Source organism: Acidobacteriota bacterium, assembly GCA_016716905.1.
Classification (GTDB): Bacteria; Acidobacteriota; Vicinamibacteria; order Vicinamibacterales; family SCN-69-37; genus SYFT01.
The window spans coordinates 1,556,431-1,614,101 of the sequence record JADJUS010000004.1; the positions used below are offsets into that span (position 1 = coordinate 1,556,431).

At 65.1% G+C, this 57,671-nt stretch carries 48 protein-coding genes, 3 tRNA genes and 4 pseudogenes (2 of these 55 only partly in view); 23 read left to right on the forward strand and 32 right to left on the reverse strand.

Features of this window, described 5'->3' with window-relative positions; genetic code table 11:
• The 3 genes from IPL75_10890 to IPL75_10900 all read right to left on the reverse strand — a co-directional run.
• Window positions 1-987, reverse strand: the 5' portion of a protein-coding gene (locus IPL75_10890; GenBank protein MBK9240749.1) for a family 10 glycosylhydrolase. The gene continues 114 nt to the left of window position 1, outside the view; 987 of the gene's 1,101 nt are visible here — the first part of the coding sequence; its start codon is at window positions 985-987; the stop codon falls past the left edge of the window.
• Between the two features lie 104 nt (window positions 988-1,091).
• A complete protein-coding gene (locus IPL75_10895) occupies window positions 1,092-3,503 on the reverse strand; it encodes an ABC transporter permease (GenBank protein ID MBK9240750.1) in 2,412 nt (803 codons plus the stop codon).
• A 12-nt stretch (window positions 3,504-3,515) separates the two neighbouring features.
• Window positions 3,516-4,268 carry a class I SAM-dependent methyltransferase gene (locus IPL75_10900; GenBank protein ID MBK9240751.1) on the reverse strand — a complete coding sequence of 251 codons (753 nt, stop codon included), beginning with the start codon at window positions 4,266-4,268 and terminating at the stop codon, window positions 3,516-3,518.
• An 89-nt stretch (window positions 4,269-4,357) separates the two neighbouring features.
• Between IPL75_10900 and IPL75_10905 the strand changes: the two genes are divergently transcribed.
• On the forward strand, window positions 4,358-5,167 hold the full coding sequence (locus IPL75_10905) for a hypothetical protein (protein MBK9240752.1): 810 nt from the start codon (window positions 4,358-4,360) through the stop codon (window positions 5,165-5,167).
• A gap of 36 nt (window positions 5,168-5,203) precedes the next feature.
• On the opposite strand, the gene IPL75_10910 is transcribed toward IPL75_10905, so the two are convergent.
• Window positions 5,204-5,278: transfer RNA gene (locus IPL75_10910), tRNA-Gly, on the reverse strand.
• A 238-nt stretch (window positions 5,279-5,516) separates the two neighbouring features.
• Between IPL75_10910 and IPL75_10915 the strand changes: the two genes are divergently transcribed.
• Window positions 5,517-5,590, forward strand: a tRNA-Cys gene (locus IPL75_10915).
• A gap of 274 nt (window positions 5,591-5,864) precedes the next feature.
• Here IPL75_10915 and IPL75_10920 read toward each other — a convergent pair.
• The 4 genes from IPL75_10920 to IPL75_10935 all read right to left on the reverse strand — a co-directional run bounded on the left by IPL75_10920 (window position 5,865) and on the right by IPL75_10935 (window position 10,815).
• Window positions 5,865-6,770, reverse strand: a complete 906-nt coding sequence (locus IPL75_10920) for a hypothetical protein (protein ID MBK9240753.1) — start codon at window positions 6,768-6,770, stop codon at window positions 5,865-5,867.
• An 84-nt stretch (window positions 6,771-6,854) separates the two neighbouring features.
• Window positions 6,855-8,957 carry a hypothetical protein gene (locus IPL75_10925; GenBank protein MBK9240754.1) on the reverse strand — a complete coding sequence of 701 codons (2,103 nt, stop codon included), beginning with the start codon at window positions 8,955-8,957 and terminating at the stop codon, window positions 6,855-6,857.
• The gene (locus IPL75_10930) at window positions 8,954-9,895 is read right to left on the reverse strand and encodes a 1-acyl-sn-glycerol-3-phosphate acyltransferase (protein ID MBK9240755.1); all 942 of its coding nucleotides are present in this window, start codon (window positions 9,893-9,895) and stop codon (window positions 8,954-8,956) included. The genes IPL75_10925 and IPL75_10930 overlap by 4 nt, the downstream gene beginning before the upstream one ends.
• Before the next feature lie 2 nt (window positions 9,896-9,897).
• Window positions 9,898-10,815 (reverse strand): metallophosphoesterase, encoded by a 918-nt coding sequence (locus tag IPL75_10935; GenBank protein MBK9240756.1) that lies wholly within the window; start codon window positions 10,813-10,815, stop codon window positions 9,898-9,900.
• A 95-nt stretch (window positions 10,816-10,910) separates the two neighbouring features.
• Here IPL75_10935 and IPL75_10940 point away from each other — a divergent pair, with 95 nt between their 5' ends.
• Both IPL75_10940 and IPL75_10945 read left to right on the forward strand, forming a co-directional pair.
• A complete protein-coding gene (locus tag IPL75_10940; GenBank protein ID MBK9240757.1) occupies window positions 10,911-11,573 on the forward strand; it encodes a hypothetical protein in 663 nt (220 codons plus the stop codon).
• A 5-nt stretch (window positions 11,574-11,578) separates the two neighbouring features.
• Complete coding sequence (locus IPL75_10945) at window positions 11,579-12,421, forward strand: amidohydrolase family protein (GenBank protein ID MBK9240758.1); 843 nt, start codon at window positions 11,579-11,581, stop codon at window positions 12,419-12,421.
• On the opposite strand, the gene IPL75_10950 is transcribed toward IPL75_10945, so the two are convergent.
• The 3 genes and pseudogenes from IPL75_10950 to IPL75_10960 all read right to left on the reverse strand — a co-directional run bounded on the left by IPL75_10950 (window position 12,401) and on the right by IPL75_10960 (window position 15,187).
• Window positions 12,401-13,264 (reverse strand): MFS transporter, encoded by an 864-nt coding sequence (locus IPL75_10950; protein MBK9240759.1) that lies wholly within the window; start codon window positions 13,262-13,264, stop codon window positions 12,401-12,403. The genes IPL75_10945 and IPL75_10950 overlap by 21 nt on opposite strands.
• 94 nt (window positions 13,265-13,358) lie before the next feature.
• Window positions 13,359-13,697: pseudogene (locus IPL75_10955) on the reverse strand (hypothetical protein).
• Window positions 13,628-15,187 (reverse strand): GNAT family N-acetyltransferase, encoded by a 1,560-nt coding sequence (locus tag IPL75_10960; protein ID MBK9240760.1) that lies wholly within the window; start codon window positions 15,185-15,187, stop codon window positions 13,628-13,630. Before IPL75_10960 ends, IPL75_10955 begins: the two are co-directional and overlap by 70 nt.
• A 105-nt stretch (window positions 15,188-15,292) precedes the next feature.
• Between IPL75_10960 and IPL75_10965 the strand changes: the two genes are divergently transcribed.
• From IPL75_10965 to IPL75_10975, 3 genes are all read left to right on the forward strand, one after another.
• The gene (locus IPL75_10965) at window positions 15,293-17,224 is read left to right on the forward strand and encodes a Xaa-Pro dipeptidyl-peptidase (GenBank protein MBK9240761.1); all 1,932 of its coding nucleotides are present in this window, start codon (window positions 15,293-15,295) and stop codon (window positions 17,222-17,224) included.
• Between the two features lie 10 nt (window positions 17,225-17,234).
• The gene (locus IPL75_10970) at window positions 17,235-17,990 is read left to right on the forward strand and encodes a DUF4159 domain-containing protein (GenBank protein ID MBK9240762.1); all 756 of its coding nucleotides are present in this window, start codon (window positions 17,235-17,237) and stop codon (window positions 17,988-17,990) included.
• Between the two features lie 165 nt (window positions 17,991-18,155).
• The gene (locus IPL75_10975; GenBank protein MBK9240763.1) at window positions 18,156-18,659 is read left to right on the forward strand and encodes a hypothetical protein; all 504 of its coding nucleotides are present in this window, start codon (window positions 18,156-18,158) and stop codon (window positions 18,657-18,659) included.
• Here the strand turns inward: IPL75_10975 and IPL75_10980 are convergent.
• From IPL75_10980 to IPL75_11010, 7 genes are read right to left on the reverse strand one after another with little or no spacing between them, the layout of a single operon-like run.
• On the reverse strand, window positions 18,631-19,671 hold the full coding sequence (locus tag IPL75_10980; protein ID MBK9240764.1) for a cyanophycinase: 1,041 nt from the start codon (window positions 19,669-19,671) through the stop codon (window positions 18,631-18,633). The genes IPL75_10975 and IPL75_10980 overlap by 29 nt on opposite strands.
• On the reverse strand, window positions 19,656-20,426 hold the full coding sequence (locus IPL75_10985; protein MBK9240765.1) for a class I SAM-dependent methyltransferase: 771 nt from the start codon (window positions 20,424-20,426) through the stop codon (window positions 19,656-19,658). Before IPL75_10985 ends, IPL75_10980 begins: the two co-directional genes overlap by 16 nt.
• Window positions 20,423-21,325, reverse strand: a complete 903-nt coding sequence (locus tag IPL75_10990; GenBank protein ID MBK9240766.1) for a hydroxymethylglutaryl-CoA lyase — start codon at window positions 21,323-21,325, stop codon at window positions 20,423-20,425. The genes IPL75_10985 and IPL75_10990 overlap by 4 nt, the downstream gene beginning before the upstream one ends.
• A 3-nt stretch (window positions 21,326-21,328) precedes the next feature.
• A complete protein-coding gene (locus IPL75_10995; protein ID MBK9240767.1) occupies window positions 21,329-21,811 on the reverse strand; it encodes a hypothetical protein in 483 nt (160 codons plus the stop codon).
• Window positions 21,812-21,813: 2 nt separating this feature from the next.
• The gene (locus tag IPL75_11000; protein MBK9240768.1) at window positions 21,814-23,304 is read right to left on the reverse strand and encodes an acetyl-CoA carboxylase biotin carboxylase subunit; all 1,491 of its coding nucleotides are present in this window, start codon (window positions 23,302-23,304) and stop codon (window positions 21,814-21,816) included.
• A 7-nt stretch (window positions 23,305-23,311) separates the two neighbouring features.
• Window positions 23,312-24,085 (reverse strand): enoyl-CoA hydratase/isomerase family protein, encoded by a 774-nt coding sequence (locus tag IPL75_11005; protein ID MBK9240769.1) that lies wholly within the window; start codon window positions 24,083-24,085, stop codon window positions 23,312-23,314.
• Between the two features lie 23 nt (window positions 24,086-24,108).
• A complete protein-coding gene (locus IPL75_11010) occupies window positions 24,109-25,716 on the reverse strand; it encodes a methylcrotonoyl-CoA carboxylase (GenBank protein ID MBK9240770.1) in 1,608 nt (535 codons plus the stop codon).
• Between the two features lie 68 nt (window positions 25,717-25,784).
• Here IPL75_11010 and IPL75_11015 point away from each other — a divergent pair, with 68 nt between their 5' ends.
• The 3 genes from IPL75_11015 to IPL75_11025 are packed head-to-tail and all read left to right on the forward strand — an operon-like array spanning window position 25,785 to window position 29,094.
• On the forward strand, window positions 25,785-25,991 hold the full coding sequence (locus IPL75_11015) for a YtxH domain-containing protein (GenBank protein ID MBK9240771.1): 207 nt from the start codon (window positions 25,785-25,787) through the stop codon (window positions 25,989-25,991).
• A complete protein-coding gene (locus IPL75_11020) occupies window positions 25,966-26,934 on the forward strand; it encodes a YihY/virulence factor BrkB family protein (protein MBK9240772.1) in 969 nt (322 codons plus the stop codon). The genes IPL75_11015 and IPL75_11020 overlap by 26 nt, the downstream gene beginning before the upstream one ends.
• Before the next feature lie 15 nt (window positions 26,935-26,949).
• Window positions 26,950-29,094 carry a thioredoxin domain-containing protein gene (locus IPL75_11025; GenBank protein MBK9240773.1) on the forward strand — a complete coding sequence of 715 codons (2,145 nt, stop codon included), beginning with the start codon at window positions 26,950-26,952 and terminating at the stop codon, window positions 29,092-29,094.
• Here the strand turns inward: IPL75_11025 and IPL75_11030 are convergent.
• The gene (locus IPL75_11030) at window positions 29,084-29,770 is read right to left on the reverse strand and encodes a hypothetical protein (GenBank protein ID MBK9240774.1); all 687 of its coding nucleotides are present in this window, start codon (window positions 29,768-29,770) and stop codon (window positions 29,084-29,086) included. The genes IPL75_11025 and IPL75_11030 overlap by 11 nt on opposite strands.
• 281 nt (window positions 29,771-30,051) lie before the next feature.
• Between IPL75_11030 and IPL75_11035 the strand changes: the two genes are divergently transcribed.
• Entirely contained in the window at window positions 30,052-30,444 is a 393-nt protein-coding gene (locus IPL75_11035; protein MBK9240775.1) for a c-type cytochrome, read from the forward strand.
• A gap of 284 nt (window positions 30,445-30,728) precedes the next feature.
• Here the strand turns inward: IPL75_11035 and IPL75_11040 are convergent, their stop codons facing one another.
• From IPL75_11040 to IPL75_11050, 3 genes are read right to left on the reverse strand one after another with little or no spacing between them, the layout of a single operon-like run.
• Window positions 30,729-33,149 carry an ABC transporter permease gene (locus IPL75_11040; GenBank protein ID MBK9240776.1) on the reverse strand — a complete coding sequence of 807 codons (2,421 nt, stop codon included), beginning with the start codon at window positions 33,147-33,149 and terminating at the stop codon, window positions 30,729-30,731.
• A gap of 54 nt (window positions 33,150-33,203) precedes the next feature.
• Window positions 33,204-34,931, reverse strand: a complete 1,728-nt coding sequence (locus IPL75_11045) for a tetratricopeptide repeat protein (GenBank protein ID MBK9240777.1) — start codon at window positions 34,929-34,931, stop codon at window positions 33,204-33,206.
• 48 nt (window positions 34,932-34,979) lie between these two features.
• Window positions 34,980-35,498 carry a YggT family protein gene (locus IPL75_11050; GenBank protein ID MBK9240778.1) on the reverse strand — a complete coding sequence of 173 codons (519 nt, stop codon included), beginning with the start codon at window positions 35,496-35,498 and terminating at the stop codon, window positions 34,980-34,982.
• A gap of 366 nt (window positions 35,499-35,864) precedes the next feature.
• On the opposite strand from IPL75_11050, the gene IPL75_11055 reads away from it, so the two are divergent.
• Together IPL75_11055 and IPL75_11060 are read left to right on the forward strand one after the other, a co-directional pair.
• Window positions 35,865-36,353, forward strand: coding sequence for a hypothetical protein (locus IPL75_11055; GenBank protein MBK9240779.1), 489 nt, complete (start codon window positions 35,865-35,867; stop codon window positions 36,351-36,353).
• 71 nt (window positions 36,354-36,424) lie between these two features.
• On the forward strand, window positions 36,425-36,862 hold the full coding sequence (locus IPL75_11060; GenBank protein ID MBK9240780.1) for a hypothetical protein: 438 nt from the start codon (window positions 36,425-36,427) through the stop codon (window positions 36,860-36,862).
• Window positions 36,863-37,022: 160 nt separating this feature from the next.
• Here the strand turns inward: IPL75_11060 and IPL75_11065 are convergent, their stop codons facing one another.
• The gene (locus IPL75_11065) at window positions 37,023-37,229 is read right to left on the reverse strand and encodes a hypothetical protein (GenBank protein MBK9240781.1); all 207 of its coding nucleotides are present in this window, start codon (window positions 37,227-37,229) and stop codon (window positions 37,023-37,025) included.
• A 767-nt stretch (window positions 37,230-37,996) separates the two neighbouring features.
• Here IPL75_11065 and IPL75_11070 point away from each other — a divergent pair.
• The 8 genes and pseudogenes from IPL75_11070 (at window position 37,997) to IPL75_11105 (ending at window position 47,339) form a co-directional block, all read left to right on the forward strand.
• On the forward strand, window positions 37,997-38,290 hold the full coding sequence (locus tag IPL75_11070; protein MBK9240782.1) for a hypothetical protein: 294 nt from the start codon (window positions 37,997-37,999) through the stop codon (window positions 38,288-38,290).
• A gap of 77 nt (window positions 38,291-38,367) precedes the next feature.
• Window positions 38,368-39,591, forward strand: a complete 1,224-nt coding sequence (locus IPL75_11075) for a TolC family protein (GenBank protein MBK9240783.1) — start codon at window positions 38,368-38,370, stop codon at window positions 39,589-39,591.
• 2 nt (window positions 39,592-39,593) lie between these two features.
• Window positions 39,594-40,781 (forward strand): efflux RND transporter periplasmic adaptor subunit, encoded by a 1,188-nt coding sequence (locus IPL75_11080; protein MBK9240784.1) that lies wholly within the window; start codon window positions 39,594-39,596, stop codon window positions 40,779-40,781.
• Window positions 40,778-43,886 (forward strand): annotated as a pseudogene (locus tag IPL75_11085) (efflux RND transporter permease subunit). The gene IPL75_11080 and the pseudogene IPL75_11085 overlap by 4 nt, the downstream one beginning before the upstream one ends.
• Entirely contained in the window at window positions 43,883-46,066 is a 2,184-nt protein-coding gene (locus tag IPL75_11090) for a heavy metal translocating P-type ATPase (GenBank protein MBK9240785.1), read from the forward strand. The pseudogene IPL75_11085 and the gene IPL75_11090 overlap by 4 nt, the downstream one beginning before the upstream one ends.
• Before the next feature lie 46 nt (window positions 46,067-46,112).
• Window positions 46,113-46,706: a redoxin domain-containing protein gene (locus IPL75_11095; GenBank protein MBK9240786.1), complete on the forward strand. Its 594-nt coding sequence runs from the start codon at window positions 46,113-46,115 to the stop codon at window positions 46,704-46,706.
• A 2-nt stretch (window positions 46,707-46,708) separates the two neighbouring features.
• Window positions 46,709-47,011 (forward strand): hypothetical protein, encoded by a 303-nt coding sequence (locus IPL75_11100; GenBank protein ID MBK9240787.1) that lies wholly within the window; start codon window positions 46,709-46,711, stop codon window positions 47,009-47,011.
• Window positions 47,008-47,339, forward strand: a pseudogene (locus IPL75_11105) (hypothetical protein). The gene IPL75_11100 and the pseudogene IPL75_11105 overlap by 4 nt, the downstream one beginning before the upstream one ends.
• Window positions 47,340-47,453: 114 nt before the next feature.
• Here IPL75_11105 and IPL75_11110 read toward each other — a convergent pair.
• From IPL75_11110 to IPL75_11135, 6 genes and pseudogenes are all read right to left on the reverse strand, one after another.
• A complete protein-coding gene (locus IPL75_11110) occupies window positions 47,454-47,669 on the reverse strand; it encodes a hypothetical protein (GenBank protein ID MBK9240788.1) in 216 nt (71 codons plus the stop codon).
• 141 nt (window positions 47,670-47,810) lie between these two features.
• Entirely contained in the window at window positions 47,811-48,155 is a 345-nt protein-coding gene (locus tag IPL75_11115) for a hypothetical protein (protein ID MBK9240789.1), read from the reverse strand.
• A gap of 121 nt (window positions 48,156-48,276) precedes the next feature.
• Window positions 48,277-48,353: transfer RNA gene (locus IPL75_11120), tRNA-Arg, on the reverse strand.
• A 12-nt stretch (window positions 48,354-48,365) separates the two neighbouring features.
• Window positions 48,366-48,879, reverse strand: a pseudogene (locus IPL75_11125) (adenine phosphoribosyltransferase).
• 65 nt (window positions 48,880-48,944) lie between these two features.
• On the reverse strand, window positions 48,945-49,583 hold the full coding sequence (locus IPL75_11130) for a hypothetical protein (GenBank protein MBK9240790.1): 639 nt from the start codon (window positions 49,581-49,583) through the stop codon (window positions 48,945-48,947).
• Window positions 49,580-52,129: a glycosyl hydrolase gene (locus IPL75_11135; GenBank protein MBK9240791.1), complete on the reverse strand. Its 2,550-nt coding sequence runs from the start codon at window positions 52,127-52,129 to the stop codon at window positions 49,580-49,582. The genes IPL75_11130 and IPL75_11135 overlap by 4 nt, the downstream gene beginning before the upstream one ends.
• A 153-nt stretch (window positions 52,130-52,282) precedes the next feature.
• Here IPL75_11135 and IPL75_11140 point away from each other — a divergent pair, with 153 nt between their 5' ends.
• Entirely contained in the window at window positions 52,283-54,055 is a 1,773-nt protein-coding gene (locus IPL75_11140; protein ID MBK9240792.1) for a TonB-dependent receptor, read from the forward strand.
• Here the strand turns inward: IPL75_11140 and IPL75_11145 are convergent.
• Window positions 54,052-54,297 (reverse strand): hypothetical protein, encoded by a 246-nt coding sequence (locus IPL75_11145; protein ID MBK9240793.1) that lies wholly within the window; start codon window positions 54,295-54,297, stop codon window positions 54,052-54,054. The two genes, IPL75_11140 and IPL75_11145, sit on opposite strands and share 4 nt — an antisense overlap.
• Before the next feature lie 30 nt (window positions 54,298-54,327).
• Window positions 54,328-54,651 (reverse strand): quaternary ammonium compound efflux SMR transporter SugE, encoded by a 324-nt coding sequence (gene sugE / locus IPL75_11150; protein ID MBK9240794.1) that lies wholly within the window; start codon window positions 54,649-54,651, stop codon window positions 54,328-54,330.
• 84 nt (window positions 54,652-54,735) lie between these two features.
• Between sugE and IPL75_11155 the strand changes: the two genes are divergently transcribed.
• Window positions 54,736-56,247: an aspartyl protease family protein gene (locus IPL75_11155; GenBank protein ID MBK9240795.1), complete on the forward strand. Its 1,512-nt coding sequence runs from the start codon at window positions 54,736-54,738 to the stop codon at window positions 56,245-56,247.
• 7 nt (window positions 56,248-56,254) lie between these two features.
• Here IPL75_11155 and IPL75_11160 read toward each other — a convergent pair whose 3' ends face one another.
• A protein-coding gene (locus tag IPL75_11160; protein ID MBK9240796.1) for a DUF2339 domain-containing protein crosses the window boundary here: on the reverse strand, window positions 56,255-57,671 show its 3' portion. 1,199 nt of this gene lie beyond the right edge of the window; 1,417 of the gene's 2,616 nt are visible here — the last part of the coding sequence; the start codon falls outside the window, past its right edge; the stop codon is at window positions 56,255-56,257.

Below are 57,671 nucleotides of genomic sequence, written 5' to 3' on the forward strand. Positions count from 1 at the left end.
GAAATCAGTGCCGCTGAGTGGACCGATGAACAGGCCTGAGTAGACCGGTGCCTTCACGGTACGCGTCGCTTCTTCGGTGTACTGCTTCACCCACTCGGGCCCCGCTTGATAAAACGTGTGGTACAGCATCGGGAAGAACGCATCGAGACTGAAGCGTCCCCAGTCTTGCCGCACCATCGTTCGAGCGAGACTCGGCCCGGGAAACACCGCGGCGCTGATCTGTTTGCCGCCGGCCTTCGCCGCAGGCACCAGAAAGTTGTTCACCAAATCGACCACCGTCTTCAGCCGATATTCGAGCCACTCTGGTTGGCTCTCTGGATCTGTGAACGTCATCGGATCCACACCATGCGTGGACTTGAAGGCGCTGCGACTCAGCTCCGTATAGCCGTAGTCGTACGGCGGATAGACCTTGTCCTGCACGATGCCGTATTTCGCCCACAGGTCAGACGGCAGGATGGCGTCGGGATGCCGGATGTAGTCCAGGTGAACGCCCGTCAGGCCCGGCACCGCGGCCAGTTCCCGAACGGTATCGCGCACGAAGGCCCGCACCTCGGGATGCGCCGGGTCCAGGAACTTGTAATAGTCCACGTACGCCGGCTTATTCACGGCCGACTCGCCCTTCGCGTTGACGTTGTACCAGTCGGGGTGATCGCGAATGACGGAAGGGAGCAGACACGGCATGCACCACATCCACGCATGCACCTCCAGACCCGCGCGCGCGGCCATCGGGATCGCGCGCTCCAGCCACGGACCACGCACCGGCAATCGTGTGCTGCCCCAAAGCGCGGTCGATCCGTTGTAGACCTCCGGGATGATCCCGGCGAAGCCCGCTGCCTTCAGCTGATCAAACTGCCGCGCCCACTCATCGTCTGACCGCGTGAGCGACGGTCGCATCCAGACGTAGTGCTTCTTCGGTTGCACCAACCCGGCGAACGGCACCGCCATCGCCGCGAGCCCAGTGGCCTTCAGAAACGTCCGTCTCTCCATTCAACATTCCACCATTCCCAGGACTCTGGACTCTGGACTCTGGACCCTGGACCCGCCTCCGCGCTCTGCGCTATGGCGGGGCAAGCCCTGGACCCTGGACGTGCTCAGTCGCGCAGCGCCGCGACGGGATCGATGCGCGTCGCGCGGAGCGCCGGCACCATCGCCGCGAGGAGCCCGATGGTGATCGTCGCCAGCCCGGCCACGATGAACGTCGTGGCGTCCAGCGTAGCCACGCCAAACAGCAGGCTCTCGATCGACTTGCCGAGAAGCGCCGCGCCGGTGAGGCCGAGTACGACACCCACCATCACCACCTTCGCGGCGCCGAGCACCACCATCTGGAATGTGCCGCCGGCATCGGCGCCAAGCGCCATGCGAATGCCAATCTCCGTGGTGCGCCGCGTCACGGCGTAGGTGACAACTCCATACACGCCCAGCGCCGCCAGCAGCGCCGCGCACAATGCCAGGCCGGCCAGCAACGTCATGTTGAAGCGCGGCTGGGCCACGGAGGCCGAGACCCGATCCTCGATCGTTGTGATCTTCGCGATGGGCAGCGCGGAATCGATTTGCATCATCTGCGACCGGATCGCCGTGGCCACCGCACTCGCCGGCTGCGTGGTCGCCACCACTACCTGCATCTCGCTCAACGCGAACTGGAAGTAGGGCACAAACACCTCAGGCTCGGCCGAAGAGGCGAGTCCGTCGTGTTTGATGTCTGTCACCACACCGACGATGCGCAGGTCGCCGGCCATGGGGATCTTCACCAGCTTGTCGAGAGGACTCACGCCCTGGAAATAACGCTTCGCGACCAGCTCATTGACGATGGCGACTTTGGCGCCATTCTCGCGCCCATCGAAATCGTCAAACGCCCGGCCATCCACCAACTTGATTCCCATCGTCTCGAAGTAGCCGGACATGACCGCGCGGTATCGCGCGCGGGGCCGCTCAGACGGCGACGCTTCTGCCAGGCCGTCGATGGTGAACGGCAGCTCGAACTGAACGCCAAGCGGACTCATCGGAAGCGCGGAAACCGCCGACGCACTTTCCACACCCGGCATCACCTTTACGCGTGACACGAGGTCGTCAAAGAACTGCTTTTTGGAGGCGGACGGGCCGTAACGTGACGCCGGCAACACGATGTGCGCGGCGACGATACCTGAGGTGCGGTAGCCCGGATCGACTGATGTCAGTTGGACGAAGCTGCGAATCAGCAGTCCGGCGCCCACGAGCAGCATCAGTGCCAGGGCCACTTCGGCAGCCACCATCGCGTCTGAGAGACGTCGCGCAGACCGGCTGGCTGAAGCGCCTCGGCCGGAATCCTGGAAGACCTCCACAAGATGCGGTCGCATTGCCCGCCATGCCGGGAAGAGCCCGAAGATGAGTGCGGCCACGATGGACGTGATGGCGGTGAAGGCCAGCACAGACCAGTCGAGGCCGATATTGTCGGCGCGTGGCACGTTGGCGGGAATGAGCGGGCGCAGCGCGCCGATGCCCCACCAGGCGAGCAGAAGTCCGGCCAGGCCGCCAAGGCCCGCAAGCGAGCCGCTCTCGACGAGCGAGCGTCGCAGCAGCGCCCACTGGCTGGCGCCAATCGCCGCGCGCACGGCGAATTCCTTCGCGGTCCTCGCCGAACGCGCGAGCAGCAGGTTGGCGATGTTCACGCAGGCGATCACGAGCACCAGGACGACCGCGCCGAACAGTACCCACAGCGTGTTGCCGATGTCGCCCACAACCTGTTCATGTGCGGGGACGAGTGTGACGCCCCAGCCGGCGTTGGACTCGGGGTTGTCTTTCGCGATGGTCGCGGCGATCCGATCCATGTCCGCCTGCGCCTGTTCGATGGTGGCGCCGGGCTTGAGCCGGCCGATCGAGTTGTACGTGCGGTGCGGGCGGGAGGCGAGCGCGGCCGGATTCACCGTGAGGGGCGCCCAGAGTTCCACCTCCGCATCACCCGCGGGAAACTGAAACTCGCGCGGCATCACGCCGACGATTTCGTAGCTGGCGTCATCCAGATTCAGCGTCCGGCCAAGCACGGACATGTCCTGGCCAAAGCGTTTGGTCCACGCCGCATGGCTCAGCACCACCGTCTTCGCCGAGCCGGGTTGTTCTTCGTTGGGCGTGAACACCCGGCCGATCACCGGCGCGGCGCCGAGCACGGTGAACATGACTGGTGAGACATCCACGGTGGTGATGCGCTCGGCATCGTTATCCGTCTTGAGTGTGAATCCCTTGTAGCGCCAGATGGCCAGGCTCTCGAATGTGGTGGTCTGGTTGCGCCAGTCGAGGTAGGTGGCCGACGACACCTGCGCGCGGTCCTGCGCCAGCGTCTGGTTGTTTTCCCACGCCACCACCAACCGGTCGGGTGCGGCGTAGTCCAGAGGGCGCAGCAACACTCCGTTGAGCACGCTGAAAATTGTGGAGTTCACGCCGATGGCCAGGCCAAGAGTGAGGACCACCACTGCGGCAAAGCCCTTGTTGGCCGTGAGGAACCGCCACGCTTCGTTCAGATCATGCTTCATGCGCCGACGGTATCACACGGCAGTGGTGCCGATTCTTGTGTAAAGCGGCCACCGGATCAGAGCTGGTGTCGAGGCGTTGGGCCACAGCCGGGTGAGTTCGGCCGCGAAGTCCAGCATCGGGTCCACCCGTTCCGCCTGTCGGCACCGGGCGACGGCCGACCACGTGCCGACGTAGCCCAGCAGGTCGGCACGCGTCCAGGTGACGGTCATCGCAAACTCCGGCGCCTGAACTGCAATGAACGGAAACGGCAGCGAACGGTAGCGGTCGTCCACCAGCTCACGTCCCACGGGCCAGTGGTGCCCGAGCCGGTCGTACTGGAAACGGCGAATTGCGTCATCAAGGTCGGGTTTCCCGGTCTCCGCCAGCACGTAACACCACAGCGCGATGATGCCGCCGGGTTTCAGCACGCGCCGGCTCTCGGTATAAAACGCCGGCAGGTGGAACCAGTGCGCGGCTTGCGCCACTGTGATGACGTCGCACGAGTGGTCCGCCAATCCGGACGCGTCGGCGGGCGCCACGCGATAGTCGATACGGTCGTGGGGGACCGCTTCGGCAATCTGCCCGGCGCTGGCATCTGTGGCCACAACCCGATCAAAATGCCGCGCCAGCATCGCCGCCGCCTGTCCCGAGCCGGTGGCGCAGTCCCAGACCAGGCCACGCGCCGGGGCCGCCGAGGCCAGGAACGCGCCAAGGGCATCCGGGTACGACGGGCGAAACGCGCCGTATGCGCCGGCCTGCGCGGAAAAGTGGTCGGCAAAGGACATGCGGCCATTGTGTCCTGCCTCGCGTGGCACAGGGGGCCTGAATGTTCCTATGATGAATGGATGAAATTCACAGTTTCAATGGAGGGCCAGTGCACGACACTGGCTTCGTCCTGGGAAGGCAACGCACCGTGCGCGTCATAGGGTCGCTGCTCTTGTTCGGTTGTGTGCTTGCGGCCGGCGGCGGCGTTCGCGCGGACGATCCGGTGCAGAGCCGGTGGCGTCCTGATGATGTGCGCATCGACGGGGTGATGACCGACTGGACGGACCTGACATTTGTCTCGAAGGAAGTGGCCCTGGGCGTGGCCAACGATCGCGAACATCTCTATTTTGTGGTCGTCACCAGCAACCCTGCAGTGACCACGCAGATCATCCGCGCGGGACTTTCGGTGTACGTGGATCCGAAGGGGAAGCGGGGACAAGGCTTTGGCGTTCGCATTCCTCCCGTGGGATCGCGCCTGGCGCCGGGCACCCCGGCGCCCAGACCCGATGAGCCCCCGCTGCTGAGCTACTTCGACATTCTTGGCCCGGGTCGCGACGACCTGCGCCGTGTGATGGTGGAGGAGCCGTCGGGGGTGGCGCTCAGGATTGGCAGTCACGACGGTGCGTTTTTCATGGAAGTGCAGGTGCCCTTTGAAACCGGCGCGAGCCGCCCGTATGCCCCGGGCATCGATCTCACAAAGGGCGTGGCGGCCCTCGGCATCGTCACACCGGAGCCACCCCGCACGCCGTCTCGCGGGGGCGGCCGTGGCGGCCGCGGCGGCGGAATGGCCGGGGGCATGGGCGGGGGCCTCCCGACTGGGGGCTATCCTTCTGGAGCAATGCCCGGCGGGGGACCCGAACCCGCGAAAGGCAAGTCCATCGACATCTGGACAACGGTCAAGTTGGCCACGACGCGCTGACGCGCGGCGTAGCGTCGTTGTCAGTTTTCAAAAGAATGGAGCGGGAAACGGGATTCGAACCCGCGACTTCGACCTTGGCAAGGTCGCACTCTACCACTGAGTTATTCCCGCGTCAGAGCAGTCTTGTGAGTTTACACAAAGGCCACCGTTCAGGGCAAGACTCCTTATGTCGCGGGGAGCTTTTACAGGCATTTCGTAGGGCGGCCTGGGCCTCAAGGCCGCCGTTCTGATAGACTGCTTCCCGAACGATGACTGTCCGCACCCGTCTCGCGTGTCGCTGTTGTTGTCGGGCCTAGTGCCTGACTGACGCGAGTCTTCGTTCGCCTCCATCAGTCAGTTTTTCCCAGAGGGCGCCGTCGCCAAGCGGTAAGGCAGAGGTCTGCAAAACCTCCATCCCCGGTTCGATTCCGGGCGGCGCCTCCATTAATTGATCGCTGGGGGCCCCTACGCCCCAGCTAGCTCCACCCACCTCCGCGAAGACGCTATGGTGGGTTCCGCGTTTGATCGCCGGCGTTTGCCCCAGCTAGCTTCCGCAACCTCCGCCGAAGGCCCCGAGCCTGTCGAGCTACATCCCGTCCTCGTAGGGCGGCCTGAATCTCAAGGCCGCCAAAGGGCCGCGGCGTTGAGACCCACGCCGCGCTACGAAATTCGGTGGGCGAAGACGCTATGACCCCAGCTGCCGTCGGCGATCACCTGATCACCGATCCCCCGGGACCACGGGACCCCAGGACCCCGACGATGGCGCGCGAGAGAGTTGACGCGCCCACGCCGGCGCGATGACCGTCAGCCCCTTGCGAGTCTTCACCTCGATGCGCGGCCGCACCGTGAGGGGTTCGGCCGACTCAAACGTCACTTGATACGAAGACAGCAGCGCACGAGCCAGGCGGCCGCCTGCGAGCGCGAGCGACGCCACGTCGCCCACGCGCTCGTGTCGTCCACCGACCGCGTCGTGGATGAGCCACAGCGATTGATCGGAGCCGCGGCCGGTCTCCACCGAGCCGAGCAGGATGTCTGCACCAACGAGGGCGTTTGCCACATCTCCAAGATACTGCTGACTCGCGGTGCGCCGATTCAACGACAACACAAGGATGACCCGCCGCCGGTTCTCTTCCTTCATCAACGCCTCGGTGGCGGCGCGAAGTGTATCGATCGGCGGAGCCGTCTGCGGCGCCTGAAAGAACACCGACACGCGCCGGTTGTGTTCGGCGGCGGCCGCATTGGCGTCCTGCATCTCGGGCACCGTGGCTCCCGCATCGCCAAGGATCATCCCCACACGCACGCCTTCGGCCATGCTTCGAAACTGCTTCAGCACTTCAGTCAGCGCCGCGCGCGCATCCAGCACTTCGGTGGACTCCACGCCATCCATGATCAGGACGATCGACACAGGTCTCGTGTCCAGCACCGCGCTCACCGCCTTCAGTTCAGACGCACCCACCTTCACGGTGAAGTCGGCTGCCGTCAAATCCTTCACGGGCCGGCCGCGCGAATCGCTCACCGATGCCGACATTTGGAACGGTGAAGCCGGTGCCTGCGAGCCTGGGTCGGCGTTCAGCGGCACCAGCATGACCACCGCCGTGGCCATCGTCATCACGCGAAAGTCCATAGGCCTCCGAGGATACATGACAGTGACGCTCGGCGCGGCTAAAGCCACGCCCTACGTCAGCGCACTGAACAGGAGGGTGGCGCGCTAGCGCACGGTGCGTTGGCCAATGACGATCTGATGGCCGGCGCCGTCCTCCGCGAGCACCTGAACCACAAACGGGCGAACGGCACCGGCCACCGCGGCAGGCTCAAGCACAAACGACCATGCGGCCTGCGTGGTGTTGTACGCGCGCGAATACTGGCGCGTGATGTCGGGGCGTTCGCCCTGCACCACGACGTTGCCGAGCGGCACCTGTGAGCCGTCAGGCGCCACACGCGCCACCCACACACGCCGCAGGTCGAAGTCGTCCAGCGTCCAGCCCTGCAGAAGTGTCGGCTGGCTGAGAGCGAAGTCCGCTGAAGGTGCGTCGAGCGAACCGAACGGCGGCACCGTATCGAGGTCGGCCAGTGTCCTGATGTGGACCGCGATGTCAGGCAGCAGCACCGACCGTCCATCCACGCGTAGCCGCGCGATGATCGTCTCATCCAGACCCGGCGGGGCGGAAGTTATGGTCACCGCCAGCGTCGCGGGCCCGTCGCCCTGCGCAGGCGTGATCGCGATTGGGGCGCCTGCGGGAATGTCGATGGACCATCGAACGGTCGCCGGGCCATCGAGTGCGATGAGCGAGCCGCCGCCTGGTCGGCTGTTTGCAGTCTGTAACAACGACACACGAGTCGGATCCAGCGACAAACGAGTAGGCATACCGGACACCGGCAGGCCAAGGTCGTGGATCGTGACCTTGGGGCCGAGTGCCGTCTGCGGTGCGGCGTCTTTCCAGCCGCCGAAGATGGCACGGTTGCCAAGACGAGTGACCACCATGTCATGCGTGCGCACCGCAGGTACGTCTCGACCCGCATAATAAAAACCGAACGCGTAGCTCTTCAGGACAAACGGCCCTTCCGCAAACCAGTAGGGCAGGGCCGGCAAGTACACGGTGGTCAGGCCCTGGTCCACCAATGGCGCAAATGCCTGAATGCCCCGGCGCGACAACGAGGCCGCCATCTTCCATGTGGTGGCCTGGTGCGTCACGCTGACAAGGGCCATCGCCGCCAGTAAGGGTACCAGCAGGGCCACACCGAGCGACGCCAGCAGTGAAGCACCGTCCCTCCGCAGTCCTCGCTCGCTGGCTGCTCCGGCCAGGATGCAGATCCACAGACCCGGCAAATACAGGAAGCGCCCGGCCGCCGTGCTTCCGGCAAGCACCGGCAACCAGATCACCGGCGCCAATCCAACAAGGAACGCGCCAAGGCAGAGCCAGAGCAGCGCACGGCGCTCCCTGAAGACCTGCCAGCCGATGATCAAGCCGAGGCCCACCAGCACCGCCACCAGGACGAGACCCGCGCTCGCCGTTGGCGTGAACCCCGGCCGGGGCACCGCCACGAACGCCAGCAGATACCTGCCGAGGTTGGCCACGATGTCGGCATCGGCGACAAGCGTCGGGAAAGAGCCATACGCGCCACCCAGAGACGGCAACACGGAGTGCCGGCACACCAGATACACACCCACACCCGTGGTCACACCGAGGAGGAACAGCCACGGCATGCGCAGGCGCGGCCCCTTGGCAAGCAGCACTGCCGCGCAATACACGGGAAGCAGGGCGCCGCTCTCTTTGGCGAACACGGCCACAAGTGTGGTGACGACCCCGGCGACAGTTGCGACCGCTCGGGTGCCTCGCCCCGGCGCGTCACTCGCCGCCATCATCAGCAGCAAGGTCGACAGCACACCAGAGGTGCTGACCACATCGAACCGCGCGCTCACCCATCCGTAGCTTTCCGATGACCACGGCGACAACGCAAAGGTCGCCGCCGCCACTGCTGACGCGGTCATCGAGAGGCGGAGCTTTCGAGCCAACAGGAACGCGAGCCCGGCGTTGATCAGGTGAATCGATTGCGAGATGGCGAGCGCCGCCTCCGGATGCTGCCAGCCAAACACACCAAACTCGACCTTGGTGAGCAGGAACACCAACGGCCGGTAGAACCCGAACAGGGGAGTGGTGACGATCTCGGCCGCAGTGCGTCGTGATGCCTCTCCGAAGAGGGCGAAGTCGTCAAACAGAAAGAAGTAGTGCGACGACCAGTTCACGTACAGGCCGGCAAGCGCGACCAGCACGAATCCGACTACGAACTGGCAGACGGCCCTGGCGTTCATCGATCAGCGGGGAAGCGGGCGTAGGCCTCACACACGGCGCGCCAAGCGGCTTGCGCCCGGGCTTCGCGCCGTTCGTGCCGATCCAACTGGTCAAACGCGTGCATGTCGATCTCCGGGGCGATCGCCATGTGGATCGGGCTGCGGCTGATGCGCCGCGGCTCTCCGATCTCCACCTGCACGGTGTCGGGTGGCGGCATGAAGTGGTACGTGGCCAGCGCCATCGGATAAAAATGAGTGGGCCGCGTGGCACGCTGGGCCATGAGGTGGAACATCTCCACACTCTGCGCATCAAACGGCGCCACGTCCACGACGCCGGCCTTGTTGATGCGATCGCGTCCGCCGCTCGGCGCCACGTAGATGCAGTGGCCACCATCCGAGAGGAGCTGCGTCATCTGCTCCAGCGCCCTGCGGTTGTGCAACTGTTTGGCCGCCTTCTGATCGGGCGGGTGATCGATGTGGCGCTTGGAGAAGATGCACAGCAGGTTGCGTCCCATGCTGAACGGCGCCGTGAGGGGATCGGTGATGACGCGTTCACCCGCGACAAAGATCATCTCGCGGCCGATGGCTGGGAACTCGTCTTCCAGCAGGATGCTGATGGCCTGCGGGTCCGCTTCGTTCTGATGGTTCGCCAGGAAGATGACGTTTTCGCCGGCGGCCAGTTGCGTCGCCACGCGCTGCATCACCTCGCGCCCGGTGAAGGTCGATCGGCTCTTGTCCATCAGCGGCCGCAGGAACTCGACGCCAAACGCGTAGTAGTCGAACGGCGCCGTGATCTGCCGGTGATACGGCTCGAATGTGTGGGGCGCCCGCACCTGCTCTTCCACCAGCTTCACGAACACCGACATCAACCGGTTGGCCGTCTCAGGCGGCTCTCCCGCCTCGGCGACAATCGTGCGGTACGTTTCAGAGACTTCGTGAAGCGTTTGTTTATAGTTCATCTTCAGCCTCGTGGCAGGTCTTTCGACACTGCCGTGCGATAACCCGTCACAGTCAGGTTCCAGGACGCGTCCACCTCAACAAGGGTGTATGCGTTTCGATCCGGCCCGGAGCCTTCGACCACGGCCTTTTGTGTGTAGTAGTGGATGCCGTTCACCCGGGCGTACGCACCCGCGTGATCGTGGCCGGTAAACACCGCCAGCACCTTCTGCGAACGTTCGAGGACAACTCGGACGTCGGCCGCGTTTTTTACATGAAGGTCGCCTGTGCCATCCAGCCGCTGGTGGGCCAGCACGATCACCGGCTCCCGGGCTGCAGCAAGTTCCCGCCCGAGCCACGCCAGTTCCTCCGCCGGTACCCACGTCTGGCGCCAATCGAAATTGCCGCGGTCGTAGTGCTTCCCGTCCTCAAGGTAACACGCGTCGATCACCACGAATCGAAGCCCGCTCTGACTGAACGCGTAGTAACTCTGATCTTTGGGAATGCCGGTGTTTGTGATGCCGGCCAACATCTGTGGCTTTGAGATGTTGTCCATGTCGTGATTGCCGAGCACATGGTAGGTGGGCCCGCCAAATTGCTGAATCTCCGCTTCAATGGCCGCCAGACTCGCCAGGGTCACAGCCTCCGGCTCCTTCGGCGCCATGTCCTTGATGTCGCCCAGCACGCCAAGGAACGACACCCGCTCACCCCGCAACGTCGCCACCGCCTCGCGCATTTTGGCCAGCGACTCCCGATAGAACCGCGTGCCGAGCGGATTGGCGTCGGCATAGTGGGAATCGGTGACCAGGCCGAAGCGCAGCCGGGTCTGCCCAAGCAGGGGCACGCCCCGTGCGGCCAGGCCCGAGAGGGTACCGGCGGTCATGGCCAGGAAGTGGCGACGATCGATGGTCCACCTCGCGGGCGTCTCGGCCATGTCGAACATCCGGCAGAGTGTACTCCGACCAGGCTGGCGTCGACACCCGCGGCTCGCATTGCGCCGTCCTGCGGCGGGCAGTACGATGACGCCGGGGGGCACCAATGTTCGAATCAAGTACCTTGCTGGGGTCGCTGCGCCGCTCGTGGGGCGAGATGGTCGCGATGCTGCCGGACATTCTGCTGGCGCTGGCGCTGTTGATCGTGGGCTGGCTCGTGGCCAAGCTGATTCGGCGCCTGGCGGTTCGGGTCCTTCGCGCGCTTCACGTGGATGAACTGGCCGACAGAAGCGGCATTGATGATTTTCTGGTGCAGGGCGGCGTCAAGGTGACCACCGTGACATTGCTGGCGGGCACGGTCTACTGGCTGATCCTGGCAGGCGTTTTCATGATGCTGCTCGACTCACTCGGGTTCCGGGGCGCCGGGGCGTTGGCCGAGCGCGTCGCGTTGTTCGTGCCGAATCTGGTGCTGGCGGCCGGCATCCTGGTGTTCGGATCGTTGCTCGCCCGCGTGGTGGGCGCCCTGATTTTCAGCTACCTGAGCAACATCGGGTCGACCGCAGCCCAGCCCGTGGCCGTCCTGGCCCGCTACGCGATGCTGACCTTCGTGCTGTTCATGGCGGCCGAGCAGCTGGCCATCCGCACCGAAGTGCTGGTGTCGGCCTTCCAAATTGCCTTTGCCGCCGTCTGCCTGGCCGCCGCGCTGGCCTTCGGGCTTGGCGGGCGGGAGTGGGCCGCGCAGTTCATTGCGCGATACACTCGCAAGTAGCCTGAATGGTCGTCGACTGCCACACCCACGTCAACCACTACGAGGACGAAAGCGTCGAGGCCTTGCCACGGTGCCTCGACAACCTCCTGCACACGATGCGTCGGAATCGTGTGGACCAGTCCATCGTCCTGACGTCCTACAAGGTTGTCCCCGGGCGGCCGTCGGCGCGTGCCGTGGTGGAAGCGACCCAACACCTGCCCAACATCCACGTCGTTGCCGGCATTTCGTGGGAGACGTTCAGCCCGGCCGATGTCGAGGAACTCCGCTCGCTGCTCGACGCTGGAGCCATCAAGGGCCTGAAACTGTATCCGGGGTATGAGCCGTTTTATCCGGCCGACCGCAAACTGGCACCCGCCTACGAGCTGGCCGAGGCCTTCGACGTGCCGGTCATGATCCACACCGGCGACACGTTTGCCCGCACAGGAAAGGTGAAGTACTCGCATCCCCTGCATGTCGATGAAGTGGCGGTGGACTTTCCGCGCGTCAAGTTCCTGATTTGCCACCTCGGCAATCCCTGGTTCCGTGATTGCATGGAGGTGGTCTACAAAAACGACAACGTCTATACCGACATGTCGGGTCTGACCCTGGGTGGGTTCACCGACCGATTCGAGGCCTACATGCGGCAGCAGCTGAAGGAGATGATTCTCTGGGGCGTGGAGCCGAGCAAGGTCCTCTACGGCACCGACTGGCCCCTGGCGACGATGGAGTCGTATCTGCAGTTTGTGGACGAGCTGAGGTTGCCGGCACGAGACAAAGACCAGATGCTCTTCGAGAATGCGGCCGCGCTGTTCAAGCTGAACCTCCAGCCTCCAGACCTCAGCTTCCGGTCACTGTTGCGCGGCCTCTGAGGACATCTGACGTCGGCGGCCCATTCGGCTGAGAGCGGGCAAGGCCGCCAGCGACAACACGGCCATCACCGAAAACGCGACGCCATATCCCCACAGCGACGTGAGGCGCCCCACCGCAAGCGCCGACCATGACTCGCACAGGTTGGTGGCGCTCATGCTGGCGCTCAACTGGGTGGCGCCCAGTCGCCGGTCGGTCGCCTCCATGAACAGCGCGTACGACGTCGTGGTGAACGCTCCGATCAGTCCGTAGAACACCATCAGCAAGCCCAGCGTGGCGGCGCCATTGAGCCACGACACGTCTGTCCATCCGACGCCGATGATGGTGATGGCCAGGCCCACCAGGGTGGCGCGCGCCGCCTGCTTTCGGCCCCATCGGTCCGAGAGGCGCCCGGCCGCCATCGCGCCGGCCATCATCGCGGCCACCGTGGGCAGGAAGAGAAAGGCACCCACCTGGGTGGATGAGAACCCCTGGTCGATGAGGAACGGCCCGACGAGAATGCCGACGGCCTCGAATCCGGCGCCACCAACCGCGGCGAAGACCAGGACGAACCAGGTGCCGGGATGCCTCAGCACGTCGCCCAGCGCCGACGTGAACTCCCGGCTGCGGGCGGGCACGGTGTGGGTGGCCGGGTGGACTTCCTTCTCGCCGGCCAGCAGCAGGACCGCCATCGGGAGCCAGATTCCGGCGACCAGCAGGTAGAGGGTGGCGGTGGGGCCGGCCCATGCCCCGATCAGGAGCGCGCCGCCTCCGAACAGCGAGCGCCCGGTCAGCATGCCCACCTGCATCCAGGCGTTGACCGAGCCGAGCCGCTCGGCCAGGTACGATTTGCACCGCGTACGCATCGATGGCCACGTCCTGCAGGGCTGCGGCCGCCGCATGCAAGAACAGGAGCGTGCCCACCAGTGGGAAATTGACGCGCCAGTCAACCGGGATCGTCGCAAGAATCAGCAGGCCCATCACCAGTTGGCTGCCGGCAATCCAGGCGCGCAGTGGCCATCGCGGCGTGCGGAGAATATCGACGAACGGCGCCGCAAGGAACTTCAGCGCCCACGGCAGCACGAGCAGCGAGAGCAGGCCGGTAATGGCCTCGACCTCCACGCCAGCCGCGCGAAGGCGCGTGGGGAGGGCCCACCAGAGAAATCCGATGGGGGCACCCTCGCTGAAGTACAGCGCGGCAAACAGGATCGTCTGTCGACGGGACCGGGTCACACTTCGCGGTCGGCTCCTTCGGCCTGGTACCGAATTCGATAGAGGTCGGCGCGGCGATCCGCCCAGTTGAGGACGGTGCCTTTGCGGCGGTGCCGTCGCAGCATCTCAATGTCCACGTCGGCAAAAATCACGGTCTCGATATTCTCCTGACACTCGGCGGCGATGCCGTCGCGGCTGAAATAGAAGTCCGACGGTGTGAGAATGGCCGACTGCGCGTAGTGGATGTCGGCGTGTTCGACGTCCGGGAGATTGCCCACACATCCCGACAGCACCACGTACACCGGGTTTTCGATGCACCGGGCCTGCGCGCAGTAGCGCACGCGAAGATAGTCGTGCCGCTCGTCGGAGTTGGTCGGGACGAAAAGAATGCGGGCGCCGAGATCGTAGGCCATGCGCCCGAGCTCAGGAAACTGCACGTCGTAGCCCGTCAGGATGGCGATGCGTCCCCGGTCGGTCTCGAAGACGCGCAATCGCTCGCCGGGCTGGACGCCCCACCACCGCTTCTCGTTGGGGGTGATGTGCAGCTTGCGCTGGCTGTCGATCGATCCGTCACGCCGGAACAGGTACGCCGTGTTGAAGAGGCGTTCGCCGTCCAGTTCGAACTGGCTGCCGCCGACGATGTTGATGTGGTATTTGATCGCGAGCTTGGCGAACATTTCGATGTACGGCTTCGTGAGTTCCGCCAGCTTCCGGGCCGACTGCCCGGGCCGATCCGCCGAGATCATTGAGAGCAACTGTGTCGTGAAGAGTTCAGGGAACAGCAGGAAGTCCGCCTTGTAGTCGGACGCGACGTCCACGAAGAAGGCGCACTGCTTTGCGAATTCCTCGAAATTCGAGATGCGGCGCATCTGGTACTGGACCGCCGACAACCGGACAGGGCTCGACGGGCGCAGGAACTGACGCCGGTGCGGCGCGACGTATTCGATGTTGCGCCACTCGAGGTAGGTGGCATACCCACGCGACTCGGAATCGGAAGGGAAGTAGTCGGGGATCAAGCCCTTCATGACGAAGCCGTTGGACAACTGGGGAGTCAGGACCGGGTCCACCAGCGTCTTGCTGATCACGCGCTCCACGTACTCGGGGGCCGACATCGTGTCGGCATACTTGCCGTAGCCGGAAATCCGGCCGCCGATGATGATGCCCGTGAGGTTCCGCTCGCGCGCCAGCCGCTTGCGGGCGTCGTACAGGCGCCGCGACAGCTTCAAGCCGCGGAATTCCGGGTCCACCATGATTTCCGTGCCATACAGCGTGTCGCCGCCAGGGTCGTGGGACCGGATGAACCCACTGTCGGTGATGGCCGACCAGTTGTGCCATTCACTGTGGCCCGACGAGTCGACGATGAGGCTGCTGGCCGACCCCACAATCCGCCCGTCGATCTCGATCACGAACTGGCCCTCTGGAAACACGGTGAGCTGGCTCACGATCTGCTCGTGTGTCCACGGCTTCATGCCAGGGAAGCACCGCAGTTGCAGGGCCACCAGGGCATCAAAGTCGTCAATTGTGGTCGGTCGCAGGCGAACCCGGGTCTCGAAAGTCTTCAGGTGCTGTTCGTCCATCGGTGTCCTCCTGGACTGTTGAGCGGGGTGTGCTCCAATTCTAGGAGATAATCGGCCGTGATGTTCACCCTCAATCGCTCCGCATCGGGATTTGGCAGGGCCGCGATGGTCGCGGTGACGCCGGTCGTGCTCTTCACAATGGTGTCGGCCCAGACCCCGCCGGCCAAACCCATCTTCGAGAACGGCCAGGCCCAGGTGGTGCCGGCATTTGAAGACGCCACGAAATGGATTCGCCACCGGCTGTGGGTAGAGACTGAGTTCGATTCCGATGGCGACCGCAAGCGCGACCGTGTGCACGTGGATGTGACGCGCCAGTTACAAACCGACACGGAAGGGCTGAAGGTGCCCGTGGTGTATGAGTCGTCGCCCTACTTCGCCGGCACGTCCGGCGACCGGAAGTTCCTCTGGGACGTGAAGCAGGAAGTGGGCGTGGATTCGCCGGCACGTACCTCGCAGCCCGAGATCGAGTTCAACGCGGCGCGCACGAGCATTTCCAACTCGCAGGTCGCCGCATGGGTGCCCCGCGGTTTCGCGGTGGTGCACTCCGAGGCGCCGGGCACAGGACTGTCGCAGGGGTGTGCCACGGTCGGCGGCGCGCCCGAACGGCTCGCACCCAAGGCCGTCATCGACTGGCTGAACGGCCGCGCAAAAGGTTTCACGACACCCGATGGCACAGAAGAAGTGAAAGCCACCTGGGCTACCGGCAAGGTCGGCATGACGGGCACGTCGTACAACGGGACCATTCCCCTCGCCGCAGCCACGACTGGAGTTGCCGGGCTCGAAGCGATCATCCCCATCGCACCCAACACGTCGTATTACCACTACTACCGTTCACACGGGCTGGTGCGGCATCCCGGCGGATGGCTGGGCGAGGACATCGACTTCCTGTACGACTTCGTCAACAGCGGCGACCCGGTGCGCCGCGCCGTCTGCAACAAGATCTATCGCGATGGCGAGTTCGTCGAAGGCCGCGATCGCCGCACCGGCGACTACAACGCATTCTGGATCTCGCGCGACCTGCTGCCCCTTGTGGGCAACGTGAAGGCGGCCGTGCTCATGGCGCATGCGTTCAACGACTGGAACGTGGTGCCCGAGCACAGCGTGCGCATCAGCAACGCGCTGAAGGGGAAAGTGCCGTTGCAGCAGTACTTCCATCAGGGCGGTCACGGGGGTGCGCCGCCGATGGAACTGATGAACAAGTGGTTCACGCGGTATCTGTACGGCATCGAAAACGGCGTGGAGAAGGATCCGAAGGCGTGGATCGTACGCGAAACGCCACCGGCACCCGCCGCAGCGCCGGCTCCGGCGCCACCCACCACGGGGCCACCTGCAACCGCGCCCGGCCGCGGACGGGGACGAGGTGCCGCCACACCTCTGCCAACCCCCTATGCCGACTATCCGAATCCGGCAGCTGCGGTTGTCACGCTGCGCCTGGGCGCCGGTGGGGGTGCGACAGGTAATCTTGTGACAGCTGCGACCGCGGCGAAGCAGGGCACCGAAACACTCACCGACAATGTCGAGATGGCGGCGCCGGCCCTGGCGCTTGCGGCGGAATCGAAACACCGGCTGCTGTATGCCACGCCGGAGTTGACCGACGCGGTGCATCTCTCGGGCACCGTACGCGTCACCATTCGCATGGCATCGAGCAAACCGGCTGCGAACTTGTCGGTGTATCTCGTGCAGTTGCCGTGGACCGAAGGGCCGATTGGGACAGCGAACCTGATCACGCGCGGCTGGGCCGATCCGCAGAACCACAAGGCACTCACTCGCGGCGGCGACTACAACTCCCGCGAACGTGGAACGCCACTCAAGCCGGGCGAGTTTGTCACGATGACGTTTGACCTGCAGCCCGACGACCAGATCATCCCGGCCGGCAAACGGATCGGCCTGATGATCTTCTCGAGCGACCGCGATTTCACGTTGTGGCCGCAACCGGGCACCGAACTGACCATCGATCTGGACGGCACCAGTGTGCGCCTGCCGGTGGTGGGTGGCCTGCCTGCATTTGGCCGGGCGACGGGTGCGGTCTCGCGGTAGTATCCGAGGCATGCGACATCGCTGGCTGGTGGTGGCCCTGATTGTGGCGGCCATGCTCCCGCTTTCTGCGCAAAGGCGCCGTGGCGGCGGCTTCAGGATGGGCGGCTTTGTCCCCATGCCCGCGGCGGTGCCCTACGACGCAAAGTTCTCGATCGTGCGTCTCTGGTATGCCAATTACCCCGGGTGGTCCTACGACTATCCGGACATGGAGCAGCACCTGAACCTGATCCTGCCGGAGCTCACCGCGATCACGCCGAGTCCCAACGGCGGCACTGTGCTCAAGATGGACGACCCGGAGTTGATGAAGTTTCCTCTGGCCTACCTGTCGGAGCCCGGCTACTGGTATCCGAGCGAGACCGAGGTCGCGGGCCTGCGCACCTACATCGAAAAGGGCGGCTTCCTGATCGTTGACGACTTCCATTTTCAAGATGAATGGAACGTGTTCGAAGTGGCGATGACACGCGTGCTGCCCAAGGCGCGTATCGTCAGGCTCGACATCTCGCATCCGATTTTTAATACGTTCTTCGCGATCAAGACGCTGGATGTGCCGTACCCGGGGCAGATGGGCCAGCAGGGCTTGATGGGCGAGTTCTACGGCATCTACGAGAACAACGACCCCACCAAACGCCTGTCGGTGGTGATCAACTACAACATGGACATCGGCGACTACATGGAACACTCCGCCGAAGGCATCTACGCGGTTGATCCCACAAACGAAGCATACAAATTCGGAATCAACTACCTGCTGTACGGGATGACGCGGTAAAAGCCGCGGCCTTGAAACCCAGGCCGCGCTACGAAGGCAAGAAGTAGGGCGTCCCTTTAGGGGCGCCAACACGCCACACAGCGCGTTCGTCATGCGCCTGCGTCGTCCGTCACATTTGTTGGGCGCGTGCGCACCGAGTCTCGTCCCAGTCGCTGGGAGTCACTCATGAAACGCGCCTGGCCGATGGTGTTGCTGCTGTCGTTGTCTGTGCTGTCCATCGCTGCGCGTTCGCCGCGGGTTCGTCCGCAATCGGACCACATGGCCGACCTGGTACAGCTGGCGGCGAAGCGGTCGCCGACAGTGGCCGGGCTCCTGAAAATGATTGAAGCCTCCGACGTCATCCTGCAGGTCGAGTTCCGACTGGATAACACGGTGCCGCGCGCCGCGACCCAGTTGGTGACCTCTGCCGGGTTGGTGCGGTACGTGCGCACCTATATCAATCCGCGGTTGCCAACGCGGCGGCGCATCGAACTGCTGGGCCACGAACTGCAACATGTGGTGGAAATTGCGACCGACCCAACTGTGCGGGATGACGCGTCGATGCGCGCCCGGTTCACGGCGATCGGATGGGTCAGCGATGGCGCGGCGTCGTTCGAGACGGCGGCTGCGATTGCCGTCGAGCGGCAAGTGAGGAGCGAACTCAGCGCTCCTGGAACACGCCGTCCCTGATCTCAAACGTGAGCGACTGGCCTCCTGTGCCCGACCACGTCGTGAAGTTGAACGTAGAGGCGCGCGTCACTTTGTAGACTTGAATCGGGTGATAGGTGAGCGGCGTGCCGGCGCGGTATTGCTGCGGCGGTTGGGCGGCTTCCATGAAGTACGCGGTGTTGGGGCCTACGACGGTGGCGGTGCCATCGCGTTCCAGCAGGACGGCCGTCTCACGATCGATCGCCAGCGCACGGGCCGGACGAGCCGGAGTGGCGCCATTCGCCTTCAGCCAGCCATCCTGGTGCAGGCGCGCCATGAAGGCGACGGTGCGTCCAAGCCTGCTTCGTTCCACCACGTGGCTGTCGGTGATGAGCCCGTCCAAGTACTTCAAGGAAAGGAAGTCCTTGTCGAGGGTGATGTCCGGCGACAGCGGATCGGCCAGCGCCTGCGCTGTGGTGATCGACGCGCGCATGGCGGAGTACGAAAACTCACTGAGGATCGCCAGTCCGGCTGACGTACCGCCGACCGGCACCCCACGGGCCGCGGCCGCGTTGACCATCGTCTCCACCGGTGAGTCTTTGAAGAACGTGACGTACTTGCTCTGATCACCGCCGGCGAAGAAGATCGCCTCGGCGCGTCCCAGGCGTTCCAGGAGCTTCGGGTCAGACGACGCCTCGCGAGACTTGACGACAAAACTTTCGATCGAGTCCAGGCCACCGATCTTCATGGCGAAGGGGTGATAGCCGTCGGCCCCGGACGCACGCAGCACCACGATGTCGCCGCCGCCCGCATGCGCGAACAGCCACTTGAACGCGTCAGGCTGATCCGTCCCGCCACCCGCCAGCAACACTCCACCGGTGGTGGCCGGCTTCACATCCGCTTCGTTGCCGGTCAGATAGTGGTCATACAACTCGCCGCGCGTCACCGTCGTCGGCCACGCCGGCTCCTGGGAGGCCAATGGCCCGGCGATCACACACGCCACAACAGCTGCGCGTAGCACCAGGCTGCGCTTCCACGTCATCGGTGCAAACATCTGGCCCCCAAGCCCTTCTGTCGAAACCCCGCTGCGTCGCTGAAGGAGTCCAGCGGTGCCGGCAGGTCAGTATCAGTCTTGACGTCGCCCGAGACAATCCCTCGAGGTGCCAGGCGCTCCACCCACTCGTCCCACCAGGGCGTGACCCCACGAGCCAGGGGTTCGAGGATGACCAGCGTCACGCCTCGACCCAGCAGTTGATCGATGGCCTCAAGCAACTGTGCGCGTTCGGGCTTCGCCAATTCGTTGATGGACCATCCGGCGATCACGCCAGTCCTGGCGAGCACCGCGTCGCTCTGCTTGAGCAGGTTCCTGGCGGCCGCCACCAGGTCGCCGCGAGTGGCCTGGCCCCGAAGGCCGAGTGTGCGCCAGTTCCAGCGAGCCTCATCAAGCGCCCAGGGATGCGCGTCAATACCGGTGATGAACGGCGGCGTCTCGTGCAACAGCGCCCACGCCGCACTGCACACGCCGGTGCCGCATCCGAGGTCCACGAGTGATGACATGTCCGTGCGCACGCCAAGGTGCGCAATCGCCTCGCGTGTCGTCAGCAGGTGGACCGGTGCATAAAAGAGTGCGAACGCCGCGCGCTTGCCGGCCGAATCCAGGGGTGACCGCTCGGGCAACTGGCTGCGTCGTTCCACATAACGCGCCGAGAGCGCACGAACGGCTCGCGTGAATTCCTGGCGCGTCAGGTTGGCCATGTGGCGCGCTTCGAGCGCCACAAGCCATGTCGTGAGTCTTGGGTCCGCAATCATCGCGCGGGGCGCGCCTGGGTATAACGCGAGGGAAGGGCGTGGCCCAACGCCGGCACGAGCGCCAGCGCTGCGTCCGAGACCGCGTCGATGGCGATGCCCGGCTCGATGCCGAGGCCGTTCAGCATGTAGACCAGATCTTCTGTGGCGAGGTTTCCCGTGGCTCGCGGGGCGTACGGACATCCGCCAAGGCCACCGGCCGACGAATCGAACGTGGTGATGCCAAACTCAAGCGAGGCCAGCACGTTGGCGAGCGCCATGCCGCGCGTGTCGTGAAAGTGCAGGGCGACGCGGTCGGCGGGAATGGCCGCAAGCAGACGCGGCAGCATCGCCTTGACTTGGCCGGGATGGGCCACGCCGATCGTGTCGCTGACCGCCACTTCGAAGACTCCGATGTCGAGGAGTCGCTGCGTCAGCGTCACCACGCGTTCGACAGGCACGTCTCCTTCAAACGGGCAGCCGAATGCGGTCGAGAGGTAGCCCCTGACCCGGAGGCCTGCGGTTGTGGCCATCGAGGCCACGTTGCGGTAGGCCTCGAACGACGCGTCGATCGATCGATTCGTGTTGCGCTGGCTGAATGTCTCAGAGGCAGCAAGGAAGATCGCGATGTCGGTGACGCCCGCCCCGATCGCGCGCTCCAGCCCATTCACATTAGGGACCAGCGCCGAATACCTCACGCCCGGTTTCCGCGTGATGCCCGCAAAGACATCCTCTGCGTCGTCGAGCTGCGGAATCCATTTCGGGCTGACGAAGGCCGACACTTCGATCTCGCGCAGGCCGGCAAGGCTGAGTCGATCGACAAACGCGATCTTGTCCGTTGTGCTGATTCGCGCGGCTTCATTCTGCAGGCCGTCGCGCGGGCCCACCTCCACCACCGTCACCGTCTTCGGCAATGTGGCCACGGCCTATTCCAACTCCACGAGCACCGCCGCCGCAGGCACCAACTCGCCTTCGCGACAATGCACGGCTTTCACTTTGCCGTCACGAGGTGCACGCAGCGGCATCTCCATCTTCATGGCTTCAACCACCACCAGTGGGTCGCCCTCCGACACCGCGCTGCCCACTTCCACATGCAGCCTGATGACCGTGGCCGACATGGGCGCCCTGATGCTGTCGTCAACCACTCTGTGCCGCACGCGCGACGATGCGGGTTCCACCTGCCACTGGGTTGTGGCGCCATCAACACCGGTCCAGACGCCGTCAGGTGCTTGCACGCCCACGGCGGTTCGCCCAAGGCTTCCGTCTGTCTTATGGGTAATCGACCACCGGCCGTCAGGGCGCGCGGTGACAATGAACTCGCCTTCAACGCCGTCGATGGTGACGACAGAGCCTTCCACGCTGGCGAGCCAGTCGCGGCGGCCGTCGCTGAGTCGAAAGGCCGTCGCCATCGCTACCACGCCACCTTTCCAAGCGACGACCACGGATCAACGCCACCCGACACGCGACCCTCGGCCACCGCAGGCTTCGCAGCGCCAGTGAGAGACAGCATCGCGGCCAGAGCCACTTGCGCGTGCATGTCGTTGTCAGCGGGCGGCGCCGTAAATTCAGCCAGATGTTCTTCGATGAAGCGCGTGTGTGTGCGGCCGGCGCGCACCTCGGGATTGTGGAGCAGCGCCAGCAGGAACGAGATGTTGTGGCGAATGCCGAGAATCTCAAAGGACCGCAGCGCGAGTGCGGCTCGCGCCCACGCGGCGTCGCGGGTCTCTCCAGACGTGATGACCTTGGCGATCATCGGGTCGTAGTGGACGGAGATGTGCTGGCCTTCGGTTACGCCGGCATCCACGCGAATGCCGGGCCCCTGGGGCTCGCGGTAGCGGAGGAGTGGCCCCGCCTGTGGCAGGAAGTTCGCAAACGGGTCTTCGGCGTAGACGCGGCACTCCACCGCGGCGCCCCGCATCGTCACATCGTCTTGCCTGAAGGGGAGCGGCTCACCGGAGGCCACCAGTAGCTGCGCGCGCACCAGGTCGAGGCCCGTCAGCATTTCGGTGACCGGATGCTCCACCTGCAGCCGCGTATTCATCTCGAGGAAATAGAAGTCCTCACCCGATAGCAGAAACTCGATCGTGCCCGCGTTGACGTAGCCCACCGCGGCGGCGGCAGCCACCGCTGCACGCGTCATGCGCTCGCGCAGTGCGGGCGTCATGGTGGGACCCGGCGCTTCTTCGATCACTTTCTGATGCCGGCGTTGCAGTGTGCAGTCGCGTTCGAACAGATGCACGGTGGAACCGTGCTGGTCGGCCATGACCTGCACTTCGATATGCCTCGGCCGATCGATCAATCGTTCGACGTAGAGCGTGCCGTCGGCGAAAGAGCGTTCGGCTTCACGGCGGGCCGCATCAATCGCCTCCGCGCTTTCTGCCTCGGTGCGGACGATTCGCATGCCCTTGCCCCCGCCGCCGGCAGAGGCCTTGAGCAGTGCCGGATATCCCACCTTCGCGATCGATGCGAGAACGGCCTCCGCGCCTTGACCGGTTGGCGTGTCTCCGGGCACCACCGGCACGCCGGCTTTCGACACGGCTTCCCGGGCCGCTGTCTTGGAGCCCATGCGCTCGATGACCGATGACGATGGCCCGATGAAGGTGAGGCCGCGTTCTTCACACGCGCGAGCGAAGCCGGCGTTTTCAGAGAGGAAGCCGTAACCGGGATGAATGGCGTCGGCGCCCGTCCGGGCGGCGGCGTCCAGAATGGCCGGGACGCGCAGGTAACTGGCTGATGCTGCGGCCGGACCGATGCACACCGCATCGTGCGCGGCCATCACGTGCGGGGCTCCGGCGTCGGCTTCCGAGTAGACCGCGACGGTCTCGATGCCCAGTTCGCGGCAAGCGCGAATGATGCGGACGGCGATTTCACCCCGATTGGCGATGAGGACCCGGCGAATCATGACCGGTTCATGCCTGCCACGACGCGGGCCGCTTCTGGAGGAATGCCTGCATGCCTTCCTGGCCTTCGGCTGACACACGCTGCGTCGCAATCGCGTCCACGGTCTGGTCCATGACATCCGCCGGAGCATGGCCGGCCACTTGGCTGAGCAGGCGCTTGGTGGCGGCGACGGCGCCCGGACCGGCCTTCAGGAACTGCGCGACGTGCCGGTCCACCGTGAGATCGAGCCGGTCTTCGCTGACCACGTCGTGGACCAGGCCAATCTGGTGAGCTCGCGTTGCCGAGAACCGCGCGCCACTGAGGCACAACTCGCGGGCCGCCGAAAGTCCAATCTTCCGGACCACGTAGGGGGAGATCATCGCCGGCAGAATGCCGAGCACCACTTCAGTGAATCCGAACATGGCCGTATCAGCAGCCACGACCACATCGCAGACGGCCGCCAGGCCCGCGCCGCCGCCCAGTGCGGCTCCATGGATGCGGCCGATGACCGGGACGGGCAAGCTGTCGAGCGCCAGGAACATCGCCGCAGCCACTCGCGCATCGGCGAGATTCTCTTCGCGAGAATAGCCAGCCATCTTCGACATCCATTGCAGGTCGGCCCCCGCGCAGAACGACGCGCCGGCGCCTCGCAGCACGACCACACGCACCGACCCGTCGGTGGGCACACTCGCGGCCCACTCGGACAAGTCGTGAATCAGCTCTTCGTTGAACGCATTGCGCACGGTGGGCCGGTTCAGCGTCACCGTGGTGACGGGACCTGGCGAGACGAGAAGTGTCGACATTGGTGACATCCGCTCTAACGGGATCACATCCTGAAGATGCCGAACCGCGCGTCCGCAATTGGCGCGTTGCACGCAGCCGACAGCCCCAGCCCCAGCGCGTCGCGCGTACGTGCCGGGTCCAGCACCCCGTCGTCCCACAGCCGGGCGGTGGAATAGTAGGGCGACCCTTCGGTGTCGTACTTCTGCAGAATTGGCGCCTTGAGGGCGGCTTCGTCTTCGGCGCTGAACGCCGTGCCTTCACGGGCGAGTTGATCCTTCTTGACAGTCGCGAGCACCGATGCCGCCTGCTCACCGCCCATCACCGAGATGCGGCTGTTGGGCCACATCCACAGCAGCCGCGGTTCATACGCACGCCCACACATGCCGTAGTTGCCGGCGCCAAACGAGCCACCGATGACCACTGTGAACTTCGGCACCACGGAGTTGGCCACCGCGTGCACCATCTTGGCGCCGTCCTTGGCGATGCCGCCGCGTTCGTACTGCTGGCCCACCATGAAGCCGGTGATGTTCTGCAGGAACACGAGCGGAATGCCACGCAGGTTGCACATCTGGACGAAGTGCGTGACTTTCAGCGCCGACTCCGAGAAGAGCACGCCGTTGTTGGCCACGATGCCCACCAGGAATCCGTGGAGCCTCGCGAAGCCGGTGACCACGGTTGTGGCGTAGCGCGCCTTGAACTCATCAAAGCGCGAGCCATCCACCATGCGCGCCAGCACTTCACGCACGTCGTACGGGTGCCTGGGGTCGATGTTGACCACGCCGTACAGTTCCTGCGGATCGTACCGCGGCGCTTCCGGTGTGGTCATGTCGAGCGGCAGGTGTTTGGTGGTGTGGAGCGTCGAGACGATCGTGCGCGCCAGTTCCAGCGCATGCTCGTCATCTTCAGCGAGATAGTCGGCCACGCCGGAGAGGCGCGTGTGCACGTCGGCGCCTCCCAGATCCTCGGCCGACACTTCTTCGCCGGTGGCCGCCTTCACGAGCGGCGGCCCGCCCAGGAAAATGGTGCCGGTGCCTTTTACGATGACCGTTTCGTCGGACATCGCAGGGACGTAGGCGCCACCGGCCGTGCAGGAGCCCATGACGATGGCGATTTGCGGGATCCGTTCAGCCGACATTCGCGCTTGATTGAAGAAGATGCGCCCGAAGTGATCGCGGTCGGGGAAGACCTCGGCCTGCAACGGAAGGAACGCGCCGCCCGAGTCAACCAGGTAGACACAGGCCAGGCGATTTTCGAGCGCCACCTGCTGGGCACGGAGATGTTTCTTGACCGTCAGCGGCAGGTACGTGCCGCCTTTGACGGTGGCGTCGTTGGCGATGATCATCACGTCGCGTCCAGACACCCGTCCGATGCCCGTGACGACCCCGGCGGAGGGGGCTTCGTTGTCGTAAAGGTCCCACGCGGCAAGCGCCGAGAGCTCCAGAAATGGCGTACCCGGGTCCAGCAGTTTCTCGATGCGTTCGCGAACCGGGAGCTTGCCCTGTTCCCGGTGTCTGGCGACATATCGGGGACCGCCGCCTTCGCCAACCTGGGCCATTCGCGACTTGAGTTGTTCGAGCAGCGCCAGCATCCGATCGCGATTGGCCACGTACTCGGGCGCAGTGGTTTTGATCAGGCTGGTGAGCGGTTCCATCGGCGCGACCATTGTACAGGCGTGGCGGTCAGGCGAAGTACAATGGCCCCCATGGGAGTGGAAATACCGTGAGTGACCGTACCTCCATCTTGCTCGGCGCCCTGGCGGGCGCCGTCGTGGGCGGCTGCATGGGCTACCTGTTCTTCACCGAGGATGGGCGCCGGCTTCGTGAAGACCTTGAACCCCGACTCGCGGACCTGGCGACCGAAATTGACCGCGCCCGGTCCATGGTGAAGAACGCGCGCGCGGATGTCTCCCCCTTCGGACGCTCGTAGCACCGGCGCACCGCCCGAGACGGCCGGGCCGCCCAGGCCCGTTCGCACGGCCAGGCGGCTGGGCCGGCGACTGGCGCGCAGCCTCACGATCGGCGTGCAGGCCGCCGGGCGAGGCGTCGTGGAGTTCTTCAACAGCGAGAACCTGACGTTCTCGGCCTCGATTGCGTACTACGCGCTCTTGTCACTTTTCCCGTTTTCACTGCTGGTGCTGTCGGTGCTTGGTCAGCTCGCGATGAGCGAGGGGGGATCGACACTGCTGCAGCTGCTGACGCGGGCGATGCCCGCCCGTGTGGAGTTCCTGGCGCAGATCGAGGCCCTGGGCCCGCGCGCCCTGCAACTGGGCGTGATGGGAACACTGGTGATGCTGTGGGCGGCCATGGGAGTCTTTGGCGCCATCACCTCCGCCGTGAATCATGCCTGGGGTGTGGAGAAGCCACGCGGATTCTGGCACCACAAACTGTTTACGCTCCTGATGCTTCTCACCGCCGGCGTCCTGATGGTTGTCGCCCTTGTCATCGTGGGAGCCCTTCAGGTGAGCGAGACCGGATGGTTCAACACCTTGTCGGCGAGATGGCCGCTGGTGGGATGGGTGGAGGGCGTGGTGGTGCGCAATGCGCCGATGCCTCTGTTCATGATGGTCGTGGGGCTGATCTACTACTACGCTCCCAACGCGGAGGTGCGTCTGAGAGACGTCTGGGTCGGTGCGTTGCTGGCCGGCCTGCTCTGGCGCGGGGCATTTGCGCTGTTCACGTGGTACCTGCGGGACTTGTCGCGCTTCAACGTTGATGGGTCGGTAGCCACGGTAATCGCATTCCTGACCTGGGTGTACTTCTCGGCGGCGATACTGCTGTACGGCGCGGAAGTGTCTGCCGCGTATGCGCGCCTGCGGAAGCAGATTCCACAAACAGAACCGGCCGCGCCCGAGCGTGAGCCGGTCGCCTGACCCTCGAAGAGACACATGGCAAACCGTCTTCAGCACGAACGCAGTCCCTATCTGCTTCAGCACGCAAACAATCCCGTGGACTGGTATCCCTGGGGCGATGCCGCGTTTGCCCGAGCGCGCGACGAAAACAAACCCATCTTCCTCTCGATTGGCTATTCGACGTGTCATTGGTGTCACGTGATGGAGCACGAGTCGTTCGAGGATGAGTCGATCGCGGCGCAGCTCAATCGCGACTTCATTTCCATCAAGGTTGACCGCGAAGAACGTCCCGACATCGATCGCGTCTACATGACCTTTGTGCAGGCCACGACCGGCGCGGGCGGGTGGCCGATGACGGTGTTCCTGACGCCCGACCTGCATCCCTTTTTCGGCGGCACGTATTTTCCGCCGACGTCGCGATGGGGCCGGCCGGGATTCAGCGAAGTGCTCACGCACCTGGCCACCGCGTGGAAAGACGACCCGGCCAAGGTGCGAACAGCGGCCGCGGGACTGCTGACGCAGTTGCGCGAGACCGTCGCGTCTGCCGCGCTGCCAACCGTGGTGCCCGTCGCGCCGGTGTCGGCCGTGACCGAGGGCGTCAGCCATTTCACCAAGGCCTACGATCGGCGCAACGGCGGTTTCGGCGGTGCGCCGAAGTTCCCCAGACCGTCGGAACTCCTGTTCCTGCTCGACGCCTGGGCACTCACGCACGTTCACGAAGCGCGGCAGATGACGGTGGATACGTTGCGGGCGATGGCGCTTGGCGGCATTCACGATCATCTGGGCGGCGGCTTCCATCGGTACTCCGTGGACGCCGAGTGGCGTGTGCCGCATTTCGAGAAGATGCTCTACGACCAGTCGCAGCTGGTGCTCGCGAACCTGGCCGCGTCGCAGGCGAGTGGTGACCCGTTTTACGCCTCGGTGGCCGAGGACACGCTCGACTACGTGCGGCACGACCTCACGGCGTCGGACGGCGCGTTTTATTCCGCCGAAGACGCCGACTCGCTGGTGCCGGGCGGTGACGTCAAAAGTGAGGGCGCCTTCTACGTGTTCGCGACGTCAGAGATCGATCGCCTCTTCCAGGCCGATGCCCCGATCGTGCGTCGCAGGCTTGGGTTGGAAGATGCGGGCAATGCGCCGTCCGACCCGCACGGCGAGTTTCGCGGTCTCAACATTCCCTATGTGGCGCAGTCGGTGGATGAGATTGCGGCACGAACAGGCCGCAGCGCCGAGGAGGTGCTGCAGGTGCTGGCCGACATGCGGGGGCGGATGTACGAGGCCCGCAGTGACAGGCCCCGCCCGCACCTCGATGACAAAGTCATCACGGCCTGGAACGGATTGATGATTGGCGCGTTTGCCCGGACGGCCCGGGTCCTGGTGGACAGCCCACGCCGCGATGAGTGGCGCGAGTCGGCGGTGCGTGCGGCGCGCAGCCTGAAGCGCACGGTCTGGAACGACACGGGCCGCACGCTCCAGCGCAGGTTTCGCGCTGGCGAGGCGGCGGTGGACGCCTTCTGCGAAGACTACGCGTGTCTCGCTCATGGGTTGATCGAACTGTTCCAGGCCACCGGCGACGCCGAGTGGCTCGACTGGGCGCTGACCCTGACCGAGGTGCAGACCCAAAAGTTCTGGGACGAGACCGATGGCGGCTGGTTCAGCACCACCGGCGAAGACCCATCGGTGCTTCTGCGGCTCAAGGAAGACTATGACGGCGCCGAACCCGCCGCCGCGTCCGTCACCGTGCGCAACCTCATGGTGCTGGCGCATCTGACCGGCGACCACACGTTCATGGACCGCGCGAAGCGCTCACTCGAGCGTTACGGCACCGAACTGGGCCGCGTCGCACGCGTGATGCCCTACATGGTGTCGAACCTGGCGGCCTGGCACGCACGGGCGTCTCAGATCGTGATTGTCGGCGCGCCCGGTGAGTACCGGCTCGCGCTCGAACGCGTGGTGGCCGGGCGCTATCTGCCCTTCGCCGTGCAACTCACGCTCACGCCCGGGGCAGGGCAGGACGCACTCGCGGGGCGCTTACCGTGGCTCGCGGCGATGACGCCTGTGGACAGCCGCGCGGCTGCCTACGTCTGTGCTGACTTCGCTTGCCAGCGGCCCGTGACCACCGCTGCAGAGCTCGAACGCCTGCTCGACGACCTCGCGGCGCCCAGTCGCGTCATTCTGTAGGCGCCGAGGCGCGCTTTCCCACGAAGATCGTGTGTCTGGGGCCTCCGCGCTTGAGTCGCGCGCGCATGCGATGCACCGTGACCGTGAAGCCGGCCCAGCGCAGTCGCTGCTCAAACTTCCGATCCTCCCAGGCCGACCACACGGCCAGCACACCATCGGGTCGTAGCGCGCGAAGGGCCGAGAGCACGCCGTCGTTGGCGTAGAGCGCGGCATTACCCGTGGCCGTGAACGCGTCGGGGCCGTTGTCCACGTCAAGCAGAATGGCGTCGAACCCCTCCCGATCAAGCCTCATCGTCTTTCCGACATCATCGATGATGACTTTCACGCGCCGGTCGTCGAGCGGGTGATTCGCAAGTGGCCCGAGCGGTCCGCGGTTCCACTCCACGACTCCAGCCACCAGTTCGCCAACCACGACGGATGCGGTGGGTGGGAGCAAATCAAGCGTGGCTCTCAAGGTGTAGCCAAGCCCGAGACCACCGACGAGCACCCGTGGCGATTCGGCGGTGGCGAGGTGTTTGCACGCGAGCGCCGCCAACTCTTCTTCCGAGCCATGGGCCCGGCTCGACATGAGCATCTTGCCGTTGGCCAGGATCACCAGGTCCCGGTCGTGCTCCATCAGGGTGAGGCGCGTGCCATCTGGGGTCTGACTTTCGCCGAGCAATTTCCAGGGCTTCATGATGATGGCGTCACGTCGTCCATTGTGACATCTCACCTTTGACGAGCGAAGCGACCCAAGACATTGGTGCGGGGCATTCAATCGCCTGAAGAGCGTGCCGGCTGCCGCCTGCGCCTGGTCACGTTCAAGGCGTATCCGTCCCGCCGCCGCCTGTTTCGTCCCCGACGGTCCTCAGCCTTCAGTGTGCAGCGCGTGGCCCGGGGCTTGCACTTCGTCTGCCGCAGGACGACGCGCACTTCGCGGTGTCGTGCCCTCAAGGGGAGTCTTGAATGAAGTCAGGGATGAAGCATGGCGTCTGGCTGGTGTGCGGCGCAGGGCTGCTGATCTCGGCGGCCGGGGTGCGCGCCACGGGTGCGCCTCAACTGCCGGCGGCGTATACAAACCTCCAGGTGCTGCCGAAGGACATCACGCAGGATCAGCTCATGGGGGTGATGAAAGGCGCCACACAGTCGTTGGGCGTCCGGTGCTGGTACTGCCATGACGGCGCGGGAGATGACCTGTCCACCTACAATTTCGCCGCCGACACGAAGGAGCCCAAGGCGACGGCCAGGATCATGTTGCGCCTCACCAGTCAGCTCAACAACGCGCTGAAGGATGTGGGACCGCGCAAGGGGGACACGAACAAGATCACCTGCCAGACGTGCCATCGGGGCAATAAGACGCCCGCGAGGTGAGACCAGCGCCGAGGCGCGAGGTAGACGAGCGCCGATCCGCTGGTCGGCGTAATGGCGAAATGTCACAAATGTCCGAAATGGCGAAATGTCGGATAAACCAATGCGGACAACCATTGCAGGGAAGAATGTTCGAATGTCGAAGGCGTGCAATGGATGAATGACCTTGGAGAGGCAGATTCAACCATTGGTCACCAAGGACATTCCCAGATTCTTCACTGCATTGGTTTGTCCGACATTTCGCCATTTCGGACATTTGTGACATTTCGCCATTACGCGCGAAGCGCCTAGTCGCTGCGGAGCGAAGTGTGCGGCGCGACCAGCGAAGCCCGCCTCGCAGGTGACCAACTGGCGAGCAGAGCGACGGCGATCTGAAGCGCCAGGGCCGCGGCGTACCACTGCGGGTCAAGAGCTGTCACGCCAATGAGTGCGGATTGCGCCAGGGCCGCGAGCGCGGCGGCCCCGGCAAGACCAACGATCAGGCCGGGCATGATCAGGCGCATCGACTCGCCCAGTACGAGGCGACGAAGGTCCGGGCCTGTGGCTCCCAGTGCGAGGCGGATGCCGAACTCCCGGGTGCGCTGTGCCACGGCGTAATACGTGACGCCGAACAGCCCGACCGTCACCAACACGACCGCGAGCAAGCCGCAGGTGGCGAAAAATGCGGCTCCGACCCTCGACGGCCATAGCGGCAACTCCATTCGCTGATCCATGGTCTGCACCGTCGCCGGAGGCAGCGTGGGGTCGAGGTCGCGCCAAGTGCTTCTGAGCAAGGCGGCCGCGGCATCAGCATCAACGCGGCTGCGGGCGACAACGGTGACCGGGGCGGCAAGTTGTTCATCGGTGATCGGCCGATAGAGAGACGGCCCGTTCGGCCGGTCGAGGCGGAGCACGATGTCGGCGACGACGCCGATGACTTGGCGTGGGCGATCGGAGGCGCTCTCGTGGATTTGCTCTCCGAGTGGACTGCGGCCGGGCCAGAGGGCCTCGGCGGTGGCGGCGCTGATGACGGCCGTCTCGGCGTCCGCCCCGCTGGCGTCGTCAAACAACCGGCCGGCTAGCAGGGGGATCTCCATCGTCTCGAAGAATGCCGCGCTGACGCCGGATGAGACGACTGAGACACAGCCGCCGTTGTCGCAGTTGCGGCCGTCGGTGGAGAGCAGGCGCGTCTGATTGACCCCAATCTGGAACGGCGTGCGATCGGCCAGGCTGACCTGTTCAACCGCGGGCGCGGTCTTGAGCCTGGACACCAGATCGGTCACGAGCGCACGCTGGCGCTCTGGCGCGATCGAGAAATTGGTTGGCGACACCTGTAACAGCGCCACGTGGCTGGTGTTGAAGCCAAGGTCGGTGCGCAGGCCCGCCACATAACTGGTGACGAACATAAGCGCCAATGTCAGAAAGACGGTAGATCCGGCCACTTGCAGAGAGACCCACCCGCGCCTGGCCCGTGCCGATCCGCCCACTGACCCTGCCGTACCGGCCTTGAGCCAACCGATCGGATTGGTCCGGAACACCTGCCACGCCGGTGTCAGTACCGGCACAGCGGCAGCAACAATGACCAGGGCCGCAGTGAAGGCGACCATGCGCCAGTCCATGGTGAAGTGCAGGCGCTGTGGGATAGGCGCGGGAAGGCTCAAGCCGCCCAGGAGCGCTTCGCTCCAGGCCGCCAGCACCAGCGCGGCGGTGCCGGCAATGCTGGCGAGCACCAGGCCTTCGACCAGAAGTTGGCGCGTGAGTCGCATGCGGCTAGCGCCCAGCGCCGTTCGGAGGCCCAATTCACGCTGGCGCTCGGCGGAGCGGGCCAGGATCAATCCTGCGACATTAAAACAGGCGATCAGGAGCACCAGGCCCACGGCCGCCATCGCCATGGCCGCCGGTGCGCCCAACGCGCGAGCTTCAGGGTGGCCGTCGCTGATGGGGACGTATTGCCCGCGCCGTTCACGGCCCGGCGTTCGACCCTCGGCGCTGACCGTGTCGACACCCCTCACGATGCCTTCCACTTCCGCGCCAATCTGCCGCGCGGACGCGCCCGCCGCCGGCGTCGCCATCATCGTCAGCCACTCGCTGCCTGGCGTGATGGCCAGGCGCAACTGGGCTGAGGCGTCGAGGGGGAACCAGAGATGCGGCTCGAAGATGCCTCCTGGCCCCTGGAAGGAATCGGCCACGACACCGATGACGCTCGTCAGCTGCCCGTTCATGACCGGCCGGATGGACGTCAGGTCTGATGCGGCATTCCAGTGGTTGCGCCAGTACCGTTCGCTGATGAGGATCGGCACGGCACCGGCGGCGGTGTCGGTCGGCGACAGTGCGCGGCCGGCCACAATCGGCGCCTGCACGACCGAGAAGTAGTTGGACGAGACGGCCAGTCCCCACACCTGCTCCGGACCTGCTGCGGCCGCCGCGGCCAGGGGCATCCGACCTTCGGCCACGAGTGCCTCCAGAGTTGAGGTCCTCGCGCGCAGAGCCTCGAACATCTCGAGCGACACACCTGAGAACGAGTCGCCCTGGGGCCCCGCGAACACCCAGCCGTACTTGTCGGCGTTCGTGATGTGGAACGGCCGGAAGAGCAGGGCATTGACGCTGGAGAATGCCACCGTGTTGACGCCCAGGCCAATGGCCAGCGTCAGCACGATCAACGCGGTATGGCCCGGGCGGCGGCCGATGCCTCGCAGCGAGTATTTCAGATCCTGGAGCAGGGAAGACATGGGTTCAGAAGACGGGATGCGGCCTGGGAAAGTTTGGACATTCTTTTGTGGCGGCTATCTGCCGAGGGCCCGCCGCGCCAGTGCGTTCGACGGATTGATGCGCAACACCTCTTCGAACTGTCGAAACGCCTCGGCTGGTTGATTGGTCTGCGCCAGAGCCACCGCATAGTTGAGCCGGGCACTTTCCCACTTGGGCAATCGCTGCACGGCGGCGGCGAAGTGGGGCAGGGCCTCGGCCGCCCGGCCCTGGCTGGCGAGCAGGGCGCCGAAATTGTTCTGCACCTCCGCGGCGTCTGGCATCAGGCGAACGGCGTCGCGATAGTGCGCCACCGCTTCATCCAGCTTGCCGGCCCGCTCAAGAGCGTCGGCCAGTTCGGCGTGAACCGTGCCCAGTCTTCCTTTGGCTTCTACGTGATCCGGCTGCACGCGCAGTACTTCTTCGAAGTGTTCGATGGCGGCGTCTTTACGGCCGGTCCTCGACATCTCGAAGCCGAGCACAATGTTCCCGCGCACCGCATCGCCACCAGTGGCCAGGATGCGCCGCCACAACACTTCGCCATTCTGCCAGTAGCCCAGTTGCGTGTGCGCGGCCACGGCCGCCGCAAGAATCACCGCGACGCTCGCGACCACGGCACCGTAGCGCACACGAGCCATCACCGGCGCCACCAGCCACACAATCGCGATATACAAGCCGATGAACGGCACATACGCGAAGCGATCTGCTGTCCACTGCTGACCCGCTTGCAGCACGCCGCTCACTGGAGCCATCGCGATCACAAACCAGAACCATCCCATCGTCACGTACGGTCGCGTCCGGACCGCACGAACCGCCGCGTATGAAATACCAGCCAGCACCACACCTGCGGCAAGTGTCCAGCCGAGGGGAAGAGGCTCGGGGAAGGCGTAGAGTGCATTGAGCCCCACCGGCCACACTAGCCGGTACAGGAAGGCCCCGTAGCCAAGGATGGCGTAACCAATGCGAGGGCCCAACGGCAGGGCATCAAAGTTCGCCAGCGCACCGGCATTTCCCTGGGTCACTATCGTGAGGACGGAAGCTGCGGCAGCGATGGCCAGCAGCGGCAGTTTTTCTGCTACCAATGTGCGCCATCGCGTCTCACGGTGGAACTGCAATCGCTCGACCGGCCAGAAATCCAGTAACAGGAGGAGCACCGGCAGCGTCACCATCATCGGCTTCGCCATCAGGCTCAGCGCGAAGCACGCGGCCATGCCGGCATACACCGTCACGCGCGGCCTGGCGGTATACCGCACATAGAGGTGAACACTCAGCAATGCGAAGAAGGTACTCAACACGTCCTTGCGCTCCGTGATCCAGGCCACGGATTCCACATGCAACGGATGCACGGCAAACAGTGCGGCGACGACCAGACTCTTCCATGGGGCCCGGGTCATCCGCACGAGCAGGCCAAACAACAACGCCACGTTCGCGGCGTGCAAGGCGATGTTCGTGGCGTGAAACATCGCGGGGCCCCGGCCACCGACCGACACATCGGCCATGTACGACAGCCACGTCAGCGGAATCCAGTACCCCTTGTAGAAGGTCGTGAAGGCCCACACGACCCCCGGCCAGGTCAACCCTCCCATCACCTGTGGGTTTTCGACGATGTAGGAAGGGTCGTCGAGCAGGACGAAGTCGAACCACACCGCGCGCGCGTAGAGCGCTGCAACGCCGACAACGAGCGCCAACGCGAGCGCGACCGTCCGCCCCCGGGTTACACCGGGGACGGTTGTCGCCATGTGTGTCTTGGCGGGTCGTGCCGTCACGCGATAGACGATATCCCGGCTGGGCGCCGGTCAGCACACCGCCTTGAATCAGACCTCTATCTTGCGGTGCGCCACCATGCGGAGCGCGCCGTTAATCGCCGCATGCAGCATGGCGTACACGACCAGCGCCAGCACGTACGAAATCATGAACTGGGATGGCCCGAACGACGGGTCCCTGAGCAGGCCCTGGAATGGCGCGAGCAGTGGTGAGGTAACGGCCGCGATGAACCGGGCGAATCCGGCGCTTTCGCGTGCGCCAAGCGCCTCAAGCAGAATTGAAAGGGCGATGAACCCGTAGATGAGGAAGAAGACGTAGTCGACGACTTGCGATACACGCGCCGCAGCGCCGCCGCGTTGGATCTGGGCCTCAGTTGACGCCACCTCGCGCACAGCCTTCTGTTTCAGCGCGCCCGCCAGGGCCTCGGTCCCTCCCCGTTCTGCAGGCGTTGGTACGATCGTCTCCCGCGCGACGTCGTCCTGCACGCGCTGACTGACGTCCGACTTGATGGCGTCATGCTGACGCCGAAGGCGCTCTTCCTCGGCGGCGAGCGTGTGATCCTGATTCATGTGCAAACTCCTGACTGGAGTCACTGCAACACAGGTGCAAGGCAGGGCGATGTCCCGGAGGAGACAGAGGCTGGCGGCATTTCGCCATTTCGGTCACTTGTGGCATTTGTCCATTACAGCGCCAGCGCAATGGTGCCGGGGGTGGGAATCGAACCCACACGTGCCTTGCGGCACTCAGGATTTTAAGTCTACCCGGAACACGCGACACATCACGACAGGCGAGGAAATACGGGCCTGTCGTGGTCGTGACAGGGACGCAGCAGGACGCCAGATTCACCACCATTCGCACAAGTTCACACGCGGAGAAAGGGTGTAGACTCCGCCCGCAATGCCATTTGACTGCTGGCACAGGGGGAGAGACAGGGCGTGACATTTCCAGAGTTTGGCGCCAGCGTTGGCGTCGCGTTCATCACAGCCGCGGTCACTGTGTGGCTGACCCGAAGGCAGGCGTTCTCGGAAAAGTGGTGGGAACGAAAGGCTGAAGCGTATTCCGAGATCCTAAAAGCCCTGGCTCACATGGCACAACACCAGTGGGTAGAGTTGGCTGAAGCGAATCGGGTAGGCATGAGCGATTCTGACGACGGCCCGGATGAGAAGGCCGCGCGAGTGGCCCGCTACGAAACAGCCCGACTCCACATCGAACACGTCACCGCCATAGGAGCCTTCATCATCTCTGCCGAGGTCGTTGGTCACCTGCGGCTGCTGGAATCTGATTTCAACAGGGCTCTGCACGACAGTAGCCGAGTGGAGGACTTTTTCAAGGGATCTCTCGACGCGATCCACAAGGCGACAGCAGCTATTCGGGAGTCAGCCAACAAGGAACTTCACCACGGCTGGTCACGCTGGCCGATCTGAGGGACGACACGGGCAACCCAGTGTAGACTCGCCCGGCGCCACTCAGGCCGAAGCGCGAGGGGGAAATCGAAATGGTCAAGAAAATCCTGATGCTCATTGGTGGGCTGTTCGTGGCGTTCATCGCTTTGGCGCTGGTCTTGCCGACGCCAGATAAGGCGGCGCCGGCCGCCGAGACTCCGGGAACAGCGCCGACCGCGGTACCTCGGCCCGAACCCACCTGGCAGACGCTCAAGGAGTGGAAGGGCAGCGGCATCAAGGACACGGAGAGCTTCACCACGCAGACGCGCGAGTGGCGGGTCACCTGGTCCACACATAGCGAGCCGTTCCCCGGCGCGGGCGTGTTTCAGATCTTCGTCCACAACGACAGGGACGAGCTGGTGAACCTGGCCGCGAACGTGACGGGCGTGAAGTCCGACAACAGCATCGTGCGCGGGCCCGCGGGGCGGTACTACTTGAAGATCAACAGCGGTAACGTGAGCTGGTCCGTCAAGGTCGAAGAGCTGCGATAGCTGACAATCACTCCAGAAAGCCGAGTTTCCTGCAACGTCGAACGACGGCGTGCATGGCCGTCCTGGAGGCCCGAACCGACTTGCACGCGGACACCAGAGTGGTCGCCGACCGCCGCGTGAGCGAAAGTTAGGTAGCCACCACAGGGCAATGTCCCCAGGATCACTCTGAATCGAGCCACCGGATTTCGAGTACGTTGGGCAAGTCGGCCTCCTTCGGCCGGCCCTTCGCGTAGTGCCACAAGGTCGTTTCCATGGCTGGTGCCAGCCTTCCCGCACGGGCTCTGCGCAGCAGGTTGTTCCTGTATTCCGGGTCGTCCACAATCAGGGTCGCCGCGGCCTTTGCCTCCAACGTGACCTTGTTAGGCACACCCTTCGGCCTACCCGGGGAGCCACCCCTCCGGAGCCCACGGGTACGGGACAACGGATTCTGGACGGTCACTTTATTGGTCACGGATGGAGCACCTCGCCCGCGGGGTGGCCTGGGCCCTCTCGCAGATTCAGTATCAAACTCCAGCCTGGCCTTCGCCAAATGAACCCTGTACGACCGGCTTCCGCCGAAGCCCCCTGGACGGACTCCCTGAGGTCGTTCGCGCATAGGCGGCACGATCATGCCCCTCGACAACACTATGACGCTGGTCGTGTTGCTCGCCATCACGTGGCGCGTGTCACGGCCGCGAACACCGCGCCGCTCGCGCTGAGGCACGACGACTGCGACGACCGGTACCGGCACCGGCGCGGTGAACAGGGTCACCGGAATCCGCCAAGCTCGTCACGGCCTTACGCGCTACCGCCAAGGGCTTTTCGGTGTAGCATCCACCCAGACTGAGGTCGCGACTTCTGGTTGCGTCTGGGTTGCGTCGCGTTGCCGCGATTTGCCACATCCTGCAACGTCAGCATTTGGAATCGCTCAATCTTCTAACGTTTCGTGACTCCGCACGCTATTCGTAATCAGCAGGTCGTCCGTTCAATCCGGATCGCCGGCTCCATTTAAAATCAATCACTTACGGGAAATCACGGATTCCACCCTCGCCCCCTGGTTGCGCCTGGGTTGCGGCCGAGCGCATTCACACCGCTGGCGATGGCCGCGGACAGGGCGCCCGAGGTCGGTTGACTGCGCGCGTGGTATAAAGATTCGTGCGCCGCGTTGCATTGTTGCTCGTTGCCTTTGTGCTCTCGGTGAATTTTTCCGGGATGGGCGCCCTTTTGGTTCCCGAGCCGTGCAGCATTACTGAAGAAAGCGAAGCCTCGGACTCCGCGTGCCCACCGAGTTGCGTTCGGTGCGGGTGTTGCTCCCAGCCGATTGTCGCGGCACTGACGGTGCAGTTCGTACCGCGCGCCGCATCCCCTGCCGCGACGGTGACCGTACCGGACGCCCCTCTGCTGGGTGACATTCGCGAGATTCTGCACGTGCCCAAGTCGGCCGCCTAAGTTCCATCTCCCCCGCAATCTATTCTCACGTGAAGTAAGGGTCGGCGTCTGTCTGATGCCTTCCCGGAAGGACGAGTATGTGCGTACGACGACGTTGGGTCGCGGCGGTCGCGCTGACGGCGACCACATTGGCCGCCACTGCCTCAGCGCAGACCACTGCAATGACACTTGCGGCCGCCCTGACCCGCGCCCGCGAGCAGGCGCCGGAGATTGTCAGCGCCAAGCTGGGGATTGAGGAGGCACGTGCGCGCCTCGCTGGTTCCGCTGTCCGCTTTCCTCAGAACCCTGAACTGACGGCCGGTGTGGGCAACAGGAATGGCAGTGTAGGGCGGTCCACTGACTTGGAGTTTGGAGTCTCGCAGTTGTTCGAGCCGTCCAGTCGGCGTCTCGCCCGTCAGACAGGCGCGGAGGCGGCCGTCGCTGAGCGCACAGCCGCTCTCGATGAAGTGACCAGGCTCGTGGTGGCACAGACCGCCGCCGCCTTCTATCGGGCGCTCCATGAAAGGGAACGCATCCAGATGCTCACGTCGGCCGAGCAACTCGCCGCGTCCATTCTTGAGATCGCCGATCGCCGCTTCCGGGCAGGAGACATCGCGGTGCTTGATGTCAACCTCTCTAAGGGCGCACTCGCGCGCGTCCGCGCACAACGGGAACAGGCACGTGCCGCGCAACTCGCCGCCATGGGCGATCTGAAGGCCCTGCTTGGCCTGGAGGGCGATTTCGTCTTGGAGGGCTCCCTTGGGAACCCGCCCCCGCCTCAACTCGATACCTTGCTCACGTCAGCAAACCAGCGGCCCATTCTGCGCTCACTCGAAGCAGCCGCTCGTGAGGCCGAGGCCGAAGCGCGTCTGGGCAAGAGTTTCACCCGCCCCGAGTACGGGCTGGGTCTGCGCTATGGTCGCGAGGAACAGGCGCACATTGTCTTCGGCGAAGTCACGGTGTCCCTGCCGGTGTTTGCGAAGGGGCAGGAACTCTTCGCGAGTGGCACCGCCCGCGAGCGGAGGCTCAGGGCAGAGTTGGAGTCCGCCCGCACGCAGGTGCGAATTGAGGTGACGACGTCGATGGCGGAGTACGACCGGCATCGGGAAGCCGTGCGCTGGTTTGAAACCGACGCGCTTCCCGGCTTGGATGAGAACGAAACTCTGGCGACCCGGAGCTTCGAGGCCGGCCAACTGGGACTACCGGAACTCTTGCTGATTCGGAGGGAGATCCTCGATACACGCTTTGACTATCTAGCGGCGCTTCTGGAGGCCGCGCTCGCGCGAGTCACGTTGGACGCTCGCGCATCGGTGCTGAAATGACTATGAACAAATTCCCTCTCTCCTTCTTGTTGCTGGCCTTGGCAGGCATCGCGTCGTGCGGCCGTGAACCTGAACCGTCCCCAGCGGAGGTCGTCAAGGCACCTGAGACCAGCGCCGCACCAGCGGCTGACCGCGGCATCGTACGCATTGATCAGACGATGCTCCGAGATCTGGGCATCACGACGGCGGCAGTGGAAGCGAGGGTTGGCAGCGAAGACGTCGTGCTGCTCGGTGAACTCGCCGTGGACGAACGAACCTACGCCGAAGTGGGCGTGCCGGTGCCAGCGCGCGCTATGCGGCTGCTCGCCGCGCCGGGAGATGTCGTGCGTGAAGGCCAGGTGCTCGTCGAACTCCAGAGTCCGGACCTTGGGAGGGCGCGCGCGGCGTACGCGTCAGCCGAAGCGCGTGTGGGTCTGGCCGATCGCGCCTTGGCCCGCAAGAGGGAGCTTGCGGCGGAACGCATCGTGCCGCTTCGCGAAGTGCAGGAGGCAGAGGCCGCTGCGGCTGAGGCCCGCGCCGGAGTTCGAGCAGCGGCCGCGGAGTTGACGTCTCTTGGGGTCGTTCCTGGGCAAGGCGCTGAGGGCGACTCGGGAACATTCTCGCTCCGGTCGCCGGTGGCGGGCACGGTGATTGAGCGCGGCATCACGCGAGGCCAAATGGTCGACCCAGCGACGCCGGCGTTTCGGATCGCCAATCTCACGACCCTCTGGCTGGAGGCGCACGCCTTCGAGCGCGATGCCGTCCGGATCGCGAAAGGCGCAAAAACGCGTGTCACGTTCTCGGCGCTACCGGGCCGGGAGTTTCCAGGCACGGTGTCACTCATTGGCGGCGAGGTCTCCAAGGAGTCACGTACCGTCCCCATTCGCATTGTGGTGACGAATCAGACCGGTGTCTTACGGCCTGGCATGTCAGCCTCGGTTGCAGTGCCGGTGGGCACCGCGACGCAGCGGGTCGTGACCGTTCCCGTCGCCGCCGTGCAACGCGTCAAGGGCGAGTGGTGCGTGTTCTTGCCGAAAGACGCGAGCACATTTGAGATCCGCACGATTGGCCGCGGCCGCGATCTCGGTGGCGAAGTCGAAGTGCTCTCCGGTCTCCAGGCCGGCGAGAAAATCGTGGTGAACGGTGCGTTCCTTCTGAAGGCCCAGGTGGAGAAGGGTGCCGGCGGGCATGGGGATCACGAAGCGCCATGATCACCAAAATCATCCGCTCGTCGTCGCACTCGCCCCTCCTGACCTCGCTGCTTGTGCTGGCGGGCGCGGCCATCGGCGCTCTTTGGCTCCAGGATCTGCGCCGCGACGTCTTCCCCGACCTTTCGGCACCGGTGTTCAACGTCATCGCGCAGAACGCGTCGATGGGCGCCGAGGAGTTGGAGACGGCTATCGCCATTCCCCTCGAAGTAGAGTTGGCCGGATTGCCGGACGTGCGCAGAATCCGCTCGAATTCGCAGTTGGGCGTCGCCCAAGTGACTGTCGAGTTCGAGCCCAACGCTGATTACTATCGATCGCGGCAGTTCGTCGCCGAACGAGTCGCTCAGGCCAGCGGGCGGCTGCCGCCCGGCACCGAACCTCCACTCATTTCCAGTTTGACCGGCCGCTTGAACGAGATTTTCGAGTTCACGCTTGAGGCGGAGCCGGGTGCCGCCGACCTGATGGCGCTTCGAGATCTCGCTGAGTTCGAGGTCAAGAACCGGCTGTTGGCAGTGCCCGGCGTGGCCGCGGTCGAACGGCTAGGCGGATACCTGCGCGAATTTCAGGTACAGCTCGACCCCGAGCGCATGTCAGCGCGGATGATCAGCCTCGACGAAGTCATGCACGCAGTCGAGGAGTCCAACCTCAATGCTGCCGGCGGCATCGTGGCTCAGGGGGCCATCGAGTGGACGGTGCGCGCGATCGGCCGCGCCGAGACGCTTGAGGATCTGCGCCGGACAGTTGTCACCGTGCGCGGCGGCGTGCCGGTGTTTCTTGGCGATGTAGCAGACGTCCGTGAAGGCCCGGCAGTTCGGCGGGGCGTGGCCCACAGACTTCGTGGCGAAGTGGTCAGCGCGCGCGTCACCAAGCAGTTCGGCGCCGACACGGTCCGGGTGGCGTCCGCCATTCGCGGCGCGGTCGAAGAAATCCGGCGCGCTCTGCCCGCCGGCGTCCAGTTGCGCATCGTGTACGACCAGTCCGTTCTGGTCAGTTCCGCGCTGGGCGGCGTCGGGCGCGCGGTCCTTCTGGGCGGCGTGTTCGTCGTCCTCGTGATTCTTCTGTTGTTGGGCAATGTCAGGGCGGCCTTGCTGGTGACGCTGACAATTCCGTTGTCGATTGCGCTCTCCGGCCTTTTGCTCCAGCCACTGAACGTGGGCCTCAATACGATGACGCTCGGGGGACTCGCGATTGCGGTCGGCCTGTTGGTCGATGCCGCGATCATCATGGTCGAGAACATCCTTCATCGGCTCACCGGTGCCGCCAACCGTAGGGAGGCAAGGGAGAGGGCCGTTGGCGCCGCTGTAGAAGTCGCCCGACCCATCATCTTTGCGACGCTCATCGTCATCGTCGTCTTCCTGCCGCTGTTTGGAATGGCCGGTATCGAAGGACGGATGTATCAACCGCTTGCCGCAGCCGTAATCGCGGCGATGGCGGCCGCGCTGTTGCTGGCGGTGACCCTCGTGCCCACCGCCGCGGGCGCGTTCCTGCGACCACCGCGGTCCGGCGATCACGAAGACGTCGCGCTGCTTCGGGCGATCAAACGCTGGTATGCGCCGATGCTCGACCGCTGCCTCCGACGGCCCGGGCGTGTAGCCCTGGTCACGCTGCTCGTCAGCGTTCCGGTTGTCGCGATGGGCCTTCGCATTGGCAGCGACTTCATGCCCGAGCTTGACGAAGGCGCGTTCCTGTTGCAGACGGTCCTCCCCCCCGAGGCCTCGCTCGAAGAGGTCGACCGTCTCAATCATCGCGTCGAAGACATCCTCCGCGAAGTGCCCGAGGTGGAAGACGTCGTCAGGCGGACCGGGCGGGCAGAGCGAACCGAAGATCCGATGCCGCACACGGTCTCCGACGTCCTCGTGGCGCTCAAGCCCGATCGGCAGCGTGATCTCGGGGTGATCGAAGAAGACATGCGGGAACGTCTGGAACACGTCCCCGGCGTAGCCATCCTGTTCACCACGCCGCTGGGTATGCGGATTGATGAAGGTCTGGGCGGTACGCCGGCTGATCTCTCGGTGCGAATCTTCGGCCCCGATCTTGATGAACTCGTGGAACTGGCCGAACGGGCTGAGGGACTGATTGAGGGCGTCGAGGGCATCGAAGATCTGCGCAGCGAGGAACTGACGGGATTGCCTCAGTTACAGATCGCGGTCAATCGGGAGGCCACTGCCAGAGTGGGACTGGCCCCGGGTGACGTCATTCGCGCCGTTCGGATTGGCCTGGTCGGCGAGGAAGCGTCGGAAATCTGGATCGGTCAACGTCGATTTGATCTCGTCGTGCGCCTGCGAGACGACCGCCGTAACAGCCTCGAAGCCATCCGCACGTTGCTCATCGACGGGCATGACGGCACCAAGATTCCCCTGGGCGAACTGGCGGATATTACGCAGGCGTTCGGACCGGCCGCCATTCGCCGCGAAGCGGGACACGCCGCATCGCGGTGGAAGCCTCGGTCACTGGCCGCGACCTCGGCAGCGCCGCAGCGGAAGTGCGCCAGCGACTGACGGCAGACCTCAACCTGCCAGCGGGCTACTTCTTCAATCTCGCCGGGCGGGTCGAGAACCAGGAGCGCGCCTCCAGAGCCCTGGTGCTCGCCATCGGCGCCGCGCTCTTTGGGGTGTTCGTGCTGCTCAATCTTGCGCTTGACTCGACCATCGAAGCCCTGCTGATTCTCTGCACGGTGCCGGTAGCCTTCGTCGGCGGCATCATCGCGCTGCTCATTGCTGGCGAGACGTGGAACGTCTCGTCGCTCGTGGGACTCATCGGCCTCTTCGGGATCGCGGTGCAGAACAGCCTGGTGCTCGTCACGCAGACCCGTGGCCTGCGTGCGAGGGTCGCGGACTCCTCGACGCAATTCGGGAGGCGAGCATTGGCCGAGTCAGACCAAAATTGATGACCGCCTCCACCGCGATCCTAGGGCTGCTGCCCCTCCTCATCCTCAGGCTGCACGGCACAGAGATCGAGCGACCGCTCGCGGTCGTCATGACGGGAGGGCTGGTGACATCCACCCTGTTCACGCTCCTCGTGCTTCCGGCCTTCTACATGCGGGTTCACGAATGGGTCGAACGTCGGGCTCCCGCCGAACGAGTCGGCCACGCTGAGGCAAACCAATGACGCGCCCTGACGATGTCTTGGCATTCAAGGTCCATGGCATGGACTGCGCCGAAGAAGTGGCGGTGCTCAAGCAGGTCGTCGGGCCGTTGGTCGGAGGCGAGGACCGCCTCGCTTTCGACATCCTCAACGCCAAGATGATCGTGACGACGAGGCCGCACGGGCCAGCCGAAGCCGCGATAACGCGGGCAGTGGCTAGCACGGGGATGCGCGCCGAACCGTGGCAGGAGCGGGGTGCCGTCGCCGCCGAATCGACCTTCTGGGAACGGCGCGGCCATGCGACTCTCTCTGCGGCCAGCGGTCTGCTGCTCGTGGGCGGGTTCCTGACGCATGTAGCTATGGCCGGCAATGTCGAACAGGCGTTGGGGTCTGAGGGCCTGGGTCTGTCCCACGACGTGCCGCTACTGGTCCAAATCCTCTACGGAGCCGCGATTCTTGCCGGCAGTTGGTTTGTGGCGCCAAAGGCCTGGTACGCCGTTCGGCGCCTCCGGCCGGACATGAACCTGTTGATGACCGTGGCCGTGATCGGTGCGGTTGCCATCGGCGAGTGGTTCGAGGCCGCGACGGTCTCGTTCCTCTTCGGCGTTTCGCTCGCTCTTGAGGCGTGGAGCGTTGGCCGCGCGCGCCGCGCGATTGAGGCCCTCATGGAGCTTGCGCCGCCGATGGCCAGGCTGCTCACAAACGGCGTTCCGAATGAAGTCTCCCCCGACGTCGTTGCTGTCGGGTCTCTGCTGCTGGTGAAACCGGGCGAGAAGATTCCGCTCGACGGCCTCGTGGTCCGCGGCACGAGCGATGTGAACCAAGCTCCTATCACCGGTGAGAGTGTGCCGGTGCCGAAGAGCGCAGGCGCGACGGTATTCGCTGGGACGATTAACGGTGACGGCGCGCTCGAACTGGAGACGACCAAGCGGGCGAATGACAGCACGCTCGCCCACATCATCAGCATGGTCGGTGCTGCATCGAGCCGCCGAGCGCCTTCCGAACAATGGGTCGAACGGTTCGCGCGTGTCTATACGCCGGCGGTATTCGGCATCGCGGTCCTTGTGCTGGTCGTTCCGCCTGTCGCGTTCGGCGGCGCGTGGCCGGAGTGGCTCTACCGAGCGTTGGTCTTCCTCGTCATCGGCTGCCCCTGCGCGCTCGTGATTTCGACGCCAGTGAGCGTGGTAGCGGGACTGGCGGCGGCGGCAAGAAACGGGGTGCTCGTCAAAGGCGGGGCGTATCTTGAGGTCCCCGCTCGGCTTCGCGCCATCGCTCTCGACAAGACCGGCACCCTGACGCGTGGTCAGCCAGAAGTACAGGAAGTTGTCGCGCTCAGTGGCCACACAGAGACGGAACTTTTGCAGCGAGCCGCCGGCCTGGAATCTCATAGCGAACACCCCTTGGCGAAAGCCATCCTGGCCTTCGCGAAGGCGCGCGGTGTCCAACCGTTCCTCGTTGAAGACTTCAGCATCCTACAAGGCAAGGGCGCCACAGGCCGGCTTGACGGAGTTGAGTATTGGGTGGGGTCGCACCGGTATCTCGAAGAACGCGGTCAGGAGACGCCAGAAATCCATTCGCGGCTTGAGGCCATGTCTGGCGCCGGCCGGTCGGTCGTGGTCGTAGGCGATGCGACTCACGTCTGCGGCCTGATCGCAATCGCCGATGCGGTTCGGCCAGAGGCAAGGGCCATCATTGCGGCGCTGCGAGACGCGGGTATCGAACACGTCGTGATGCTCACCGGCGACAATCAGGCGACAGCGAACGCAATCGCGGCGCAAACCGGCGTCACAGAGGTGAGGGCGGAATTGCTCCCGGCCGACAAAGTCTCGGCGGTGGAGGATCTTGTGAATCAATGCGGCTCGGTCGCCATGGTGGGCGACGGCGTGAACGACGCGCCTGCCATGGCCCGCGCCACGCTCGGCGTCGCGATGGGCGTCGCCGGCAGCGACGCGGCAATTGAGACCGCCGACGTCGCGCTGATGTCGGACGACTTGTCGAAGTTGCCCTGGCTCATCACGCACTCAAGGCGCACGCTGCGAATCATCCGCCAAAACATTGGGCTGTCGCTGGCCGTCAAAGCCATCTTTGCTGTACTGACGTTCGCCGGTGCGGCCTCTCTTTGGGCCGCCATCGCGGCAGACATGGGCGTGTCGCTACTCGTTATCTTCAACGCCCTCAGGCTGCTCCGAGCAAGTTCCGTCTGAATTTGCAATAGGCCGTGCGAGGCCTGACGGTGCCATAATCGCCGTCATGGCCGTCGTACTGCTTCTGTCTCTGCTCCTGGCGCCGCAGCGCACCCTGGTCGTACCTGTGGGATCACTGGCCCCCGCCTTTTCCGTGGCTGATGATCGCGGCGGCACACGATCGCTCGCGGAGTTCCAGGGCAAGTATGTTGTCCTTGAGTGGCACGAGAAGGGCTGCCCGTACGTCTCGAAGCACTACAAGGGTGGGGCCATGCAGAAGCGCCAAGCCGAGTGGATGGCACGCGGCGTGGTGTGGCTGCTCATCAACTCGTCCGCCGAGGGCTTTCACAGCTACCTGACGCCAGAGGATTCCCGCGCCTACGCGGCAAGCCTGAAAGCGCAACCGCCGATGCTGCTCGACACGTCGGGGAAGGTCGGCAAAGCGTACGGAGTGACGACGGCGCTGCACATGGTCATCATCGACCCGAGCGGCAAAGTGGCGTACAACGGCGCAATAGACGACCAGCCGAAACCAGAGGCGTCGTCACTGGTCGGCGCGCAGAACTACGTGGACGCGGCGTTGACGGCCCTGCTCGCGGGCAAGACCGTGGCCACGCCCACCAGCATTCCGTACGGCTGCGAAGTCCACTACGCCCGGTAGCGATGACCGTCCCAGTCGCCTGCCTGCTCACGCCCGATCAACTGCGGGACCGCAAGGCCACCCTGCTGCCGGGACTCGCGGGTCGGGCGACAGATTCTGTCCCGACAGACGACGGCTATCGAATCGGATTCTCTGCCGGGGACCTCGGTATCGTCACCGCCATTGCGGTCTGTATCGACGCTGAGCGACATTGCTGCCCGTTCCTTCAATTCACACTGACCGTACCCGCCGAAGGCGGCAGGATCGAGCTTGGTATCTCAGGCCCGCCTGGAACGCGAGCATTGCTGGACGGCCTGTTCACGTGACCGGCAACCTGGCGTGGTTCGCCGTCGCAGCCCTGCTGGAGATCGGCGGGTGCTTCGCGTTCTGGCTCTGGATGCGCGGTTCGGCGACTCCGTGGCTGGCAGTCCTCGGCGTGTGCAGCCTGATCGGGTTCGCGTTGGCCCTCACGAGGGTGGACGCCGCTTTCGCTGGCCGCGCCTACGCCGTGCCGGCGGCGTCTACATCGCCGCGTCCCTTTTCTGGGTCTGGGCAGTCGAACAGCAGCGGCCGACGTGGACCGACAGGGCCGGGGCCGCGCTCTCGGTCGCAGGGGCCGCGATCATCATCGGTTTTGCTTCGCGGGCGAGGTAGCGGGACTAGTTCCAGATCCGCGGCGGTTAGTGGTTTCGTGAAAAATCGTCCCCGATAATCGTCGCGATGTGAAGGTGGGGGTGGTGGTCCGTCAGCGTGGGGCCGCCGGGGGGGTCACAACGAGCCTTTCAGCCCGGTGCTGCCGAACACCACCGTGACCACCCTGCCGATGGACCCTGTGGCCCACCGTTGCGCGACGTCGTCTTTCGCGGCGGACACAGTCGTCGCGTCCGCGCTCCCGACTACGTCCAACTTGTCGACGGCGCCGCGGTTGACGCCGGGGATGTGGAGCGCGTTGTCCACAGTCACCTGAATGGACTGCCGATTCACATTTTCCGACAACTGGTCCGAGATAATTTTCGTCCCCTGTAGGTGGGGGTGGGGCCCGGCTGCTTTAGGGTGCCCCGGGGGGTGGTGGGCGAAGTCCTGTGGCGCATTGCGGCCACACTTCCGCGCACGACCCGTGCGAAGTTATGGATGCGGCTGACCGAGGAGCCGGGCATCGAGTGCGCGCGCAACCTCGAACGGCGGCGCGTCCACCTGGACCGCCATCGCGTACCGGACGATCACGCTCACCCCGCCCTCGCCCGCCAACGCGTTCGCGATAGGACCGGATGCCGGCAGTGGGCCCGCGTTGAGGCCCATGCCCAGTTCCGCGACCACGGCCTTCCAGTCACGAGCCGTGAGCAGGCGGCGGACGAGTGACGGCACGCCCGGCAGTGCCAGCGAACAGTACCGCGCCTCCACGCACACCACGGCCCAGGCCATGTGCCGGCCGGTCTCAAGGCGGTGCAGTCGGAAGAGCCACGCGGTCATGCGCTGGGGCCGAGCGTCGCGGACGGCGGCTCGGGGACGGCGGTGGCGTGACGGACTTCCGGCAACATCGAATCCATGTCGTGTACGAGTTCCTTGCTTGGGACGCCGGGGCCCGCGCAAATGGTGCGCCCGGCAAGATTCGAACTTGCGACCCCCGCCTTAGGAGGGCGATGCTCTATCCAGCTGAGCTACGGGCGCGTGACGTTTCGTTCAGTACGCGAGCACGGTGTGCACGGACTCGGTCGCCAACTTCGCGCGGCCGCCCAGCGCCACCAGTTCGATCAAAAATTGCACTCCCACCACTTCAGCCCCGAGGCCCCGCACAAGTCCCACCGTGGCTGCCGCCGTGCCGCCGGTGGCGAGCAGGTCGTCCACCACGAGCACCTTCTGTCCGGGCGCGATGGCGTCCTCGTGAATCTCCAGGGCATCGGTCCCGTACTCGAGGCTGTATGACGCGCGCCTCGTGGCCGACGGCAACTTGCCCAGCTTGCGGACCGGGGCAAACCCCGCCCCAAGCCGATCCGCGACGGCTGCACCAAAAATGAACCCGCGGCTCTCAATGCCCACCACCAGATCAACCTTCTGGTCCTTGCAGGGGCCGCCATGGCGTCCACGGACGCACGAAACCCCGCCGCATCCTTCATCAGCGTGGTGATGTCGTAAAGAGAATCCCCGGCTTCGGAAAGTCGGGGACGTGGCGAATTCGTTCCTTAAGCGCATCCATGCAAAGACGACCAGTATATCGAAGGTCCGCGGGTCCGGTGAGGACCCACGGACCTCGATTCGTCCCTACTTGACCGTAACGGCGGTCAGTCCAGCCTTGGTCGCCACGGCGTTGTACGCCGCCACGTCCTTGGTGAGCACCGCCTGGATGTCGGCGAACAGTCTGTTCGTTTCCGGCAACAGGTCGTTGTAGCGCTCGATGACGCCCTTCACAGGCCATCGCTCCGCGCTCGCCGCGTTGCTGTACAACACGGTCCACTGGTTATCGAGCCGGCCCGGGTAGTTCAATCCGTCCTGCCCGCCTTCGCCCTGAATCTGGGTCAGCACACTTTCAACGCCCACCAGCTTCTCAGTGAGCGTCCGGCCGGCGGCCGTGGCAGCGCCAGGCGTCTTTGCGTGTTCGGCCACTTGCCGTTTGACGTCACGGATCTTCGCCAATTCGTCATACAGCCGCTTGGTGGTCGCGCCAATGTCGACCGTCATCTTGAACTGCTCGTCGTACTGCGCCGGCGTCGCGGCCGGCGTCCGGGGATCCGGCAGCAAATTGAACGGCTGCGTGGCCGACCAGGCGCCCGACGTCACCTTCACGGTGTACGCGCCCGGCTTGAGCTTCGCCCCCTGCCCACCGCCAATGCCCCATCCCACGATGCCTGGCGGCACGGTGTACGGCGAAGGCAGACGCGGGTTCCACGTTGCCGTGTTCATACCCTGATATCCCGTTGCGGCAGCGCCGCCGCCGGGACCGCCACGGCCACCACGGCCGCCACCACCCCACCACCGCCGCCGCGTGCCCCACGGCCGCCCGCCGGTGCGGCCGCCGCCACTGTCGGCGCGGGCCGATCGGCCGGCTGCGCACTGGTCGAATGCACGACTGTGCCGGCCGCATCAGTGACGGTGATTTCCACAGGTGCGGTCGGCTTCTCACGGAACCAATACTGGAAGCTCGGCAGCCGGCCACCCTGACGGAATCCATCCTCGGGCTTGAAAAGAATCGCCGCGGGTGCCGAAGCCATGCCGGCGGCCACCGACTGCACCGGCGCCATGTTGTCCATGATCCAGAAGCCGCGGCCCTGCGTGGTCACCACCAGATCGTTGCGATACACCATGAGGTCAGTCACGGGGGTCACGGGCAGGTTCTGCTGGAACCGCTGCCAGTTGACGCCGTCGTTGAACGACACATACAAACCAAACTCGGTGCCGGCGTAGAGCAGGCCCTTCTTCTTCGGGTCTTCGATAATCGCCCGCGTGAAATGCCAGTTCGGAATCCCGTTCGTCCCGTCCGCGATGCGCTTCCATGTCCGGCCGTAGTCGTCGGTCAGGTAGAGATACGGCGCAAAGTCGCCCATGCGATACCGCTGCATCGCCACAAGAGCGCGGCCGGGCGCGTGAGACGACGGGGCAATCGCGTTGATCGTCCCTTCAGGCCAATTGGCCGGCGTCACGTTGTTCCACGACTTGCCGTTGTCACGCGACACGTGCACCAGGCCGTCGTCGCTTCCTGTCCAGAGCAGCCCTGGCGTCGTTGGTGACTCCTCGAACGCGAAGATGGTGGCGCACACCTCAACACCGGTGTTGTCGCGTGTGATTCCCTCGCCGCCCGAGTACTGCTGACGCCGCTTGTCGTTGCGCGTCAGATCGGGGCTGATCACATCCCAGTTCATGCCGCCGTCGCGTGTGCGATGCACCACCTGCGACGTCGTGTACACCGTGTCGGGCGTGTGCGGCGAAATCAGAATCGGCGCGTTCCACTGGAAGCGGTACTTCATGTCGGCTGCGCGCTGGCCCGTCTGCGAGTCGGCGTAGACACGCACCGATTCGCTCATGCCCATCCGTGTGTTCGTGCGGGAGATCGCGCCGCCGTAGTTGCCGGCATAAACGATGCCGTGGTCACGGGGGTCCACGGCGATGTAGCCGCTCTCGCCGCCGCCCACACCATACGTGGCTTCGTTCCCCTGGCTCGGCACGGCCACCGTGCTGTTGTCCTGCTGCGCGCCGTACACCCAGTAGGGATACCGGTTGTCCACTGTCAGCCGGTAGATCTCCGACGTTGGCTGATTCTCCTGCTGCGACCAACCCTGCCCGGTGGTGATGGCGCCGCCGCCGTCATTGCCGACGATGATGATCTTGTTGTTGGTCGGGTTAATCCACATGTCGTGGTAGTCGCTATGCGAGTTGATGCCCGCATTGCCGAACGTCTTGCCGCCGTCCGTGGACTTCGACGCGCCGACATTGAGACCGTAGACCGTGTCCACATCCACGGGGTCTGCCACGATGTGAGTGTAGTACCACGCGCGCTGCTGCTGGGCGCGGCCCTTGAAGCCCGGCGTCCAGGTGATGCCGCCGTCGTTCGAGATATAGACGCCGCCCAGGTCGTTACCCGCTTCCACCTGCGCATACACGCGCTTGGGATCCGCGCCGGAAATCGCGACGCCGATTCGGCCCACCATCACTTTGTCGGGGAGGCCGCCGCCGAGCTTCGTCCACGTGTCGCCGCCGTTCGTGGTGCGGAACATGCCGCCCTCGGTGCTGCCCGACTCGATGGTCCACGGCTTGCGCTCGGTGGTCCACATCGCCGCGATCAACACGTCCGGATTCTTGGGATCCATCGTCAAATCAACCGCGCCCGTGCGGTCGCTGATGGCGTGCACCTGTTCCCACGTGGCGCCGCCGTCCTTCGAGCGGTAGACGCCGCGTTCCTTGCTGGGCGCAAACAGATTGCCCAGGACGGCGACGTAGACCAGGTTCGGATTGGTCGGGTGAATTCTCACGCGGCCGATCGTGCCGGCGCTGCGCAGGCCGATGTGGCTCCAGGTCTTGCCGGCGTCGGTGGACTTATACATGCCCACACCGGGCGAGACGTTGCCGCGCGGGCACGCCGACCCGGTGCCGACGTAGATGACGTTCGGGTCGGACAACGACACATCGATGGCGCCAATCGACCCCGCTTCGAAGAAGCCGTCTGAAATATTGCGCCAGCTGACGCCCGAGTCGTTCGTCTGCCAGACGCCGCCGCCGGTCGAGCCCATGTAAAAGAGCGACGGGTTCGACGGCACACCGGCCACGGCCGTTGAACGTCCGCCGCGGCTGAACACGCTCAGGTGGCGGAACTGCATCGTGCTCAGGATTGACGGATCCACCGTGACATTGGGATCTGCAGCCTGCGGCGCGCGCGCGAGCGGCGTGGCGACCACGGCAACAAATGCCAACGCCCCCAGAATGACACCCGCACCCGATTGCCAATTTTTCTTCATCTGTTTTTCTCCTGTAACTGCCATCCACCTGTCGTTCGCCTTCACGCGCAGGATCGTGGCCATGCCCGGTCAAAGAGTACCCGATTCGCCGTGCTTCACCAATACGCCCCCAGGGTGTCGCCGCGGCGGCCTGCGTGATGGGTGATACAACAAATGGCCATGCTTCTATCGTTTCTCCTTGGGCTGACCTGCCCCGCCGAGGCGCCCACCCAGGCTCCCCCGCTGCCGCGCGTGACCGCCGAGGTGGTGGTCACCGCCACCGCGTCGCCGGCGCCCACCGCGGGCGTGGGGCGCACGGTGACCGTACTTACGCGGGCTGACCTGGAGCGGCTCGGCATGACGTCAATCATCGACAGCCTCCGGTTGGTGGCGGGCGTCGATCCCAAGGCGCGCGGTGGCCAGGACGTGCAGACCGACTTCAGCCTGCGGGGCGCCACGTTCGGACAGTCGCTGGTCCTGATCGACGGCGTCCGGCTGAATGACAGCCAGAGCGGCCACCACAACGGCGAGATCCCGGCCCCCCTGCTCGGCATCGATCGAATCGAGGTGGTCTTTGGCCCCGCCTCGGCGGTGCATGGCGCAGACGCGCTGGGAGGCACGCTTCACGTCGTCACGCGTACCGACCCGCACACCACAGGGCTTGTCACCGCCGGCCAGCACGGACTGGTCACCGCCCAGGCGTCAGCCTCGGGTGGTTTCATGCCCAACGGATGGACACTGTCCGGCTGGGGAGGCCGAAGTGACGGCTTCATGTTCGATCGTGATTTTGCATTGGGCGGCGGCAGCGTGCGCGGCCTCGTCGGCCGGGCGCTGACGCTTGACCTGCGGCATCAGCGCCGGGCGTTTGGGGCCAATGGCTTTTACGGCAACTCCCCGTCGAAGGAATGGACCGACCAGACCCTCGTGTCGGCACGATGGGCCCGGAGTGGCGACACCTGGACGTCGTCGGCCCGCGTCGCCGGGCGCAATCACGGCGACCACTTCCGCTGGGATATCGCCCGGCCGGGATTTGCCGAGAACCGCCATCGTACAAACGCGCTGGATGCATCCGTGCAAGTGGCCCGACGGGTAGGTGCACGGCTGCTCGTCACCGCTGGGGGCGGCGCCGGTGGAGACTGGATCGCGTCGTCCAACCTTGGTGATCGCACATACGCGCGCGGACATGGATACGCTGAAGCGCAATGGACGGCTGGACCGCGAGTCTCGACGCAGGTTGGCGTGCGCTTCGACGAGTACTCGACCTTTGGCCATGCGTGGAGTCCATCCGTGTCGGTGGCCGCGTGGCTGACGCCGTCCATGCGCGTGCGGGCATCGGCGGCGCGGGGCTTCCGCATTCCGACGTTCACCGAACGCTTTTACACCGACCCGGCCCATCAGGCGAGCGACACGCTCCTGCCCGAGCGCGGTTCGGCGCTTGATGGCGGCATCGACCTCATGACACGCGGCTGGACCTTTTCTGCCTCGCCATTCATCCGGTGGGATCAGGACGTCATTGACTGGGTTCGCAGCGTGTCCACCGACCGGTGGCGCACCACAAACGTGCGCGACGTCACCACGTCTGGCGTTGAACTGGGCGCCACGCGCCACGTCGGCGCCACGCTGCTGCGCGTGCACTACTCCGGGTTACGCGTTGACGCGCCGCAACTTGCGTTGTTGTCCAAGTACGTCCTCGAGTACGCCCGGCACTCAGCCGGTCTCTCAGCGGCCACGCCGGTCGGCGCCGGTGTGCGCGCCGCGCTCAACGCGGACTACCGGGATCGTGTGGATGGGCAGCAGTACTGGCTGATCGGCGCACGGCTCAGCCGCACCATAGGCAAGTTCGATGCCTTCATCGAAGGCAGTAACCTGCTGGACCGGTCGTTTCACGAAGTGGCCGGCGTGCCGATGCCTGGCCGATGGCTGTCAGTGGGACTGCGGATCTTCTAGGAGACCGGCTCGTCTTCCGCTTCGGGTGTTTCCTCACCCCACGGCGCGTCATCACCCCACGGGGATGCCTGGGGGCCCGGGACGATGCCTTCGATGTCGGGGTCACCGCCGCCTCCGCTCCGAGGCGCCGTGGTCTTGCGGTCTTTGGCCTCCCCGCGGCGCGCCGTCTTTTCCTTCTGCCGTTCCTGTCGAGCCCGTTCCCGTGCGCGTTTCTGCGCGCTGACTTTGGGATGATTTGCCAAGCGATCTCCTCTGCCTTAGTCCGGGCGCCGTCAGCGGCTGCCTGGAGCGAACTTCAAACCGATCAGCCCGATGACGATCAGTCCCACACACGTAATTCTAAACACCGAGGCCGACTCCCCGAACTTCAGGATGCCGACGATCACCGTGCCCACGGCCCCGATCCCCGTCCACACCGCGTAGGCGGTGCCGATGGGAAGGGTCCGGACAGACAGCGCCAGCAGCCAGACGCTGGCCACAAGCGCGAGTCCTGTCAGGAGCGACGGTACAGGCCGTGAAAATCCTTCCGTGTACTTCAACCCGACTGCCCAGGCCACCTCAAGCAGCCCGGCCAGAAACAGGATCACCCACGGCATGTCCATTCAATGTAACCGGTCGGCCGCGGCCGAGCAATGGGCAGCAGCCACGGGGCCGGCCTACGTGATAGGCTCCGGGCCATCATGTTTCACGCCATGAGAGGCTTGGCGCGAGGTTCGCTCGCGATGATCCTCCTGACGCTGACGGTGTCAGCCCAGGAACCGGTTTCCCAGGAAACCCAGCTCGCCAAGGCCGACACCCTGATGTCGCGCCTCCAGTATGAAGAAGCCTATGTGGCGTACCGCGCGGTGCGCCAAAGCGACGAAGCCCTGACGAGGGTCAAGGCCGGCACCGGCATGGTGCGGGCCCTGCTCAGGTTGAGTCTGTTTGCCGAGGCGGCCAAAGAAGGCGCCGCCGTCGCCGAGCGTGACGGCAACCTGGCGCCGGCTCTGGCCCTGCACGGCGACTCGCTGTGGGCGTCGGGCCTGTTTGATGAGGCCGAAAACCGTTATGAAGCCGCGCTGGCCGTGGATGCCGGCGACCCCACCGCGTTGCACGGCCGTGGGCGCTCCCATGCCTCCCGCCGCCGGTTTGATTCGGCGCTCGCCGATGTGCGCCGGGCCATCAGCTCTTCTCCAAAAGAGCCGGCGTTTCACTACACCCTGGCCGCGATTCTGGAAGAGACCCGTCAGTTCCGGCCGGCGGCCGATGCGCTCGATCGGTATCTCGATCTGATTCCGTCACGCGACGAAAGCGAGATGGCGAAGTGGGCTGCCGCCCAGTCGGCATTCCTCCGCAGCTTTGACGACCGGGTGCCGTACGAGGTCATCAGCCGGCGTGAGAGCTACACCATTCCGTTCCGGGTGGTGGACAACCGGCTCCTCGTCAGCGGCCGCGTCAACGGGAACACGCCGGTGGAGTTTGCGCTCGACACCGGTACCGACCAGACCACGCTCACGCCGGCCATCGCCGCGCGCGCCGGCGTTCGGCCAACCCTCACGCTGCAGACGGCCGGCGTCGGCAGCTTCGGTGTGGGTTTCCGCGTGCTGCAGGTCGCGCGGATCGATGAATTCCTCATCGGCGACTTTCGCATCCGCAACATCCCCGGCCTCATCAAGAGCCCCACACTGACCGAGATTCCGCGGCAGGAGGGCGCCGGATTTTCGCCGCTCGCCCTGGGCTTCTCCATGGAGATTGACTACGAGCGCGGCGTGCTGACCATGTCGCGGCGTTTTGCCGAGGCCGACTTCCCGACGCGCCTGCCCCTGCGGATGCAGCGCCTCGCGACGGTGCGCGGCACCCTGAACCGCAACACGCCGGCCAGTTTCATTCTGGACACCGGTGGCACCGCGGTCTCCGTCAGCCGGAAGGTGGCCAGCCGGCTGCCCTTGGCCCCCGACACGCGTCTGGTGCCGGTGCGGGTGTTCGGCACGTCAGGATGGGATCGCGGCGCGTTCCTGCTGCCGTTTGTGGATCTTGAACTCGCGCCCGGCGTGGGAACCTCCCAGCGATCCGTCGCGGTGTTGAACCTTGATGCGCCCAGTGCCCTGCTCGGCTACGAAATGGGCGGCATCATCGGGCACGAATTCCTCAGGCACTACCTCGTGCGCATCGACCTCGAGCGCGGCGAAGTGGGCCTGCGGCCGATCCGCTAGCGGGCGCTTACAGGAACTTCTGGATCCGGGCGCGATACCGCGTGTAGATCCACGAGACCGCCAGCAGTACCGCACCCAGCGCCACGAACGAAATGATGCGCGCCAGTTCCTCGAGTTGCGGCAGATCGAAGAGGAACAACCGGGCGATGCAGGCGAGCAGCACCGCGAGCCCAGAGAGGCGCATCAGTCGCTCGCGAGCGGGGAATCCGACCACGAGCAGCGTGGCCGCCTGCAATCCCCACGTCAGGGTGATGAGCGTCGGACGCACTTCGTTGTAGACAAGCGCCACCAGCGCGACCGTGGCGATGACCGACAGCGCGATGCGCACCGCATCTTCCACATCGGCAACCGCCTTCGTCGCCTGAGCGATGGCCCGCCGCACGACGAGGCTCACGGCATACAGCACCAGGATGACGCCCAGGGCGGACGCCAGTTGGGTCCGCGTGGCGCTTTCCGTATTGAGGACCGGGCCAATCACCCACAGCAGGGCCATCATGAGCAACGGGTACGCCTGCCACCGCAGGCCACTGACCCGGCGCCACAACCCCAGCGCGCCGAGTACCACGGCGGTGGCGGCCCACGCGGCGCCCAGATACTCCGGATCGATCACGACCCACTCAAGCACCACCACAAACGCGGAGCCGAACGCGCCCGCCGCGGCGGCGGCAATGACGCGTTCGCGGCGAAACGGCACGGACGCATCTCGCCCTGGCGCCATGCGCCACGCCCGGCATGCGCCAGCACGGCAGCCGGCCCCGAGAATCCACCAGGCCTCCCGAGTGGTCGGCGTGGTATCAAAAAATGCCTGGCCGGTGAACCAGCCCAGCAGCACCAGTGCGCTGGCGCCACCAACAAGGTACGACTGATAGCGGTACTCGCGGCCGCGGCGCAGACCGGCCTCCAGCAACAACCATGCAAACGCCAGGACGGCGAGCGCCGAGTATCCATCGGCGATCTTTGCGCGCGCGACAAGCACCACAAGATACGTCGCCGCGGGCGTGTAGGCCCACTCATGCCAGAGCATCCGGATGCCGCGCGCACGCAGCCCTTCCCGATTCGCGTACCACAACACGGCGGTCAGCACAGCCACACCGGCAGCCGCCTGCGTGGGCCATGCCGGCGCCGCGTCAGTGAAGCCCACCCGGCCAATGGCATCAATCGCATGAATGGTGGCGAGAATCGCCACAGCGGATCCCAGGCCACGTATCAGCCAGTCGCGCAGGATGATCCCCGACAGGAACAGCAGCTCAGCCTGCATCAGGAGAGCCAACGTCGTCTGCGATCCGGTGAACCGCAGCTCAATGGCCCAGGCGACGAAGAGCGCCGACAACGCCGACGCGCCCTGGTACGAACCGCGCACGGCGGTGTCGAGCGCGTCGTCTCCCGCCGCAGCCGGCCCCGCCAGGCGCGCGCGCACGATCGCA

Bases quoted from the DNA above. Each gene is read 5' to 3' on its own strand.
- IPL75_11135 (MBK9240791.1), bottom strand. From the start codon at position 52,129: ATGAAGAAAAATTGGCAATCGGGTGCGGGTGTCATTCTGGGGGCGTTG.
- IPL75_10980 (MBK9240764.1), bottom strand. From the start codon at position 19,671: ATGTTTGCACCGATGACGTGGAAGCGCAGCCTGGTGCTACGCGCAGCT.
- sugE (MBK9240794.1), bottom strand. From the start codon at position 54,651: ATGCCGTGGGTGATCCTGTTTCTGGCCGGGCTGCTTGAGGTGGCCTGG.
- IPL75_10975 (MBK9240763.1), top strand. From the start codon at position 18,156: ATGAAACGCGCCTGGCCGATGGTGTTGCTGCTGTCGTTGTCTGTGCTG.
- IPL75_10935 (MBK9240756.1), bottom strand. From the start codon at position 10,815: ATGTTCGACATGGCCGAGACGCCCGCGAGGTGGACCATCGATCGTCGC.
- IPL75_10895 (MBK9240750.1), bottom strand. From the start codon at position 3,503: ATGAAGCATGATCTGAACGAAGCGTGGCGGTTCCTCACGGCCAACAAG.
- IPL75_11075 (MBK9240783.1), top strand. From the start codon at position 38,368: ATGTGCGTACGACGACGTTGGGTCGCGGCGGTCGCGCTGACGGCGACC.
- IPL75_11130 (MBK9240790.1), bottom strand. From the start codon at position 49,583: ATGAACACGGCAACGTGGAACCCGCGTCTGCCTTCGCCGTACACCGTG.
- IPL75_10940 (MBK9240757.1), top strand. From the start codon at position 10,911: ATGTTCGAATCAAGTACCTTGCTGGGGTCGCTGCGCCGCTCGTGGGGC.
- IPL75_10900 (MBK9240751.1), bottom strand. From the start codon at position 4,268: ATGTCCTTTGCCGACCACTTTTCCGCGCAGGCCGGCGCATACGGCGCG.
- IPL75_10930 (MBK9240755.1), bottom strand. From the start codon at position 9,895: ATGAACTATAAACAAACGCTTCACGAAGTCTCTGAAACGTACCGCACG.
- IPL75_11095 (MBK9240786.1), top strand. From the start codon at position 46,113: ATGGCCGTCGTACTGCTTCTGTCTCTGCTCCTGGCGCCGCAGCGCACC.
- IPL75_11040 (MBK9240776.1), bottom strand. From the start codon at position 33,149: ATGTCTTCCCTGCTCCAGGATCTGAAATACTCGCTGCGAGGCATCGGC.
- IPL75_11030 (MBK9240774.1), bottom strand. From the start codon at position 29,770: ATGAAGCCCTGGAAATTGCTCGGCGAAAGTCAGACCCCAGATGGCACG.
- IPL75_11005 (MBK9240769.1), bottom strand. From the start codon at position 24,085: ATGTCGACACTTCTCGTCTCGCCAGGTCCCGTCACCACGGTGACGCTG.
- IPL75_11020 (MBK9240772.1), top strand. From the start codon at position 25,966: ATGTCTCCCCCTTCGGACGCTCGTAGCACCGGCGCACCGCCCGAGACG.
- IPL75_11035 (MBK9240775.1), top strand. From the start codon at position 30,052: ATGAAGCATGGCGTCTGGCTGGTGTGCGGCGCAGGGCTGCTGATCTCG.
- IPL75_10995 (MBK9240767.1), bottom strand. From the start codon at position 21,811: ATGGCGACGGCCTTTCGACTCAGCGACGGCCGCCGCGACTGGCTCGCC.
- IPL75_11000 (MBK9240768.1), bottom strand. From the start codon at position 23,304: ATGATTCGCCGGGTCCTCATCGCCAATCGGGGTGAAATCGCCGTCCGC.
- IPL75_10965 (MBK9240761.1), top strand. From the start codon at position 15,293: ATGGTCGCGGTGACGCCGGTCGTGCTCTTCACAATGGTGTCGGCCCAG.
- IPL75_10960 (MBK9240760.1), bottom strand. From the start codon at position 15,187: ATGGACGAACAGCACCTGAAGACTTTCGAGACCCGGGTTCGCCTGCGA.
- IPL75_10970 (MBK9240762.1), top strand. From the start codon at position 17,235: ATGCGACATCGCTGGCTGGTGGTGGCCCTGATTGTGGCGGCCATGCTC.
- IPL75_11155 (MBK9240795.1), top strand. From the start codon at position 54,736: ATGTTTCACGCCATGAGAGGCTTGGCGCGAGGTTCGCTCGCGATGATC.
- IPL75_11060 (MBK9240780.1), top strand. From the start codon at position 36,425: ATGGTCAAGAAAATCCTGATGCTCATTGGTGGGCTGTTCGTGGCGTTC.
- IPL75_11140 (MBK9240792.1), top strand. From the start codon at position 52,283: ATGGCCATGCTTCTATCGTTTCTCCTTGGGCTGACCTGCCCCGCCGAG.
- IPL75_10925 (MBK9240754.1), bottom strand. From the start codon at position 8,957: ATGAACGCCAGGGCCGTCTGCCAGTTCGTAGTCGGATTCGTGCTGGTC.
- IPL75_10920 (MBK9240753.1), bottom strand. From the start codon at position 6,770: ATGGACTTTCGCGTGATGACGATGGCCACGGCGGTGGTCATGCTGGTG.
- IPL75_11100 (MBK9240787.1), top strand. From the start codon at position 46,709: ATGACCGTCCCAGTCGCCTGCCTGCTCACGCCCGATCAACTGCGGGAC.
- IPL75_11050 (MBK9240778.1), bottom strand. From the start codon at position 35,498: ATGAATCAGGATCACACGCTCGCCGCCGAGGAAGAGCGCCTTCGGCGT.
- IPL75_11010 (MBK9240770.1), bottom strand. From the start codon at position 25,716: ATGGAACCGCTCACCAGCCTGATCAAAACCACTGCGCCCGAGTACGTG.
- IPL75_10985 (MBK9240765.1), bottom strand. From the start codon at position 20,426: ATGATTGCGGACCCAAGACTCACGACATGGCTTGTGGCGCTCGAAGCG.
- IPL75_10945 (MBK9240758.1), top strand. From the start codon at position 11,579: ATGGTCGTCGACTGCCACACCCACGTCAACCACTACGAGGACGAAAGC.
- IPL75_10950 (MBK9240759.1), bottom strand. From the start codon at position 13,264: ATGCGTACGCGGTGCAAATCGTACCTGGCCGAGCGGCTCGGCTCGGTC.
- IPL75_11025 (MBK9240773.1), top strand. From the start codon at position 26,950: ATGGCAAACCGTCTTCAGCACGAACGCAGTCCCTATCTGCTTCAGCAC.
- IPL75_11090 (MBK9240785.1), top strand. From the start codon at position 43,883: ATGACGCGCCCTGACGATGTCTTGGCATTCAAGGTCCATGGCATGGAC.
- IPL75_11080 (MBK9240784.1), top strand. From the start codon at position 39,594: ATGAACAAATTCCCTCTCTCCTTCTTGTTGCTGGCCTTGGCAGGCATC.
- IPL75_11115 (MBK9240789.1), bottom strand. From the start codon at position 48,155: ATGACCGCGTGGCTCTTCCGACTGCACCGCCTTGAGACCGGCCGGCAC.